Raw genomic sequence first — 55,500 nt, forward strand, 5'->3', positions numbered from 1 at the left:
TTTCGGGAAGGGGCGGGGTGGGGGACGTGCCGCCCGCAGGGCAACCGTCCGCAGCCGGGCCGCCTCCGACCCAGCCCGCCCGGGAGCAGGCCGTCCCGGAAACGGCCGCACCCACCCAGCCCGCCCGGCAGGCGGCCACCTCAGAAACGGCCGCACCCACCCAGCCCACCCGGCAGGGGGCCACCCCGGAAACGGCCGCGGAGCCACCCGCCCTGGAGCTGCGCCGCGTCACCGCCGGGTACGACGGGGGGCTCGTGCTGCACGGGGTGGACCTCGTCGTGCGGCGCGGCGAGATCCTCGCCGTGCTCGGGCCCAACGGGGCCGGGAAGAGCACCGCCTGCCGGGTGGCGGCCGGAGCGCTGCCGGTCACCGGCGGGACCGTACGCGTCAACGGCCGGGACGCCACCCGCGACGGCGCCGTGGGCCGCTCCCGGGCGGGGGTGCTGCTCGCTCCCGAGGGCCGGGGGATCTTCCCCTCGCTCAGCATCGAGGAGAACCTCGCCCTCTACCTGAGGGACGCGGACGAACGCGACGCCGTCTACGACCGGTTCCCCCGGTTGCGCGAGCGACGCACGGTCCACGCCGGGTCGTTGTCCGGCGGGGAGCAGCAGATGCTGGCGCTCGCACCACTGTTGCAGCGACCCCCCGGGGTGCTGATCGCGGACGAGCCCTCCCTCGGGCTCGCCCCGCGCGTGGTGGACGAGGTGTACGGGCTGCTCATGGAGCTCCGCGCCGCCGGCACCGCACTGCTGCTGGTGGAGGAGAAGGCGGCCGAGATCCTCGGGATCGCCGACACCGTCGCCTACCTCTCGCAGGGCCGGGTCTCCTGGTGCGGCCCGCGCTCCGAGGTGGAGGCGGACCGGCTGACCGAGGCCTACCTGGGGATGGCGACATGAGCGCGGGCGAAGCCCCGTACGTGCTGGAAGCCCGCGGCATCAGTGTCCGGTTCGGCGGGGTCAAGGCGCTGACCGGCGTGGACCTCGGGATCCGGGCCGGCGAGGTGTGCGGGCTGATCGGGCCGAACGGCGCCGGGAAGACCACCCTGTTCGACGTCCTGTCCGGGATCCGGCGGCCCGACCAGGGCCGGATGCTGCTCGACGGGGTGGACGTCACCCGGCGCTCCCCCGTCTGGCGGGCCCGACACGGGATGCGCCGGACCTTCCAGCGCCAGCAGTTGTTCGGGCAGCTCAGTGTGGCCGACAACGTCCTGGTCGCGCAGGAGTGGCGGGGCGGGGGCGGCGGCCTCGCCGCCGATCTGGTCGCCTGGCCCACCCGCCGCCGCCGCGAGCGGGAGCGGCGGGAGCGGGCCGCGCGGGTGCTGGCCGACTGCGGCATCGGCGCGCTCGGGGACTCGTACGCCGGCGGTCTGCCGGTGGGGCGGGCCCGGATGGTCGAGCTGGCCCGCGCCGTGGCCGATCCGCCCCGGGTGCTGCTCCTGGACGAGCCCGCGTCGGGCATGTCCGCGCCCGAACGCGAGCAGCTGGCGGCGGTCGTGCGCCGGCTCGCCGAGGAGGAGGGCTGTGCGGTGCTGCTGGTCGAGCACAACGTCGCCTTCGTGATGGACCTCTGCACCCGGGTGGTGGTCCTGGACCTGGGCACCGTCCTCGCCGAGGGCACGGCCGCCGAGGTACGGGCCAACGCGCTGGTCCGGGAGGCGTACCTGGGGGCGTAGACCGGTCGGCCGAGCCCCCGCCCGAGGCCCCCGCCCCCTGTTCCCGCCGTACGGATTCACCCGTACGGCGGGAATAGGCCACGCCGGTGCCCGGTTGTCGCCGGTCGTACGGGCCTGCTCGCCGGCGCCCGTACCGGCAGTCAGCACCCGCACCAGCGACGACCAGAGGGAACGACCGACGTGAACCAGGTCCCCGGCATCAAGCTCAACAACGGCACGCTCATGCCCCAGCTCGGCTACGGCGTCTGGCAGGTTCCGGACGCCGAGGCGGAGCAGGCCGTCCGGACCGCGCTGGAGGCGGGCTACCGCAGCATCGACACGGCCGCCATCTACGGCAACGAGGAGGGCACCGGCAAGGCCATCGCCTCCGCCGGAGTGCCGCGCGAGGAACTCTTCGTCACCACCAAGCTGTGGAACGGGAAGTCCGAGACCTGGAGCCGGGACAACGTGCTGCGCGAGTTCGACGCCTCGCTCGCCAAGCTGGGCCTCGACGAGATCGACCTGTACCTGATCCACTGGCCGCGCCCGATGCGCGACGACTTCCTCGCCATCTGGAAGACCTTCGAGGAGATCGCGGAGAGCGGCCGCGCCAAAGCCGTCGGCGTGTCCAACTTCCGCCCCGCCGACCTGGAACGGCTCGGCGCCGAGAGCTCCCTGGTCCCGGCCGTGAACCAGATCGAGCTGCACCCGCTGCTCCCCCAGACCGAGCTGCGCGCCCTGCACGCGCGCCTGGGCATCGCCACCGAGGCCTGGTCCCCGCTCGGCCAGGGCAAGGACCTGCTGACCCTGCCCGCCGTCACCGCGATCGCCGCCAAGCACGGCCGCTCGGCCGCGCAGGTGGTGCTGCGCTGGCACCTCCAGCTGGGCAACGTCGTGATCCCGAAGTCCGTGACCCCGGCGCGGATCCGGGAGAACCTCGACGTCTTCGGCTTCGAGCTGGACGCCGAGGACGTGGCTGCGCTGGACGCGCTCGGCGCGGGTGGGGCGGGCCGCCGGATCGGTCCCGACCCGGCCGAGTTCGACTACTGAGCCGCCCGTGAGCGACCCGAAGAGAGGGACGAAGGCGCCCGACGGCGTCTACCGGATCCGCAATGCCGCGAGCGGGCTGCTGCTCCAGGTGGAGAGCGGCAACCGGGTCTGGGTCGGGCCGGACGGAGAGCCGGCCGCGGCCCGGCAATGGGAGATCACGCCGGTGCACAGCGGCGGCGGGATCTTCCACCTGGTCAGCGTCCACAACGGCAAGCGGCTCGACGTCGCGAACGCCTCGACCGAGAGCGGCACCCGGGTGCAGGTGTGGAAGGCGAACGCCTTCGGGGCGCAGGAGTGGGTCGTGGAGGAGCACCTCGACGACCCCGGCGTGGTCTCGTTGATCGCCGCCATCAGCGGCCTGCCGCTGGAGGCGGACGCCGAGGGCCGGGCCCGGCAGTGCGAGGACACCGACTCCCCGGCGCAGTGGTGGCTCCTGGAGCCCGCCTGAGTACGGGGCGGGGCGGGGCAGGGGCACCCGGCAGTCGCCCGGTCGCCCCTCCCCTGCCCCCGACCCTGCCCCGTCCTTGCCCCGGCCGGTCAGCCCCGTACGAAGCCGTGCAGCCGGTACGTCGGCTCCGCGCGCGGGGTGTCCGGTCCGGGCAGGAGTTCCAGCCGGTCCGCGAGCTCGCGCGGGGTGATCCCGCGCGGGTGGACCCGGGAGGCGTACCGCCCGGCGAGCAGCGCTTGCGCGGCCCCGCGCGGGGTGCGGCCCTGGCCGTGACCGGTGAAGAGGGCTTCGCCGGCGGGGTGCAGGCCCACCGCGGCCGCATGGCCGGTGACGGCCTGCGCTGAGTCGGCGGGGTTCGCGGTGAGGTGCTCGGCGAGCACCGCATCGATATCGCTGCCCACGTCGTGGGCGGCGTCCTTGTCGACGGTGGTGACGAACACCCCGCCGGGCCGCAGCACCCGCCCGGCCTCGGCGATCACGGCGGCCACCAGGCCCGGTGAGCGCAGCAGGTGCAGCAACCAGACCGCGCTGACCGCATCGAGCGAGCCCGTGCGGAACGGGAGCCGGGTCCCGGAGGCGAGGACCACCGGGATCCCCCGGGAGCGCGCCATGGCGGCCATCCCGTACGAGGTGTCCGCGCCGAGGACGCGCAGCCCCGGGCGGCCGGCGGCGACGCGGGTGGTGACGATGCCCGTGCCGCAGCCGAGGTCGAGCAGGGTGACGGCGTCCGGCGGGAGCAGGCCGAGGACCGCCGCGGCGGCGGCCTCGGCGCGCGGGACCCCGCCGCGGGTGGCGTCGTAGGCCTCGGCTTCGGCGTCGTAGTCGAGGAGCGGTCTCGGCATGGGCAGGGGCATCGGTGGTGCTTCCGGCATCAGGCGGCGCCGTGGGCGGGGGCCAGGGATTCGACGCGCTCGGCGAGGGCGAAGTCGGCGTCGGTGACGGAATCTCCGGCGTCGTGCGTGTTCACGGACAGGCGGACCGTGTCGTAGCCGAGGGTGAGGTCGGAGTGGTGGTTCAACTCCTGCTGCACGCTGGCGATATGGCTGACCAGCGCGCTCGCCGCGAAGTGGCTGCCCAGCCGGTAGGTCCGGATGATCCGGTCGTCCTCGAAGGCCCAGCCGGGGAGTTCCCTCAGCCGGTCCTCGATCTCCTTCTGCGAAAGCGGCTCTCTCGACATCCGCAGGCTCCTTCCCCGTACACGGCGTACACGACTGCCCGATTGACCTGACGTGGAGTCAAGGTTCCCACAGCTCGGGCCGGAGGGAAGGTTTCGCGCCATAGTGCGTGCGGGTACTTCCGTGCCTTCCGTGACCATCGCGCCGCCCCTATGCTCCTGCGCCGGACGTGACTGTTACCACCGGTAATACCGCCGGGTGCCGACGACATCGAGGAGCATCACCGTGACGCGCACAGGAAACTCCAGGCGCACGTTCATCGCGGGGGCCGCGGCCACCGCGGGCGCGTTATCGGCCGCCGGGAGCCTCGCGGCCCCGGCCGAGGCCGCCACCGGATCCGCCGCGGCCGGGCAGGCACGCCGCGTGGCCGTCCTCGGAGGCGGCGTCGCCGGACTGACCGCCGCGCACGAACTGGCCGAACGCGGCTACGCCGTCACCGTGTACGAGCGCCGGGCGCTCGGCGGCAAGGCCCGCAGCATGGACGTCCCCGGCAGCGCCCGGGGCGGGCGCCGCCCGCTCCCCGCCGAACACGGCTTCCGCTTCATCCCGGGGATCTACCACAACCTGCCGGACACGATGCGGCGCATCCCCTTCCCCGGCAACGCCAACGGAGTCTGGGACAACCTGGTCGCCCCGCGCGAGATGATGTTCGCCCGGGCGGCCGGCCGCGAGGACCTGCGCGCACCCATCCCCTGGCCGGACCACTCCCCCGCCGAACTGACCCCCGACGAGCTGCGCCGGGCCCTCACCGGCATCCTCCAGTCGCTGGTCCGCCTCCCGCTCCACGAGACGGCGTACTTCGTCGACCGCGCCCTGGTCTTCCTCACCAGCTGCGACGAGAGGCGCAACGAGCAGTGGGAGCGCACCCCGTGGTGGGAGTTCACCCGGGCCGCGCGGATGTCGAGCGAGTACCAGCGGATCCTCGCCATCGGCGTCACCCGCAACATCGTGGCCACCAAGGCCGAGGAGGCCTCGACCCGTACCGTCGGCACGCTCGGCGAAGCCTTCGTCTTCAACCTGCTGGGCCGCGGCGCGGACGGCCCGCCCGACCGCATCCTGAACCTGCCCACCAACGAGGCGTGGATCGACCCCTGGGAAACCCATCTGCGTTCGCTGGGAGTCGAGTTCGCGATCGGGTGGACGGTGCGCGAGGTCCGGTACGGGGACGGTCGCGTGAGCGGGGTCCTCGTCGAGGATCCGACCGGAGCCGTACGGACCGTCACCGCCGACCACTACGTCAGCGCGCTGCCCGTCGAGCACGCCCGCCGCACCTGGAGCCCGGCGCTGCGCGCGGCCGACCCGATGCTCGGGCGGTGCGACCTGCTGCAGACCGACTGGATGACCGGCATCCAGTTCTACCTCACCGAGCGCGCACCCCTCGTACACGGTCACCTCAACTGCATCGACTCGCCTTGGTCGTTGACGGCGATCCAGCAGGCCGAGCACTGGCCGTCGCGGGACTTCCCCGCCGACTACGGCGACGGCGCGGCCGTGGACTGCCTGTCGGTGGACATCTCCGAGTGGGACAAGCCGGGGATCCTCTACGGGAAGACGGCCAAGCAGTGCACCCGCGAGGAGGTCGCCCGCGAGGTGTGGGCGCAGTTGAAGGCCTCGCTCAACGACACCGGCAAGACCCTGCTCTCGGACGGAAAGCTGCACTCGTGGTTCCTGGACCCGGGGGTGGACGGGATCGGCACCCCCCATCCGACCAACCAGGACCAGCTGTTGATCCATCCGACCGGGACCCTCCACAACCGGCCGAGCGCGGGCACCCGGATCCCGAACTTCTTCCTCAGCGGGGACTACGTGTCCGTCGACATCGACCTGGCGACGATGGAGGGGGCCAACGCCTCGGCCCGGGCGGCGGTCAACTCCCTCCTGGACAGGGACGGTTCAACGGCTTCCCGGTGCACGGTGCGGCCTCTGTACCGGGCCCCGGAGGTGGAGTCCGCCAAGCGGCACGACCTGTGGCGCTACCGTCTCGGTCTGCGGAACATCCTCGACGTCGGGTGAGATGCGGGGCGGAGGCGCGGGGCCGAGGCGCGGGGTGATCGGGCTGCGACCTCCCGGCTGAGCTAACGTCGCCGTATGACGACTGCTGCGCCAGTGACGGTAGGCGCCCTGCTGCGCACCTGGCGGGAGCGGCGCGGGCTCAGCCAGCTGGAGCTGGCGGGCCGCGCCGACTCCTCCTCCCGGCACATCAGCTTCGTGGAGACGGGCCGGTCCCGGCCGAGCGAGGAGATGGTGCTGCGGCTCGCCGACCGGCTGGACGTCCCGGTGCGGGACCGCAACGCCCTTCTGGTGGCGGCGGGTTACGCGCCCCGGTACGCGCACACCCCGCTGGGCGACCCCTCGATGGAGGTGCTGCGCGAGGGGCTGGAGCGGCTGCTGGCCGGCTACGAGCCGTATCCGGCGCTGGTGGTGAACGCCACGTACGACGTGGTGGCCGCCAACCGGGGCATCCTGATGCTGATGGAGGGGCTGCCGGAGCACCTGCTGGCCGGCCCCCTCAACGCGATGCGGCTGACCCTGCACCCGGAGGGCCTCGCCCCCCGGATCCGCAACCTGCGCGAGTGGCGCGGGCACCTGCTGGCCCAGATGGAGCGGCAGATCGCACTGGCCCGTTCGGCGCCGCTGCGCGCGCTGTACGAGGAGGTGTCGGCCTATCCGCTGCCCTCCTCGGCGGGTCCCGACGAGGGCGGGCCCGACGAGAGCGGTCCCGACGGGGCCGTCGCATACCTCGCGCTCCCCCTGCGGATCGAGCACGACGGGCACCTGCTCTCCTTCGTGTCCTCCATCTCCACCTTCAACACCCCCATGGACGTGACGGTCGCCGAGCTGGCCATCGAGACCCTGCTGCCGGCCGACCCGGCGACGGTGAAGTACCTGCGGTCACTGTCGCCCTGAGCCCGCGCGCAGTGCGAGCTGCTGGAGGAGGGCGAAGGAGGCGACGGTGAGCGCTTGCGCCGGGATCCACACCGCCCCGGCGGTGGTGGGCGTGAACCAGACGACGAGGGCGACGAGGCTGAGCGCGGCCCAGGCGTAGTTGCCTTCGATGACGAGCCTGACGGGGAAGACCGGGGGCTGCCGGCGCGATGCCAGCAGACCGACGCCCGCCCCGTAGAGCACCAGGAACACCCCGAGCCCCAGCACCAGCCCCTGCCCGAGGCCGAGCAGCCGGCCGAGGGGCGCGGAGAAGGCGGTGTAGGCGAGCCCGTTGCCGGTGGTGACGACCGAGTCGAGGGCGAGGAACCGGCGTAGCGCGGCCTGCGGGACGGCAGTGCGGGCTACGGCGGTGAACAGGGTTGCGGACATGGCGGATCAGCCTCCGTCGAGGGTCGATCGTGCTGGTGGAGTACGGAAGACCCGGGCCCCGGAGCCGAGTGCGCGGCCCCGGAACCCGATGCCTCCACTGTGACGCCGGAGCCCCCGCCGGGTCGATTACCTCCGATGTAATGGGCGCCCTCCGGCGGGCGGAGGCCCCACCTTTTTTGAGTCGGACGGAAAGAAAGGTGGGGGGTACTCCTGTTCGGCCACTAAGTAGGGGGATAGGCTTCACGCAGAGCAACCACATCGAACCTTCTCTCTACTGACGGAGAAACGCCTGGTGCGAGCCGCCGACCGACCTGACCTCACCGCGGCCTGGGCCCGTGTCGTGGCGTCGGCGGAGCGACACGGCCAGGACCCGGCACGGGTGCTCGCCGTGGAGCGGCTCAGCCACCTGTCCGGGGTCGCCCCGGACCGCGTCCTTGCGGTGCTGGCGGGTACCGCCGCCGAGCCACCGCTCTGCGAACGGGTGCACCAGCGCTTCCTGCGGCTGCGCGCCACCCGGCGCGACAAACACGGCAGGGAGTGGTCGCTCGCCGCGATCGCCGAGGATTTCGACGCCCCCGGCGCCTCCCTCGGCCCGCTCAACGCGGGCACCGGACTGCCCCGGCTCGGCCATGCGGCCGGCGTACAGCGGTTCTTCGGGGTCTACCCGGGATTCCTGCTCGCCGACAGCAAGAGCGCGGTGGAACGCGCCCTGGCCACGACCGGGCCCGGGGGCCGGGCGGACGGCGCCACGGACGACCTCGAGCGCCTCTCGTACCTCACCGGCATCACCCCGGAGGACATCCGGCTCACTCTCGACGGCACACCGCCCCGGCTCCCCCTCAAGGAACAGGTGCGCCGCCGCTTCGAGCACCTGCGCCGCACCCGCCCCCGGGAGGACGGCCAGGCCCACTCCCTCTCCGCCATCGCCGGCTCCTTCTGCGCCTCGGGACAGTCGCTGACCCGCCTCACCCAGGGCGAGGGGCTCCCCAACCTCGCGGCGGCCGCCGGAATCCAGCGCTTCTACGGGGTCGAGAGCGGCTACCTGATGGCCGGTGACGCCGAGGCGCTGGCCGCCTGCCTCGCCGGGATCGAGGGCGAACTGGAATCCGCGCAACGGCCCGCCGAGAACCCGATGCTCGCCGTGATGCGGGCGCACGACGTGCGCAGCATCGTCACCCGGGCGGGCCGGCTCTCACCGGACGGCTGGAAGTCGCTGGCGGACCACCTGGACGATCTGCTCGCGCGGGAAGGACAGTTGGGCCGCCCGGCCGTACCGCGTCCGCCGGGCGGCGCCGATGGCATCGACCGCAGTTCCGAAGGGGGAGCACGATGAGGACCACACGGGCCATGCGGAAGCTCGGCGAGGACCTGCTGGCGGCGGCCCGCCTGACCCCTCCCGCCGGGGCCGCGGAGATCATCGGGAGCCTCTGCACCGCCTACGGGCGCGTCCGCGGCGGACGCAGGGTCGAGTTCCGGTTCGCCCCCTTCCCGCCCGACACCGCCAGCGGGCTGTGGCTCGGGATGGAGGACCGCGACCTCCTCGTCATCGAGGAGCGCACCCGGCCCGAGCACCAGCTCGTGATCGCCTCCCACGAGCTGTGGCACGTGGACGAGGGCACCTGCGGCCGCCACGGCCCCGGCCTGGCGGTGGCCGCCCGGCTGACGGGCCCCCACGGCACCCTCTGCGACCTGCTGAGCTCCGACCGCGGGCTGGGCTCGGTCGTCCGGCAGACGGCCGCCCGTGCCGACCGGGAGGATCCGGCGGAGATCCGCGCGGAGACCTTCGGGCTGCACCTCGGCAAGATCCTCCAGGCATTCCTTCCGCCCCCGCGGGAGGAGCAGGTCCCCGAAGCCGTCGAACGGATCAAGAGCTCGTTCGGCTGGGGACGTTGAGCGCGGTCCCGACGACCACACCCGGCGGCTGACCACCGCCTTCCCGCCGACGTCCTTCCTCAGCCGATGCGCCTTCGCACGGCCCTGACAGAGAGCACCACACGATGACTCACTCCTCCCCGCCCTCCTCCCCGCCGCGGCACGCCGTCATCATCGGCGGCAGCCTGGCCGGTCTGCTCGCCGCCGCCGTCCTCGCCGAGCACGCGACGGTCACGATCATCGAGGCGGACACCCTGCCGGAGGGTCCCGAGCCCCGCCGCGGACTTCCCCAGGCCCGCCACACCCACCTGCTGTGGTCGGGCGGTGCACGCGCCATCGAGGAGATCCTGCCGGGCATCACCGACGACTGGACGGCCGCCGGCGCCTTCCGCCGCAGCCTCCCCACCGACCTGGTCTCCAAGACCGCCCAGGGCTGGCTGCCGCGCCACGAAGAGATGCAGTTCAACATCTCCTGCAGCCGTGACCTCCTCGACTCGGTGGTCCGCTCCCGCGTCATCGGGCTGCCCGGCGTCACCACCCTGCAGCAGAGCCGGGTCCGTGGCCTGGAGGGCACCGCAGCCCGGATCACCGGGGTCCGGGCGGACACGCCCGGCGAGGAGAACCGCCTGATCGCCGCCGATCTCGTGGTCGACGCGAGCGGCCGCGGCTCCCGGGCCCGCAGCTGGCTGGAGGCGCTCGGCGTGAGCGGCCTCAAGGAGGCCGGGGTGGACTCCGGGCTCGTCTACGCGACCCGCATCTTCGAAGCCCCCGAGGGAGCCCACGCCCTGGGCTTCCCCATCATCAACGTCCAGTCCGACCCCCGGGTGCCCGTACCCGGCCAGACCGCGACGATCGTCCCGATCGAGAACGGCCGCTGGCAGGCCACCCTGTCCGGCACCCGCGGCGGCCAGCCCACCGCCGACCCGGAGTCCTTCATCCCGTTCGCCAAGGGGGTCCGCGACCCCATCGTCGGCGAACTCCTCGAAGGCAAGAAGCCGCTCACCGACGTATCCGTCACCCAGGGCACAGCCAACCGCCGGATCTTCTTCGAGAAGGCCGACCTCCCCGACGGCTTCTTCGCCGTCGGCGACTCGGTCGCCACCTTCAACCCGCTCTACGGCCAGGGCATGACGGTCGCGGCCCAGGGCCTCCTGGCCGTCCGTACGCTGCTGCGCGCGAAGGGCCTCTCCCACGCGGGCATCGGCCTCGAGGCGCAGCGTGTCATCGCCCCGCAGGTGGCCGTCGCCTGGGACCTCGCCACCTCGCAGGACATCCTGTACCCGGGTGCCACGGGCATGAAGCCGCGCGCCGGTGCCGGGCTGCTCAACGGATACGTCGAGCGGCTGATGACCGGCGCCACCACCAAGGCCTCGCTCACCGCGGCCCTGCTCCAGGTCATCACCATGAACCGGGCGCCCACCTACTGGATCCGCCCCGGGGTGGTCTGGGAGGTGCTGCGCACCTCGGACCGGGGCGCGCTGAAGGCCGCTCCGCTGACCGCCGCCGAGCGGACGGTGGCGGGTCTGGACCAGGACGGGCCGGCCGGCACCGGCGGCCCCCTCGGACCGGTCGACCCCGCCGGCCAGGCGCGATGACCGAAAGCCTCGTCCTCTACGTTCCGGGCGCGGTGATCGCCGCGGTGCTGATCGTCAAGGCGCCGACGTTGAGACGGGGCTGGGAGCAGCCCCTGATGCGGGCCGTGTGCACGCTCCTCGTCGGGGGGTCGCTCGCGGTCATCCTCTCGGCGCCGCCGACGATCGTGGCCGTCAACCGGCTGACCGGCGTCGTCAACTTCTCGGCTCCCCTGGTGTACAGCCTGCTCACGGCCTTCTCGGGCGCCTGTGTCGTGGTGATCCTGCACTGGAGCGGGACCCCGGCCGCCGTCGTGCGCCGGGCCACCCGGCTGACGGTGGCCGCGTACGGCACGGTGGTGGTGGCGATCGTGACCCTGTTCGCCCTGGGCGAGGCTCCCGTCGAGCGGCTGCGCGACATGGACACGTACTACGCCCACACGCCGTTCCTGCGCGAGATGATCATCTGCTATCTGACGGCGCACACCGTGGGCAGCACCGCACTCACGGTGCTGTGCCGGAAGTGGCTGCGCCGCCTGTCCCCCTCGATGCTGCCGCTGCGCCCGCTCCGTACGGGACTCGCCCTGCTGATGCTGGGAGGCGCCTTCGACCTGGCCTTCCTTGCTGCGAAGTGGACGGCGATGGCTGCGCGCTGGAGCGGCCGGGACCTGGACCACCTGTCCACCACCGTGGCCCCGCCGCTGGCCGCGGCGGCGGCCCTGTTCGTGGGCGCCGGATTCCTGGTGCCGCTGGTCGGCGGTTCGGCTCCGTGGAAGGACTACTGCCGCTACCGGCGGCTGCGGCCGCTCTGGGCGGCGTTGCGCGGGTTCTCGCCGGGCGGGCTGCGGCCGGTGCCGCTGACCTGGTGGTCACCGGTCGGAATCCGGCTGGTCCACCGCGAATCGGTGATCGACGACGGCATCCTGGCGCTCGGGTGCTGGTTCGACCCCGCCGTGCGCGAGGAGGCGTACGGGGCCGCGCGCGCTCAGGGCCGGTCCGAGGAGGAGGCCGCCCTCGTGTCGGACGCGGCCATGCTGGCGGCGGCCTGCCGCCACCGTGCGGAGGCCGACCGGGCGGAGGTCCACCGTGCGGAGGCCGGCCAGGAGACCGGCCAGGAGACCGCCCCCGCGGCCGGGGCCCACCCCGACTTCCCAGGCGCGTACCGTCTGGACTCCCGCCCGCTGACCGAGCTGGCCCACGCGTTCCAGACCTCCCCGATCGTGGCCAGGGCCCGCAACCGGGCCACGCGTTCCTGACCGCGGGCCTCGTGCGGGGGCCCGGTCAGGCCGCGACCGCCACCGTTTCGCGGGCCGCGGCCGCCTCGCCCGTCAGGACCTTGAGCCGCTTGGTGAAGAAGACCATGACCGCGCCGGCCGCGATCACCATGGCGCCCTGCCACAGGAAGTTCCAGCTCTGTCCGATGACCGCGTCGAGCCGGGGCAGCTGCGCGCCGATCGCGTCGCCGGTGGCGGCGGCGAGGAACCAGACGCCCATCATCTGATTGGTGAAGGCCCGCGGGGCGAGCTTGGTGGTGACCGAGAGGCCCACCGGGCTCAGGCACATCTCGCCCATCACCTGGATCACGTACACGCCCACCAGCCACATAAGCGAAACCTTGACCCCGCTGGAGGCGATGGCCGCGGCGCCCGACATGACCACGAAGGAGGCGCCGGTCAGCAGCAGGGCCACGCCGAACTTGAACGGGGTGCTCATGTGCTTGCCCCGGCGCACCCAGAAGGCGGCGAAGACGGGGGCCAGGATGATCACGAACAGCGAGGGCAGCGACTGCGTCCAGCTGGCCGGGATGTGCCGGCCGAACAGGGACAGGTCGGTCTTCTGGGCGGCGAACAGGTTCAGCTCGTTGCCCATCTGGTCGTAGACCAGCCAGAACAGCGTGGCGGCCAGGAAGAGCCAGACGTACGCCCGCAGCCGGGTCTTCTCGACCCGGTCGATCTTGGGGCTGCGGTACATCGAGAGCAGCACGCCCGCCGGGACCACCACGGCGACGACCGTCAGCACGAAGGTGATGTTGTCGATGCTCAGCGCGTGCGAGGCGGCCAGCAGGGTGACCAGTACGGCGGTGAAGACCAGACCGTACGAGGAGGACCTGCGCACCTTGGCCCGCTCGGCGGGGGTGAGCCGGACCACGGGCTCGGCGCGCAGCTGCTCCGACAGGCGCCGACCGCCCAGGACGTACTGGACCAGGCCGAGGGCCATGCCGACGGCGGCGGCGCCGAAGCCGAGGTGCCAGTTGACCTCCTCGCCGAGGTAGCCGACGACGAGCGGGGCGATGACGGCACCGAGGTTGATGCCCATGTAGAAGATCGAGTAGCCGGCGTCGCGCCGCTGGTCGTCGTCGGCGGCGTACAGCCGGCCGACCAGCGCGGAGATGTTCGGCTTGAGCAGGCCGGTGCCGATGACGATGAGGACCAGGCCGGGCCAGACGAAGACCGGGTTCGGGACGGCCATCAGGACGTGGCCGGCCATGATGACCACGCCGCCCCACAGGACGGCCCGCCGGGCGCCGAGGAACCGGTCGGCGATCCAGCCGCCGGGCAGCGCCAGCAGCGAGATCATGGCCATGTAGACGCCTTCCACGGCCTCCGCGGTGCCCTCGTGGAGTCCCATGCCCCCGTGGCCGCGGGAGGCGGCGAGGAAGTGCACGAGGATGGCGACCATGCCGTAGAGGCTGAAACGCTCCCACAGCTCGGCGAGGACGAGGGTGGCGAGCCCGCGCGGGTGGCGCTTCCCGCCCACCGCCGCCGCGTCCGGTGCTGCGTCCAACGCCGGGGGCTTGCGCATATCCATCGAAGGCTTCACATATTCATTGGAGCCCTGTCGCGCCGGACCGGGATCGGTCGTTCGGCCCGTTACCGCGGGAAACGGAACGCCCCGGACCGAAGGGCCCGGGGCGTTCGTCGTACCGAGGGGAGCGGGGCGCGGGTCAGAGGTCCGCGAGGGCCAGGCCGGCCTGCGCGGCGGCGGCCTGCACGGTCTGCTCCAGCAGCACCGCGATGGTCATCGGGCCGACGCCGCCCGGGACCGGGGTGATCAGCGAGGCGCGGGCGGCGGCCGACTCGAAGTGGACGTCGCCGACGTTGCCCTCGTTGTAGCCGGCGTCCAGGACCACGGCGCCCGGCTTGATGTCCTCGCCGCGGATGAACTCGGCCTTGCCCACGGCGGCGACCAGCACGTCCGCCTGACGGACGATGGACGGCAGGTCCACGGTGCGGGAGTGGCAGTAGGTGACGGTGGCGTTCTGCTCCAGCAGCAGCATCCCGGCGGGCTTGCCCAGGATCGCGCTGCGCCCGACGACCACGGCGTGCTTCCCGGTCAGGTCCACGTCGTAGGCCGCCAGCAGCCGCATGATGCCGCCGGGGGTGCAGGAGACGAAGCCCGGCAGTCCGAAGCCCATGGCGGCGAAGGAGTGCATGGTGACCCCGTCGACGTCCTTGCCCGGGGCGATGGCCTCGAAGGCGGCGCGCTCGTCGATGTGGTGCGGGACGGGGTGCTGGAGCAGGATGCCGCTGATCTCCGGGTCCTCGGAGAGCGCGGTCAGGGTGGCGACGAGCTCCTCGGTGGTCGTCGCGGCCGGCAGCTCCACGTGGCGGGAGGTGATCCCGGCCTTGGCGCAGCGGTTCTGCTTCATGCGGACGTAGGTGACGGACGCGGGGTCCTCGCCGACCAGCACGGTCGCCAGACAGGGGGCCGTTCCGGTGCGCTCGGTGATCTTCGCGGCGTACTCGGCGGTCTGCTCCGAGATGCGGCGGGCGAGGGCGGTGCCGTCCATCAGCACGGCGGTCCGCTCCGGCTGGTCGCCGTGGGCTCCGGGGGCGGTCTGGGCGCCGGGAACGGCCGGGGTGGTGGAAACGGTCGGGGCAGTCGTCTGAGTTGTCATCGGGGCTCCTGAGCGTCGCTGCGGGATCGCGGTTCGCCCAGGCGCGCGGCAGTCGACGTACGGGCGTACGCCGGGCCGCTCCCCGGTGGTGATCCACCCGAACGCCAGTCACGGCCCGCCGCCCAGTGTAGGCGAACCCCCGGCGGGTCACCGGCAGGGGCCGTGGCGGGGCCCGCGCCCGGCAATCCGGTGGATGACCGGGCCCGGACCTGGGACGATCGAGACATGACGCGCACTTTCGACCATCTCGTCGCCGAAGCGGAATCCGTCTCCGTGGACGGCTGGGACTTCTCCTGGCTCGACGGCCGCGCCACCGAGCAACGCCCCTCCTGGGGCTACCAGCGCCTCCTGGCGCGGCGCCTGGCACAGGTCGACTCCGCCCTGGACATCCAGACCGGCGGCGGAGAGGTGCTCGCCGGAGCCGGGCCCCTGCCCCGGCTGACGGTGGCCACCGAATCGTGGCCGCCAAACATCAATAAAGCGACAAGGCGTCTTCACCCGCTGGGCGCGGTGGTGGTCGCGGACTTTGACGAGCCGCCGTTGCCGTTCGGCGACGGGGCCTTCGAGTTCGTCTCCAGCCGGCATCCGGTGACGATCTGGTGGGAGGAGATCGCGCGGGTGCTGAAGCCCGGCGGCACGTACCTCTCCCAGCAGGTCGGCCCGGCGAGCGTTTTCGAGCTCGTGGAGTACTTCCTGGGCCCGCAGCCGGAGGAGGTCCGGCGGGGCCGGCACCCCGACGACGCGGTCGCCGAGGCCACGAAAGCGGGGCTGGAGGTGGTCGATCTGCGCTCCGAGCGGCTGCGGACGGAGTTCCACGACATCGGAGCCGTGATCTACTTTCTGAGGAAGGTGATCTGGATGGTGCCGGGCTTCACGGTCGGGCAGCATCGGGACCGGTTGCGCGAGCTGCACGAACAGATCGAGCGCGAAGGCCCGTTCGTCGCACACACCGCCCGTTTTCTCATCGAGGCCCGCAAAACGGGCTGACAAAACGGACGGACGCGACCACCCGCGACCGGCCCCCCGGTCACAGCGTGGCGCAGGTCACTCAATTCAGCGCGTAACGAATCTACTCGGGCATGCGATGAACCGACAGGTGTCCTCGTGCGGCCCGGAATACAGACCCCCCTCGGGTCTGTTTCCCGAGTTCGCGCGATGATGTCCCGCCACCCCTTATCTGTTCGCAACGAGAGGCTCCTTGTGTCGCTCAGCCCGTCCCGTACGTTCCCCACGGAGATCGCCGAATCCGAGGCCCTGGTCGCGCTTGTCGAGCGTGGCCGCGAGCAGGGTCACATCAACGGTGATGACGTGCGCCAGGCCTTCGAGGCCGGCCGCATCCCGGTGGACCAGTGGAAGCGGGTCCTGCGCAGCCTGAACCAGGTCCTGGACGAGGAGGGCGTCGCGCTGCACGTCAGTGCCGCCCCCGCCACGAAGGCTCCCGCCAAGAAGGCGCGCAAGGCGGCCGCCGCCCCGGCGCGCACCGTCGCCAAGAAGGCTGCCGCCCCGCCGCGCCTCATCGGTGCGCGCAAGACGGCCGCCACCACCCCCGCCGCGGCGATATCCGACCCGTCGGCCTCCGGGACCGAGGAGGAGGTGGCGGCAGAGGCCGCCACCGCGCCGAAGAAGCGGACGGTCAAGAAGACCGCCGTCAAGAAGACCGCCGTGAAGAAGACGGCCGCCACGAAGAAGACCGCCAAGGACGGCGACGAGGGCGACGCCCCCGTCGCCCTGGGCGAGGACTGGGCGGCCGAGGACCTGGACGAGGGCGACGAGAAGGAGACGCCCAAGACGGGCGGCAGCGCCGGCTTCGTCCTGTCCGACGACGACGAGGACGACGCTCCGGCCCAGACCGTCATGGTCGCCGGCGCCACCGCCGACCCCGTCAAGGACTACCTCAAGCTCATCGGCAAGGTGCCGCTGCTCAACGCCGAGCAGGAGGTGGAGCTCGCCAAGCGCATCGAGGCCGGTCTCTTCTCCGAGTACAAGCTCGAAGAGGAGGAGGACCACAAGCCCGCGTTCAAGCGCGAGCTGGAGATCCTCGTCGAGGACGGCCGCCGGGCCAAGAACCACCTGCTGGAGGCCAACCTCCGCCTCGTGGTCTCCCTCGCCAAGCGCTACACCGGCCGCGGCATGCTCTTCCTGGACCTGATCCAGGAAGGCAACGTCGGTCTGATCCGCGCCGTGGAGAAGTTCGACTACACCAAGGGCTTCAAGTTCTCCACGTACGCGACCTGGTGGATCCGGCAGGCGATCACGCGTGCCATGGCCGACCAGTCGCGCACCATCCGCATCCCCGTCCACATGGTCGAGATCATCAACAAGCTGGCCCGTGTCCAGCGCCAGATGCTCCAGGACCTCGGCCGGGAGCCCACTCCGGAGGAGCTGGGCAAGGAACTCGACATGACCCCCGAGAAGGTCATCGAGGTCCAGAAGTACGGCCGCGAGCCGATCTCCCTGCACACCCCGCTGGGTGAGGAGGGCGACAGCGAGTTCGGTGACCTCATCGAGGACTCCGAGGCGGTCGTGCCGGCCGACGCGGTCTCCTTCACCTTCCTCCAGGAGCAGCTCCAGTCCATTCTGGGCACGCTCTCGGAGCGCGAGGCGGGCGTGGTCTCCATGCGCTACGGCCTCAACGACGGCCAGCCGAAGACCCTCGACGAGATCGGCCGCGTGTACGGGGTCACCCGTGAGCGCATCCGCCAGATCGAGTCGAAGACCATGTCGAAGCTCCGCCACCCGTCGCGCTCGCAGGTGCTGCGCGACTACCTCGACTAAACCTTCAGGTCAGTCGGAAGACCGGCCCTCGGGGCGCGAACGGCAGGGAGGCACCCTGCGGGATCAGATAGGCGTGCTCGCGCCGGATCCGCAGGGTGTCGCACCCGCCGTCCGTGATCACGAGGACCGGCGCCCCGGGCGGGAAGTCCTCCGCCCGGTGCAGCAGGTCGATGCCCGGTTGCAGAACCGTGCCGCCCCGTCCGCGGACCCGGACCCGCCCGGCGATCTCGGTCGGTGGCAGATAGCCCGCGTCGTACGGCGCCGCGTCGCAGAACACGACGCGTGCCGCCGGTACGTCGCGGGCTTCCGCGTACGAGGCGATCGCGCCCAGCGCCTTGCCGAGCAGGGCGGCGTTCATCGACCCCGAGGTGTCGAGGACCACGCCGAAGGTGCAGCGGGCGGTCTCCTCCGGCGGGAAGTACCGGCCCGCGCGCGGGATGTCCGGCGTCGAGGCCTGCCTGCGGGCCGGGCGGGCGTAGGACCGTACGGCCACGGGCCGCGGCACGTACTCGTCGAACCAGCGGGCGAGCGCCGCGTCCCACGGCACCGGCGGGTGGGCCAGCGCCCGGATCTCCTGGATGAGCCCGGCGGGCAGCAGTCCGCGCTCCCCGTACGCGTGCAGGTCGAAGCCCTGGACCAGGCCGCGCCGGTAGAAGTCGTCAAGGTCCGTGTACGGGCAGCTGCCCGAGTGGGGCAGCGGCTCGCCCAGGATGTCCCCGCGGCCCTTGCCGCGCAGGGTGGCGAGGCGGCGCATGCGGCGCAGGTCGGAGGTGATCCGGTCGTAGACCTCCTCGACGGAGAGGCCTTTCAGCGCCGGGTCGTGGAGCAGCCCCTCGGGCATCTCGCCGACGTCCATCTCCACGAGCCAGCCGTTGACCACGTAGTCGGCGGCCACGTTGTGCAGGTACGGGTCGCGGGCGCCGCGGCGCTCCCCGTGGCGCAGGGCGGCGTGCAGCATCTCGTGGGCCAGGATGAACCGCCATTCCCCGTCGGCGAAGCTGCGCAGCGGGTTGACGTAGATCTCCCCGGCGCTCGCGCTGACGGCGGCGATGTCGATGCCCTGGGCGCGGGCCAGTTCTGCGTCGGCGACGATCTTCAGCCCGGCGGCGAGACCCCCGAGCAGCGGGTACGAGGACACGAACCAGTTCAGGGCCCGGTCCCACGGGTGGAGGCGGACGCGCTCCCCGGTGACCCGGTCGCGGCGGCCGCCGGCCACGTCCATGGCGGCCGAGACGCTGCGGGTCAGGGCGTGCGCGAAGGCGGTCTCCCAGTCGGGGACGGCCGTGTTCCACGCCCTCCAGGTCACCAGGACCTGGTCGGGGTGATCTCCGGCGGTGCCGCAGTTCTCGTGGGCCGCGGGGATGCCGTCGCGGCGCCAGCGGGCGGCGAGCAGGTCCTCGTCACCGCCGGGGTGCTCGGCGGGCAGGCGGTCCGGGGTCCAGCCGGGTGCGAAGCTCGCCAGGAAGCGGTTGACGACGGCGCAGCGGGCGGCCAGGTCGAAGCGGTCGGGCTGGGGGCGGTCCTCGTCCTTGGCGGCGGGGACGTGTCCGAAGCCGAGGTGGAGCAGCGCGTGGGAGAGCGTCCAGGCCCATTCCTCGGGCGTGGCGCGCTTGGTGGGGTGGACGTGGACGGTGCCGTTGGAGTCGACGGCCGCCAGTCCCCCGGCGGGGGTGGCCGCGCACTTGGCCTGACGGCAGATGGTGGCGGAGACGGCGGCGAGCGCCGGGTTCCGCTTGACCAGGGCGAGGCCCTCGGCGAAGGCCTGGGCGGCCGGGTCGGGCTTGGCGTTGCCGGTGCTCTTGCGGGTGCTGCGGGTGGTGCGGGTCACCGGCGGGCCTCGACCAGGCGCGGCATGTCGCGGGCCGCTTCGACGAGGAACCAGGCGGGCAGCACGGGCAGGCCGTCGGCGTCGTCGGCGATGACGGTCTGGGCGACCTCGACGGAGATCTCGGCGAGCTGGACGAGGAGGGACTTGGCCCGGTAGGCGGTCTGCCGGACGGCGGGCGAGACGTGTTCGCGCTGTGCGGGCAGCTCCTTGACCAGCCGACCGCGGAAGGCGTCGGCCAGGTAGTAGAGCAGGTCGCGGTCGGCGAGGCGGGTGGGCCAGTTCGCGTCGCCCTTCATGATCGCCTCGATGCCGAAGGAGTGGCGGACGATCTTCGCGTAGCCGCAGAAGGAGACGGCGTGCGCCGGGGTGAGGGTGCCGTGGGCGATCACCTTCAGGGTCGTCTCGTCCAGGTCCTGGCCGAAGGAGTGCAGGGCGTCGGACAGCATGTGCCAGGAGCGCGGCGTGGAGAACGGCTCCTCCGTCTTGGGCGGCTGCGACCACAGGTGGTCGGGCCGGTCGGTGAGGTAGTCGGTGACCCACGGGTGGATGCCGTGCTCGCCGGCCCAGACCAGCCAGTCCATGGCGGAGGCGTCCAGGTGGACGTGGGTGAGCCGGTTGACCAGCGCGGAGGCGATGGGCCGGGCCAGGGCGTTGTCGGTGGCCCGGTTGCCCGCGCCGATGACGATGGAGCCCGCGGGCAGCTCGTAGGAGCCGATCCGCCGGTCGAGGATGAGGGAGTAGAAGGCCTTCTGCACGTCGGGGCCCGCGGCGTTGAGCTCGTCGAGGAACAGGCAGTACGGCTCGTCGCGGGCAATGGCCTCGGGCGGGCAGAACACGGAACGCCCGTCACGGATCTGCGGCACGCCGATCAGGTCCTCGGGCGCGAGCTGGGTCCCGAGCAGGCTCACGCACTCCAGCCCCAGCGAGTCGGCGAACTTCCGCACGAGCGAGGACTTGCCGATGCCGGGTGCTCCCCAGAGGAACACGGGCCGCACGGTGGCGAGGCCGAGGAGCAGTTCGGGGAGCTGGGCGGGGGTGACGGTGACGGCAGCCTGCACGGGCGGAGATGTCCTTAGGGGTCCGGGTACGCGGTGCGCCCAGTGTGAGCACACCGCATGTCCCGGAGCACCCGGTTTTTCCGGGCCTCCGAGGGCAAGACACCCCCTAGCGCTCAGGCCGCAGAGTGCTCCAGCAGGTGCTTGAGCTTCTCCTCGCTGCGGGGCATCTCCTTGCGGACCATGGGCTTGACCGCGAACGGGACGAGCGCCCTGCCCATGCCGTGGCCCTCGAAGTCGACGGCGATGGTCACCCGCGAGCGGGTCCCTCCGTCGAGGGGTTCGATGCGGCCCCGCACGTCCGGGCGGACCGGTCCGTCGACGCCGTGGAAGTGCCAGCTCCTCGGCGGATCCATGTCCACGACCTCCATGGTCGTGGGGATCGCACGGCGGCCGATCTGCCGGGTGACGAGGATCTTCGACCCGACGTGGACGGGAAGATCGCCCATCGGCACCGCCGAGACCGCGCTGTCCTGCCACTCCGGCAGGTGCGTGGGGTCCGTGATGTACGAGTAGACGTCCTCGGGACTGCGGTCTATGTCGATGCTGTTGCTGATCGCGGACATGGCGACCCCTCGGAGCCCCCCTGATGGACTCTGCTTCCAACGTACGCCCCGGGCGGTCGGCCGCGCGATGCCTCCGGCCGGAGACCTAGACCGGGTCCGCGCCCGGGGCGACGGACATCTCCGGGGGGACCGGGACCTGGGGCCCGTCCGACTCGGTGAGCCAGCGGCGCAGGACCTGGTGGACCGCCTCCGCGCCCACCAGTTCGCCGTCGGGCCGGTACACCGGCTCGGACAGCTCCACCGGCCACATCAGGAAGGGGTGGCCCTGCTCCCCGCCCAGGCCGCCGTGCGAGCCGATCTGCTCCTCGAAGGCGTGCACCCCGCCCGTCTCCGGGTCGTAGGCCGAGTTCACCATCACGTCGGCCACGTGCGGGAAGGTGTCGGTCCGCCGGACCGCCCGCGCCGCGCCCGGGCCGAAGGGGGCGAGCAGCTCCTCCGCCGCGCCCGGCTCGTCCAGCCGGGCTTCGGCCCCGCCGGCCGCCATGACGGTCCCGTCGACGAGCAGGAACCCGACCCCGGGGTGGTTCGCCAGGGTGGAGAGCAGCGCCGGATGGGCGCGCTCGATGCGTTCCCTGGACGCCCGTCCGGGCAGGTCCGGGAAGGAGATCAGCCCGAGGTTGCCGGAGGCCAGTACCACCGGGTCCGGGCCCGACCCGGGACGCACCTCGTCCTCCGTCTCCTCCACGGGCCGGTGCAGGGCGGCCAGTACGGCGGCCCGCGCCTCGGCCCCGCTGTGCGTACGGCCGGCCTTCCGGGACACCGGGAGCCCGCAGCCCGCGCGGACCAGGTCCTTCAGGGTGAGCCCGTACCGGGCCAGGAAGGTCTCCCCCGGGCTCTGGCCGTGGTCCGAGAGCAGCACGATGCGGTACTCCCGGGGTGCGTGTTCGGCGACCCGGGCGATGAGCGCGAGGCTGCGGTCGAGCCGGGCGAGCACCTGCTCGGTGTCCCGGGAGCGCGGGCCCGAGTGGTGGGCGACCTCGTCGTAGGCGACCAGGTCGGCGTAGACCGCGGCGCGCCCCGCCAGCATGTCGCCGATCACCGCGGCGACCACCACGTCGCGCTCCACCACCGTCGCGAAGGCGCGGAACAGCGGGTACAGCCCGCCGCGCGCGACCCGTGGCCGCTCCCCGCGCAGGCGGCCGCGTACCGACTGGGTGATCTCGCGGGCCACCTCGGCGACGAAGGAGAGCGCCGTGCGGACCGCGTTGGCCGGGTCGGAGAAGTACGCGAAGTAGCCCGCGCGGGACCGGTTGTGCGGGCTCCGCCGGGCGGAGACGGACAGGACGAGCGCCAGTTGGCCGGCGCCGCCGCTGAAGAGGTTGCCGCGGCTGGCCCCGTCGAGGGTGAGCAGGCCGCCGTCGCCGGTGCGTTCGACGGCCCGCCGCTGGAGCTCGGCGGCGCTGGTGGGCCGGTTGCAGACCATCACCTCGCCGGTGTCCTTCTCGTACCAGCGGAAGGCCGGGACGTCGAAGTTGGAGCCGTGCAGGATGCCGAGCTGGCTCGCACCGGTCTGGCTGGACCAGTCGGTGTGCCAGGAGCCGATGCGGTGGCTGCGGTCGAGCCAGTCGGCCACCGTCGGCATCAGCCCGCTGCCGGCCGCGCGGCGCAGCACCTCGTACCCGACCCCGTCGAGTTGCAGGAACACCAGGGCGGGGACGCGTTCGTCGGCCCCGGACACTCCCTCGCGGTGCTGGCGGCGTCGGCGGCGGTCGGCGAGCCGGTAGAGCCGGCGCCGGTAGGCCTCGTCGTCCCGGACGGCGAGGGCGGTGGAGGTCGCGGAGGCGACGGCGGACATCACGGCGGCGACCACCACGGCCGTTTCGGGGTCCGCCTCGCCGCGGCCGGCCGGGATCAGGCTGAGCGCCAGGAGCAGCAGCGAGCCGTTGAGGAAGAAGACGAGCAGGCCGAGCACCAGGGCCGGCACGAGCAGCAGGGCGCGTACGAGAACCGGCCACACCAGCGCGCTCAGCAGACCGAACGCGCCGGCGCCGATCGCAGCCGTCAGACCTATCTGCGTGATGCTGTCGCGGTCACCGCCCGCGCCCGCCTGGAGCCGGAAGTCGGGGAGGATTCCGGCCAGGGCGAGCATGGTGAGGGTGGACACCGCCCAGACGATGACCACGCGCACCAGGGCGCCGCCCGTACTCCGCCACCGGCCTCGCAACACGCCGAACCCGCCTCACCACCGTGGCCCGCACCGCGCCGACGAGCCCCCGTCCCCACGGTGTCCAGGCTCGCACAGCGGCGCCCGACCGGCCGGGTGACACGGGCGGCGGATGTGCGTACGGGGGGCGGCCGGGGCGGCCGCCCGCTGGGCCGGGGGCTGCAGCAGGGCTGCCGCGGGGCTGTCCGCGCCTACGTGCCGTCGTATCCGGCGGTCGGCATGGAGAGCCGGCGGTGCACCTCGGCCTTCATCGCGGAGGTGTAGCGCGGTTCGTCGAGACCGGCGGTTTCCAGCCGTACGCCGCGCCGTGCACACTCCGCGGTGAACTCCCCCACGGAGCGCAGCGCGCGGGTCAGCACGCGGTGGTTGGCGGTGACGAACAGGTCGACGCGGCCGGCGTCGATGTCGTTCCACAGGCCGCAGTGGTCGGCGCGCAGCCCGTAGACGAACAGTTGGCGGGTCACGACGTATCCCCGGTCGGCCGCCCAGCGGGCGCACATGGCGTGCTGGCTCCGGGTGTCGACGGCGAAGGGATCCGTGTCCAGATCCTCCAGCGGGGCCAGGCTGGCGATCGCGGCCACGCGCAGCTCATCCATGCCGCCCGACCCTACTCCGATCCGCCGCCGGGGAGGAGGGGGCGTGAAGCCCCGGTTCCACGGTTCCGCTGCCCCGGTTCCGGGCGGTTCGGGCGGGCAGCCTTTAGGCTCGGACGGGACCCGGTGGCGGGCGGGACGAGGGGAGGGGATCAGGGGCCTGTGGAGATCACTTGGTGGGGCCACGCCACGTGCACGGTCGAGGACTCCGGTGTCCGGCTGCTCACGGACCCGCTCTTCGCACGCCGTCTGGCGCACCTGCGCCGCCGCCGCGGGGCGGTGCCCCCGCCGGAGGCGGCGGTCGCCGACGCGGTGCTCGTCTCGCACCTGCACTCCGACCACCTGCACCTGCCCTCGCTGGCGCGCCTCGCGCGCGGGACCCGGCTGCTGGTGCCGCGCGGGGCGCCGGGCGCGGTGCCGGGGCTGGCGCGGATGGCCGGGGTGCGGGGGCTGGCGGTCACGGAGCTGGCGCCGGGCGACACGGTGGCCGTGGGGGACGGCGTACGGGGCGGCGGCGTACGGGTCCGGGCGGTCAGTGCGCGGCACGACGGGCGGCGGCTGCCGTTCGGACCGCGGCTCGCTCCCGCGCTCGGGTACGTGATCGAGGGCTCCTCGCGGACCTACTTCGCCGGGGACACCGGCCTGTTCGACTCGATGGCCGACGAGGTCGGACCGGTGGACGTGGCCCTGCTGCCGGTCGGCGGCTGGGGGCCCAACCTGGGCCCCGGGCACCTGGACGCGGCGGGTGCGGCGCGGGCGCTGGCCCTGCTCGCGCCCGTGGCGGCGGTCCCGGTGCACTGGGGTACGTACTGGCCGATCGGGATGGACGCGGTGCGGCCGCACGAGTTCCACGCGCCGGGCGAGGAGTTCGTACGGTGTGCGCGCAGGGAGGCGCCGAAGGTGACGGTCCGGCTGCCCGCGCACGGTGAACGGGTGCGGCTGCCGTGAGGGGGATGTGGCAGCTCGCGGAGTCGGCCGCGCAGGTCCCGCCGGAGTCCACCCAGCAGGCGATCGGCCTCCCGACCCTCTTCGTGCTGGTGGCGCTCGGCGCGCTCGTGCCGGTGATTCCGACGGGCGCGCTGGTCAGCACGGCGGCGGTGGTGGCGTTCCACCAGGACTCCCTCCCCTTCGGGCTGTTGCTGGTGTTCGGGGTCTCCTCGCTGGCCGCGTTCACGGGGGACATGGCGCTGTACTGGCTGGGTCGGCGCGGGGTGCGGTCGCGGAACGGGTCGCGCTGGCTGGAAGCCCTGCGCCGACGGGCGACCCCCGAACGCCTCGCCCAGGCGCAGCGCAAGCTCGACGAGAACGGCGTACTGGTCCTGGTGGTCTCCCGCCTGCTGCCGGGCGGCCGCATCCCCGTGATGCTGGCCTGCCTGCTCGCGGAGCTCCCCCTGCGCCGGTTCGCCCGCGGCGACGGCCCCGCCTGCCTGGCCTGGGCAGCGACCTACGGCCTGATCGGCATCGTGGGCGGCTCCCTGTTCGCGGAACCCTGGAAGGGCGTGGCCCTGGCGGTGGCCCTCACGGTGCTCATCAGCGCAACCCCGGCCCTCTGGCGCCGAATCCGCCCCGGAGGCTGAGCGACTCCGGCCTCGCCGGTGTTTCAGCCGTCCGGCGTTTGAGCACCGGGGGCTGGGGCGGAGCCCCACGGGGGTCCGGGCGCAGCCCGGGGAACGAGCGAAGGGCGGGTAGGGGACGGCCCCGCAGGGCGTCCCGGGCCCGCAGCCGCGGCTACAGGGCCCGGGACGCCCCGACCGGGAGGTCCCACAGGTGCTCCCGGGGCAGCCCGGTACGGGCCCACGCGGCCCGCACCCGCAGCAGCGGCTCCATCACCGGCTCCGACGACAGCACGAAGGTCCCCCAGTGCATGGGAGCCATCCTCCGCGCCCCCAGGTCCAGACAGGCCTGCACGGCCTCCTCCGGGTCCGCGTGGACGTCCCGCAGCCACCACCGCGGGGCGTACGCCCCGATCGGGAGCAGCGCGAGGTCGATGCCGGGGTGCCGCCGCCCGATCTCGCCGAACCAGTGCCCGTAGCCCGTGTCACCCGCGAAGTACACCTTCTTCACCGCGCCGGTCGCCCCGGTCGCCCCGGTCGCCCCGGCCCGCCCATCGGCGGCGCCGGTGCCCGCGGCAGCGCTGAGCATCCAGCCACCCCACAACGTCCGGCACGCGTCCATCAGCGACCGCTTCGACCAGTGGTGCGCCGGCACGAACTCGAACCGTACGCCGCCCAGTTCGGCGGACTCCCACCAGTCGAGTTCGGTGACCCGGATGAACCCCCGCCGCCGGCACCAGCGCGCGAGCCCTGCCGGGACGAAGAGCGGCGTCGTGCGCGGGAGACGTTTGAGGGTGGGGGCGTCGAGGTGGTCGTAGTGGTTGTGGCTGATCACCACGGCGTCGACCGGCGGCAGTTCCTCCCAGCGCACTCCGACGGGGGTCATCCGGGCCGGGGTGCCGAGGATCCGCCGGGACCAGACGGGGTCGGTCAGTACGGTCAGTCCGCCGATCCGCAGGACCCAGCTGGCGTGCCCGGCCCAGGTGGCGGACACCGCCCCGGCGGCCACGGCGGGCAGCGGGGCGGGCGCATACGGCAGGTCCGGGATGCCGCGCAGCCCCTCGGGGCCGGGCCGGAAGGCGCCCTCGCGGGCGAGCCGGGCGAACGCGCGCAGCCCCGGCAGCGGGGTGGTCAGCCGGTCCGCGAACGAGCGCGGCCACAGCCGGTGTTCGCCCGGCGGCCGCGGCCGCGGCCGCGCGTGCCGGACGCCGGCACCCGCACCGCCATCGCCCCCGACACCGGCCCGGGTCGCCACCGGGGGGCCGTCCGGGTCGGCCCCGGCCAGAGAAGCCGAGGGGGCGTCCGTCTGATCCCTCATCGAGAAGTCTCCGTTCACCGGCGGCAGTCGGGGGTTTCAGGGCGGGGGTCAGTCGGACAGCCCGGCCAGGACCGACCGGAGCCGGGCCAGGGAGTCCCGTACGTGGGGCAGGGCGAGGGGGTCGGTCGCGGTGAGCGCCGCGAGCCGTTCCTCCGGGGTGGCGCCGAGCAGCGGTCCGGTCGACAGCCGGACCCGCGGGGCGACGGGCTCGTCCGCGAACCGCTGCCCGCCGGGCGTGGGCGCGCCGAGCCGTCCGCCCAGCCAGTCCTCCAGTTCCATCGCGTCGCCGACCCCCTGGCGGGCGAGCCCCGAGCGCAGCGGCGTCAGATCGGCGTAGAGGTGGCGGCCGGCCTGCGGGGGCCGGGCCAGCGCCCCGGCGGCGAGCAGTTCCCGGTGCGCGGCCCGGGCCACGGCGCCGTGCAGGGCGGCGGCCGCGGCGGCGCGGCCCGCGACGGCGGCGGGCTCGTCGAGGGCGTGCGCGGCCGCCCCGGCGACGGGGCCCGCGACGAAGCCGCCGGTGGCGGTGAGCACGTCCAGGGTCCGGGCCCGCAGCCAGGTGCCGCGCGGGGTGCCGGGGAACCGGATGACGGCGGCGGGCCAGCCCGCGGGCAGCAGGGCGCCGGAGAGGTCCAGGAGCACCGCGGTGTCGTCCGGCAGCATCTCGGCGGGGCTGAGCACGACGAGCCTGTCGTGGGAGCCCGGTTGCCCCCCGACACCGTCCACCGGCCCGCCGAGGCGTCCGTGGGCCGGCCGGTGGACGGTGTCGCGCCAGGTCTCGTCGCTGACGACGAACAGTCCGGCGGACGCGGCGGCCTCGCAGGCCTCGAGGAGCAGCTCGGGCGGCGGGACGGTCGCGGTCGGGTCGTCGGCGACGGACAGCAGCAGCACCCGCGGGTCGCCGCCCTCGGCGCGCACCCGGCGCACGGTCTCCAGCAGCGCGTACGGGTCGGGTACGCCGCCGCACTCGGCCGGGGTCGGCACGTGGTAGGCGCGCCGTCCCAGCAGCCGGACCTGCGGCGTCCACCAGGCGGGACAGGGTCGGGGCAGCATGACGTCGCCGCCGTACGCGCCGAGCAGCGCCAGCAGCAGGGCGGGCGCGCCGGGTCCGGCGGCCACGTGGTCGGGGTCGGTGGGGAGCCCGCGCCGCCCCCAGTGCCGGGCGGCGGCGGCCCGTACGGGCACTCCCCCGCCGGGCGGCTCGGGGGCCGAGCGCCAGGCGGCCGCGGCGAGGACGGCCGTGAGCTCGGGCAGCACGGGCAGGCCGGGCTGGGGTGCGGGCGGGCCGTAGCGGACCTGGCCCCGGCCCTCGGCCGTCGTGCGCTGGATCCCCGACACCGCGCGCCACCTCTCCTTGCCGTCCCCGCGCTCCCGACCATGCCTTTATACGGTTATTCGTCCGGTATCGCCCGTTGTGGATGCCAGGCGCCGCGCACTGCGTCAGCCGCTCCTCCCCACCATCGCGAGCAGCCGGGTCTGGGCGTTCGCCCCGGCCGGCACCTCCGGCGGAGCGTCGTACATGCCGCTCGCGGCCAGTCCGTCGGCGTAGGGCATGACCTCCTTGATGGAGAACTCGACGAGGCCGTCCGGCAGCCGGTCGTCGGCTCCGATGCCCCGCGCGAGGTCCCAGGCGTGGACCACGCAGTCGGCGGTCAGCTCCGAGCAGTACGCCGACCCGAGCGCGGGCCCGTACGAGAGCCGGATGGTGCGCTCCAGGGCCCCGGGGACCTTGAAGGCGGTGTGCGCGGCGGCCGAGGCCTCGTCCCAGGCGGCGGCCGGATCGGTGCCGAGGACGTCGCCGTTGAAGGTGCTGCCGATGTCCTCGACGGTGCGGCCGTCGGTGACCAGGGGCGGTATCCACAGCTGTTCGGCGGTGACGTGGTTGACCAGGTCGCGCACGCTCCATTCGCTACAGGGCGTCGGCGCGTCCCACTGCGCGTCCGAGACCGCGTGGACGTACTGGCCGAAGAGCCGCAGCGCCTCGGCGTGCCGCTCGAGCAGCGGGTCCGGCATGGATCTCACCGTCCTTCGTTCCCCCGGATTCACTGTCCTCGCCCCCGCCCCCACCTGCCACCCATTCAGCCAACCCCCTTGGCACACAAGGATGGTGTCCACATATCAATACGCATATCTCAGATGACGAACTGATCCCTTACGGTGAAACCAACGCCTCGACAGCACTTCGACGACGAAGGAGCCAGGTCCATGAACGCCACGGAAGCAACGCAATCCCCTCGCGCGGCAGCCGCCCCGGAGCCCGCGCACGAGACCGCGGTCTACACCCACGGACACCACGAGTCGGTGCTGCGCTCGCACCGCTGGCGCACCGCCGAGAACTCCGCCGCCTACCTGATCGGCGCGCTGCGTCCGGGGATGGCCGTCCTGGACGTGGGCTGCGGACCGGGCACGATCACGGCGGACCTGGCGGAGCTGGTGGGACCGCAGGGCCGGGTCACGGCGGTGGACGCGGCGCGGGACGTGGTCGACCAGGCCGCCGCGCACGCGAAGGAACGGGGCCTGACCAACATCGAGTTCGCCACGGCCGACGTCCACGCGCTGGACTTCCCCGACGACTCCTTCGACGTGGTCCACGCCCACCAGGTGCTGCAGCACGTGGGCGATCCGGTCCGGGCGCTGCGCGAGATGCGCCGGGTGTGCCGGCCGGGCGGGATCGTCGCGGCGCGGGACGCGGACTACGCGGCGATGACCTGGTACCCCGCGACTCCGGGGCTGGAGGAGTGGCTGGACCTGTACCGACGGGTGGCGCGCGCCAACGGCGGCGAGCCGGACGCCGGACGCCGCCTGCGCGCGTGGGCGCGGGCGGCGGGCTTCACGGACGTGACCTGCACGGCGACCTCGTGGTGCTACGCGACCGAGGAGGAGGCAGCGTGGTGGTCCTCGCTGTGGGCGGACCGTACGACGGCCTCGGCCTACGCCGGGATCGCGACCGGCGGCGGACACGCGACGCAGGCGGAGCTGTCGGCCGTCGCCGAGGCCTGGCACACCTGGGGTGCGGACCCGGACGCCTGGTTCTCGGTGCTGAACGGCGAGATCATCTGCCGCGCCTGACCCGGAGGGCCCGCCTGTCAGGCCGCCAGGCGTACGGGGAGCAGTTCGGGCCGCTTGGCCGTGCGGCCGTCTCCGGAGGAGCGCCCGCGCAGCCGCCGCCCGATCCAGGGCCCGGCGAAGCCCACGGCCCACCGCAGCTCCCCGGCGACGCCCCGAAGGCCCGCCGGGGCCAGCGGCGGCGGGCCGGGCAGCGGGCGGGTCCAGCCGTCGTCGCTGCCGGGCAGCCCCAGGGCGTGCGCGACACCGGCGGCGATCATCGCGTGGCCGGACGGCGCGGCGTGCAGCCGGTCCGCGCTCCACATCCGCGGGTCGGTGGAGGCCTCGTGGCGGGCGAAATCCGCGACGGCCACCCCGTGCCGCTCCGCCGCCCGCCGTATCCGGTCGTTCAGCGCGGTGACGCGCGGGGCCGCCCCCTTGGCGAGCGGGACGAGCTTGGCGATGTCGGGGAAGGTGACGGTGGCGACGCGGGCGCCCTGCGCGGTGAGCGCGGCGAACATCGCCTCCAGGTGCCCGGCGACCTCGTCGGCGTCGAACCGGGGCCGCAGCACGTCGTTGACCCCGGCGACCACGGTGGCCAGGTCGGGGCGGAGCGCGAGGGCCGGCCCGAGCTGCCCCTCGCGGACCCCTGCCGCCAGGCGGCCCCGTACGGCCAGGTTGGCGTAGAGGACATCGGGCTCGTGCACCGCGATCAGCTCGGCGAACCGGTCGGCGCACCCGCGCAGCCCCGTGCGGTCGTCCCCGTCGCCCACGCCCTCGCTCTGGCTGTCGCCGAGAGCCACGTACCGGGTCGGCCGTCGCTGTTCACTGCTCTCCACGGGATGCCCGCCTCTCGCTCAGAATGATCGTGGTGCGCTCGTACCAGGCCCGGTTGGCCCGCTCGAACTCCAAGCCGCGCAGGCACGTGAGGTAGGGGCCGATCCGTGCACCGTGGCGCAGGAACTCCTCCTCCGTGCGCTCGCCGCGCATCGAGCGCAGCAGCTTCTCGAACAGCTCCGCCTTGGCCGTCGCGAAGGCGGTCCGCTCCGCGAGCTGCGCGATGAGCGCCTCCGTGTCGACGTGCTCGGCCGCCTGGACCTTCACGAGCAGGTCGTCGCGGATGACGCAGGGCTTGGTCTCGGCGGCGGTGAAGCGCTCCAGCTCGGCCAGTCCGGCATCGGTGACCTGGAACAGCCGCTTGTTGGGCCGGGTGTCCTGGACCACCTCACGGCCCGCGATGAAGCCCTCCCGCTCCAGCCGGGCCAGCTCGGTGTAGAGCTGCTGGGGCAGGGCGTGCCAGAAGTTGGCCACGCCCGTGCCGAAGGCCTTGGCCAGCTGGTAGCCGCTCAGCTCCTCGTCGAGCAGCGCCGCCAGAACGGCGTGGCGCAAAGCCATCGGTCGGTCTCCTCGGGATCGTGCGCGGCAGCGTCTTCTCAGGGACGCCCGGGCCATGATAGTCAAGAAACTGACTAATCACATCGGTGACTATCAAGGAGTCCTCATGAGCGCCGCCACCAGCACGGCCGACCGCTTCCGCGCCGCCGTCGCCGGCCATGACCTCGCCGCGCTGGACGCGCTGTTCACCGACGACGTCCGGCTCAACAGCCCGGTGAAGTCGAAGCCGTTCGAGGGCAAGCCGGCGGTGCTGGCCCTCTTCCGCGTGCTCCTGCGCACGTTCGAGGGCTTCCACTACGTCGGCCACTTCGACGGCAGCGTCCAGTCGGCCGGCGTCCCGTTCGGGGCGGAGGGAGCCGAGGGACCGGCGACCGTACTGCCGTTCCGGACCACCGTCAGCGACCGGCAGGTGCACGGCATCGACATGCTGCACCTCACGCCCGAGGGCCTGATCGACGAGATCACCGTGATGATCCGCCCCCAGACGGCCGTCGTGGCGGTCGGCGAGGCGGTCCTGGCCGGCCTGCTCACCGACGGCGTGGTCACCGGCTGACCGGCTGACCGGACCTCCGGCGGCAGCCCAGTAGACTCGGTGCCCGTGGCGGATACCCAGTACGAAGACCTGTTGAAGCTGGTGCTCACCTCCGGGACGGCCAAGGCCGACCGGACGGGCACCGGCACCCGGAGTGTCTTCGGGCACCAACTGCGTTACGACCTCTCGCAGGGGTTCCCCCTGGTCACCACCAAGAAGGTGCACCTCAAGTCGATCGTGTACGAGCTGCTGTGGTTCCTGCGCGGCGAGTCCAACGTCGGCTGGCTGCGCGAGCACGGCGTGACGATCTGGGACGAGTGGGCCGACGAGAACGGCGACCTCGGCCCGGTCTACGGGGCCCAGTGGCGCTCCTGGCCCACCCCGGACGGGCAGCACATCGACCAGATCACCGAGGTCCTCGACACGCTGCGCCGCGACCCGGACTCCCGCCGGATGATCGTCTCCGCCTGGAACGTCTCCGAGCTGTCGAAGATGGCGCTCGCGCCGTGCCACGCCTTCTTCCAGTTCTACGTGGCCGACGGGAAGCTCTCCTGCCAGCTGTACCAGCGCAGCGCGGACCTGTTCCTCGGCGTGCCGTTCAACATCGCCAGCTACGCCCTGCTCACCCACATGGTGGCCCAGCAGGCCGGCCTGGAGCCGGGCGACTTCATCTGGACCGGCGGCGACTGCCACATCTACGACAACCACGTCGAGCAGGTCACCGAGCAGATCTCGCGGACGCCGTTCGAGTTCCCCGAGCTGAAGCTGCACCGGGCCGACTCGCTCTTCGACTACGCCTTCGGCGACGTGAAGGTGGCCGGCTACCAGCACCACCCGGCCATCAAGGCCCCGGTCGCGGTATGAACCTCGACACCAACACCGCTACGGACGTCGCCACGGCCACCGCCGCGGACAGCGCCGCGGACACCGGCATGAGCGTCGGGCTGATCTGGGCGCAGAGCTCCGCCGGCGTGATCGGCGCGGACAACGGGATTCCCTGGCGGCTGCCCGAGGACATGGCCCACTTCAAGGCCACCACCCTCGGGCATCCGGTGGTGATGGGCCGCAAGACCTGGGATTCGCTGCCGGCGCGGTTCCGTCCGCTGTCGGGGCGGCGCAACATCGTGGTGACGCGCGATCCCGCATGGACCGCGGAGGGCGCGGAGCGCGCCGGGTCCATCGACGAGGCCCTGGAACTCGCGGCCGGACAGGCCGCGCAGGCCGCGCAGACCGGGCAGCCCCCGGCGACCGTCCCCGCCGCCGCGTGCTGGGTGATCGGCGGCGGAGAGGTCTACCGTGCCGCGCTGGCCCGCGCTGCCATGCTCTCGGTGACCGAAGTCGACACGCAGGTGGTCGGTGACACCCACGCCCCGGAGCTGGACCCGGCGTGGACCGTCGCCGAGGACGGTGGCTGGCAGTCCTCGGTGACCGGCCTGCGCTACCGCATCCGCACCTACGACCGGTAGGGCCCGCGCCGGGCGGCGCGGGCCTAGTCGGTGGCGACCGCGCGCAGGATGTCCAGACGCGCCGCGCGCCACGCCGGGCGCCAGCCCGCGAGGATGCCCGCCGCCACGCCGACCAGGGCCACCAGGGTGAGCTGCAGTGGCGGGACGGCGAACGCGAACGCGCTGTCGCTCGCCCCGTCCGAGGCCTTCACCAGGACCCATCCGAGGACACCGCCCAGCGCCAGACCGCCGGTCGTGCCGAACGCGGCGACCAGGACCGACTCCCAGCGGACCATGGCCCGCAGCTGCCCCCGGGTCTGGCCGACGGCCCGGAGCAGCCCCAGTTCGCGGGTGCGCTCGTGGACGGCGAGGGTCAGCGTGTTGGCGATGCCCAGCAGGGCGATCAGTACGGCGAGGGCGAGCAGCGCGTAGACGAGCGTGAGCATCATGTCGATGCCGCCCGCCGACGACTGCGCGTACGCGTCGCGCGTCTGCACCTCGGGGCCGCCGTACAGCGCGGCCGTCTTCTCGACCGCCGCCGCGCCGGCCGCGGCCGACACCCCGTCCTTGAAGGTGACGCTGACCAGCGAGTCCGTGTCCTGCGCCCGGTGCGGCGCCCAGGCCGCCCTCGTGATGACGTAGTCGCCGGCCAGCTCGGACCGCTCGTACACCGCGCGGACCGTGAAGGGCTGCTTCTGCCCGTCGGTGAAGGCGAGTTCGGCCGTGCTGCCGGGCCGCCATCCATGCCGCGCGGCCTCCTTCGCGGACACCGCGATGCCGTCCGTTCCCAGCGCGTCGAACCCTCCCGACACCGCGCCCAGGTCGAGGCCGGCCGCAAGCGCGACGGGGTCGGTGACGGTCAGTGCCCGCCCCGAGCCGTCGACCTCCGCGACCCCCTTGCCCAGGCCCACCGCGCCCGCCACTTCGGGCAGCGCCGCGACGGCCGGTGCCAGCTTCGGGCTGAGTCCGCTGCCGCCCGCGCCGAAGGACGGGGCGCTGATGGCCACGTCACCGGCGAAGGAACGCGACACGGTCCGGTCCATGGTCGCCTTCAGGGATGCCCCGAAGACGGTGAACAGGGACACCACGGCGACGCCGATCATCAGCGCGGTCGCCGTGGACGCCGTCCGCCGGGGACTGCGCCGCGCGTTGCGCGCCGCGAGGGCTCCGGTCACCCCGCGCAGCCGCTCGAGCGGCCGGGCGAGCATCCGGACGGCGGACGAGGACGCCACCGGACCCAGTACGACGAACGAGGCCGTCGCCAGCGCCGCACCCGCCCCGGACAGCCACAGCGACGGTACGGCGAGCACCCCGGTCAGGAGCAGGCCGATGGCGGCCGTGCCCAGCGCCAGGCCGGTGACCGTACGGGACCGGGAGGCCTCCGAGTGGTCCACCGCGCTGTCGAGCAGCGCGGCAAGCGGCGCCGTGCGTCCGGCCCGTACGGCGGGCAGCACGGCCGAGCCGAGGCAGACGAGGACCCCTGCGACGAGGGGAAGCGCCATCGACGGGCCGCTGATCACCAAGTCCCCTTCGGGGAAGGGGAATCCGATGGCCGGGAAGAGGGCCTGGAGTCCTGCGGCGAAGCCCACGCCGAGGAGCAGCCCGGCTGCCGAGGCGAGGAAGGCGACGACGGCGGCCTCGGCCAGCGTGCCGCCGACGACCTGGCGCCGGGAGGCGCCGAGCGCCCGGAGCAGGGCGTTCTCGCGGGTGCGCTGGGCGACGACGATCGCGAAGGTGTTGTGGATGCTGAAGGTGGCGACGAGCAGGGCGATGCCCGAGAAGACGAGCAGCATGGTGGTGAAGAGGTTCAGGAACCGACCGGAGATCATGTCGGTGTTCTCCTGGGCCGATTCCTCTCCGGTGATCGCTTCGACGCCCTGGGGCAGCACCGCGGTGAGCGCCTCCACCAGCTCGCTCTGGCTGGTTCCCGGACCGGCTCGCACCTGGATGGACGCCGCCTGACCGGGCGCCGGCATCAGGTGCTTCTCCGCGTCCGCCTGGGTCATCCCCGTGTACGTGACCTGCGCCATGCCGTCCGCGCCGCCGAAGGTGGCCAGGCCGACGACCGTCACCGGAACCGGGTCGGGCGTACGCAGCACCGTCGTGTCGCCGAGCTTCAGTCCCCCCTTGTCCGCCGTGGCCCGGTTCACGACGACCTCTCCGGTCCGCTCCGGCGCCCGGCCCTCCGCGAGCCGGTACGGGTTGAGTTCCCGGTCCGCGATCCAGTTCCCGGCGAGCGTGGGCGGCCCTTGGCCACCGATCGGTTCGCCGTCGGAGCCGACGAGCTGCCCCGCGCCCTGGACGGCGGGGGCCGCGGCGGCCACGCCCGCAGTGCGCCGGATCTCCTCCACGAGTGCGGTCGGTACGGGCTGCCGGGAACCTTGGGCCTCGCCCGGGACGGTCACCACACGGGTACTGCGGACCACCGCGTCGGTACCGCTCGTCGCGCCGGCGAACATGCTGTCGAAGCTCGCGCGGAGGGTGTCGCCCATGACGAGCGTCGCGGTGAGGAAGGCGACGCCGAGCAGCACGGCCGTGAAGGTCCCGGCGAACCGTCGCTTGTGCGTGCGCAGCGAGGCCGTGCCGATCCGCAGCACGGTGCGGGCACCGTTCGTACTCATGACTCCTCCCCCGGGGCAGCCGCCGTCGACGGGCGCGTGTCGAAGGACTTGAGCCGGTCCAGGACGCGGTCCGCGGTGGGACCCGCCATCCGGTCGACCAGCCGCCCGTCGGCGAGGAAGACGACCTCGTCGGCGTGGGCGGCGGCCACCGGGTCGTGGGTGACCATGACGACCGTACGGTTCATTTCGCGCACCGCCCGGCCCAGCAGCCCGAGCACTTCCTCCCCCGAGCGGGAGTCGAGGTTGCCGGTGGGCTCGTCGGCGAAGACGACGTCGGGGCTGCCGGCCAGGGCCCGGGCCACGGCGACGCGCTGCTGCTGGCCACCGGAGAGCTCGGCGGGCCGGTGGTGCAGCCGGTCGCGCAGTCCGACGACGTCGATGAGGCCGTCGAGCCAGGCAGCGTCCGCGCGGCTGCCCGCGAGGTCCTGCGGGAGGGTGATGTTCTCGGCGACGGTGAGGGTGGGAATCAGGTTGAAGGCCTGGAAGACGAAGCCGATGCGCTCGCGGCGCAACAGGGTGAGCCTGCGGTCGTCGAGTGCGCCGAGACGTGTGCCGCCGATGGAGGCGGATCCCGAGGTGAGGGTGTCGAGACCGGCGGCGCAGTGCATCAGGGTGGACTTGCCGGAACCGGACGGTCCCATGATCGCGGTGAAGCGGCCGGCCGGGAAGTCGACGCTCACCCCGTCCAGGGCCCGTACCTCAGTGTCGCCCCGGCCGTAGACCTTCACGGCATCGACGACCCGGGCGGCGACACCGTCGCCGCCGCCGAGCACGGTGGTGGTCCTCATGCCGCACCGCCCTTGGAGAGGCGGCCGAACTGCTCGTCCAGGACGGACAGCCGCCGCCAGTACTCGTCCTCGTCGATCTCGCCGGAGGCGAAGCGCCGGCCGAGGACCGCGATCGGGGAGTGCTCGCCGTACGCGGCGCCGCGGGCCTGCCACGGTGCCCGGCGACCGCGCCACACGGTGCGGCGCAGCACGGTGACCGTGCCGACCACCACGGCCGCCCAGATCAGCGGGAAGAACAGGATCCACGGGCCGGGCCCGTCGTACGCGAGGGTGGTGAGGGTGTTCATCTCGGTTCGGCTCCTCGGAAGTGTGGACGTGTGCGTCACACTCCGAGACTGGCTCCGGGAGGGGGTCCGGGTCGTCGTACGGCCGGCTGCACCGCGCGTACCACCTGGGGAGTACGAGGGCCGGGTGGGAGTCAGCCGAGCCAGCCGGGCCGGACCAGCCCCGACTCGTAGGCCAGGACGACCAGTTGGGCACGGTCACGGGCACCGAGCTTCACCATCGTCCGGCTGACGTGGGTCTTCGCGGTGAGCGGGCTGACGACCAGGCGGCGGGCGATCTCCTCGTTGGACAGGCCGAGGCCCACCAGCGCCATCACCTCGCGCTCCCGCTCGGTGAGCCGGTCCAGGCCCAGACCCGCGCCGTCGGCGGCGGGCTGCTTGGAGCGGGCCGCGAACTCCTCGATCAGGCGGCGCGTGACGCCCGGGGACAGCAGTGCGTCGCCGTCCACCACCGCCCGGACCGCCCGCAGCAGTTCCTCCGGTTCGGTGTCCTTGACCAGGAAGCCAGAGGCTCCGGACCGGAGCGCCTCGAAGACGTACTCGTCGAGCTCGAAGGTGGTGAGCATGACCACCCTGACGTCGGCCAGTGCCGCGTCCCCGGTGATCCGCCGGGTGGCGGCGAGCCCGTCGCACACCGGCATGCGGATGTCCATGAGGACGACGTCCGGACGCAGCGCGCGCACCAGGCGGACGGCCTCGTCGCCGTCGGCGGCCTCTCCCACCACCTCGATGTCCGGCTGCGCGTCGAGCAGGGCCCGGAACCCGGCCCGGACGAGGAGCTGGTCGTCGGCGAGCAGAACACGGATCACGGATCCTCCTGGGACGGGACGGCCCTCGGTGCGGGCTTCGGCCCGGCCTCCGAGGCGGGCTTCGGCGCGGCCTTCGGATCGGCCTCCGGATCGGCCTTCAGCGGGAGCCGGGCGATCACGCGGAAGCCGCCGTCGGGGCGCGGGCCTGCCTCGATGGTGCCGCCGAGGGCCGCGGCCCGCTCGCGCATGCCCACGAGACCGTTGCCGCTGCCGCCCGACGGACCGCCCGTGGCCGGCCCGTCGTCGTCCACGCGCAGCTCCAGGACGCGGGGCTGCCAGGAGAGGCGGACGCGGGCGGTGCGCGAACCGGAATGCCGCACCACGTTGGTCAGCGCCTCCTGCAGGATGCGGAAGGCGGCGAGGTCCGCCCCGGGCGCCAGCGCCCGCGCGTCGCCGTCCGTCGCGATGTCGACGCTCAGCCCGGCCGCGGCGGCCTGCTCGGCGAGCTCGGGGAGCCGGTCGAGACCGGGGGCGGGCGCGCGCGGTGCGTCGCCGGGAGTGCGCAGGGTGTCGAGGACCTGCCGGACCTCGCCCAATGCCTCCTTGCTGGCCGCCTTGATGGTGGTCAGTGCCGAACGGGCCTGCTCGGGATCGGAGTCGAGCAGGGCCAGCCCCACGCCCGCCTGGACGTTGATCACCGAGATGCTGTGGGCGAGGACGTCGTGCACCTCGCGGGCGATGCGCAGCCGCTCCTCGTTCACCCGGCGCTTCTCGGCCGCCGCCCGCTCGGCACGGGCGAGGGCCCACTGCTCCCGGCGTATGCGGACGAGCTCGGAGACGGCGAGGATGGCGAGCACCCACGCGGTGATGCCCAGTTCCTGCGCCCAGGGCGCCGGACCGTCCCCGTCGGGCGGGAGCAGCCGGTAGAGCCAGTGGCCGATGGCCAGGTGGCCGGCCCAGAGCAGCCCGACGGCCCCCCAGGCGGCTCTGCGGTGTCCGGCAAGGACGGCGGCGAAGCAGGCCAGGGCCAGGCTGATGAACACCGGCCCGTACGGGAACCCGGCGCCGATGTACACCAGGGTGACGGCGCCGACCCCGTACGCCACGGCCACCGGGTACCGGTGCCGCCACACGAGCAGCAGCGGCCCGAGCAGCAGCAGGAGCCGCGCGAACCCGTCCAGCGCCACCCGTCCGCTCTGCTGGTGCGCGGCCCATCCCGAGCCGACCTGCGCGAAGACGGCCACGAGCAGCGAGGAGCGCCAGGCCGGGCCCCGCCCGGTCCGCTCCACCCATCGCTGCCACGGAGGAACCCCCGGGCGCTCGCGCCGCTCTTCCATACCACCCACGCTAGGCCGTGCCCGGCCTGGCAGGCGTCACTCCGGCGTAGCGTTTCCGATGTACTCCCCAGGTAGTACACGGAGGAGACCGCCAAGACACCCCTAGTCCCCCGGCGGGCGCATCCGGAAGTTGTACGGGGCCGGCAGCGGGCGGTCCGTGAGGGTGGCCCAGACCTCCGAGAGGATCTCCTCGCCCTCGCGGAGGTCGGGCAGCTCGAAGCCCTCCTCGAAGACCCGGCGGGCGGCGCCCACATGGCCCTCCGCCGCGAGCAGCCGGGCCGCCGACAGCCGGAAGCGGCCCTCCTCCCGCAGGGCGGGGCGCAGCCGGTCCCACACCGAGCGGGCCTGCGGCAGCAGTCCCGCCGCCAGCAGGGACGCCAGCGCCTCCCGGCCCAGCGCCGATTCGGCGGCCAGCCAGCTCGCGCCGCCCCGGCTCTCCTGGGCCAGGTCCTCGAAGGCCTCGGCGTACCAGCGGGCCGCCCGGGCCGGGTCGCCGGCCAGGTCGTCGGCGACCGCAAGGCACCGCAGCAGCGGCCACCGCGAGGGGGCCAGCGCCAGCCCGCGCTCCCAGCTCCGTACCGCCTGGGCGATGTCCCCGGCGTGCCACTGGGCGACCCCGAGGTGGTACTCGGTCAGCGGGTCCGCCTGGGCCGTCTCCAGCATGTCCCGCCAGTGCGGGGCGACCAGGCTCGGGCCGGGCGGAGTCACCCGGCGCGGGGCGGGGAAGACCCCGGTGCGCCACAGCTCCAGCCAGGGTGCCTGGTCCTCGTCGAGGGTGTCCTCGGGGAAGGGGGTGCCGGGCAGTTGGTGGCCCCCGCACAGCACCTCGAGAGCGCCCCAGCCGGAGCCGGCCGCCAGCCGCTCCCCCGGTTCGTTGTCGGCGCACCCGCGCCACGCCTCGTACGCCGCGTCGACGGCCGGACCGGGCAGCGCGGACTCCAGCGCCGTGCCCGCCGCGGCGCGGGCCGCCGCCCAGTCGTCCCCGTGCACGGCGGCGGGGTCCGCGGACAGGGCTCCGTAGGCCTCCAACCAGCTGAACTCCGCACCCGCCTCCAGCCGTACGTGCTCCAGCTGGGTCCGGGCGAGCCCGGCCTGGATCTCCGCGTACCCGCCCGTGCCGGGCTCGGTCAGCCACTCCTGCCAGCGCCGGCCGCCCTCACCCGCGCCCCAGACGAAGAGCTTGCGGCCGCGCAGCCGGGCCGTCGAGGTCTGGACGAGTCCCCGCCCGTCGGAGTCGAGGGAGGCGATCCAGGGCCGGGTACCGGCTTCGACCTCGTAGAAGAAGTCGGCGGGGTACGTGCTGCGCAGCGGGTACGTACGGTCCGTGCCCTCCCATCCGGGTACGGGGATGCGGCGCAGGGAACGTTCGTAACCGAAGTGCCAGGCCTCGTCGGCCGGGGCCAGGACGCGGGTGCCGGCCTCCTCGGGCACGGCGATGTTGGACCACCAGTAGACGGGCGCGGGCCGCTCGTGCGGGTTGCGCACGCGGACGCCGACGTAGAGGAACTCCGAGTCCTCGGGCAGCCACAGGTCCACTTGGAAGGGCAGGTCGCGCAGCCGCTCCCATTCCCAGAGCCGCACCATGACTCCCCCGTCTGGCGCCGGGACGAGTGCGGCGTGCAGCGGGGCGCAGGAGAGGGTGGTGTGGCCGGTGGCGCCGAGGTTCCACTCGATGCCGCCGGAGAACCAGGCGCCGTTCAGGGCGAAGTTCGCGGGCTGGAACACCGGGTTGCGGTAGAGCAGTTCCCGTCCGGTGGGGAGGTGGACGAGCGAATGGATCCGGCCGCCGAGGCCGGGCAGGACGGTGACGCGCAGGTGTGCGTTCTCGATGACGATCGTCTCGAAGTCCCGCTCGGTGCGCTGCCGTTGGTAGCCGTCCCGGATCCGTACGGGGAGCAGCGAGCGCAGCGGTTCGTACCCGATCTGGCGTGCCATGTCGCGCGGCAGGCCCTCGCGCGAGCGCTCGTCCAGCGTGTGCACCCCGCCGGAGTCGCGGAGGGCGGGCAGTGGGTTCTCGGGACCCAACGGGGCTGCGGGGAGGGTCAGTACGGAGCGGCGGACGGTGGTGGCCATGAGGGAAATGGAACACGCCACGGCCGCCGGTGCACAGGGATTCGGCGGATCACCACCGGTCAGGATTACGCAAAGCCTTTCGTCGTGCAGGCCGGTGTCCGATCATGGAGGGCATGAGCGACGTGATCAGAAGAGGCCGGTTCTTCGACGGGGAAGAGTCCGAGAGCCGGTTCACGGGACCGACGACGGGCGACGAACGGCGGATGCTCATCGACATGCTGGGGGCCCAGCGCGCAACGCTCCGGCTCAAGTGTGCGGATCTGGGGCCGGAGTTGGCCGAGCGGTCGGTGGAGCCGTCCACGCTGTCCCTGCTGGGCCTGGTCCGCCACCTCGCGGACGTGGAGCGCCGCTGGTTCCGTCAGGTGCTGGACGGGCAGGAGGTTCCGCTCCTGTTCTGGTCCGCGGCAGCCCCCGACGGGGACTTCGACGGCGCGACGTCGACGCCCGAGGTGATCCGGGAAGCCTGGCAGGCGTGGCGGGCGGAGGTGGAGTTCGCGGAGACCTTCACGGAGCGGGCGCCGGACCTGGACGTGTCCGGGAAGGACGCGTGGCGGGGCGAGGTCTCGCTGCGCTGGGTGCTGATCCACATGATCGAGGAGTACGCGCGGCACAACGGCCACGCGGACCTGCTGCGCGAGCGGATCGACGGCGCGATCGGGATCTGAGCGCGGCAGGCCGGCCCGACGGCAGGCCGGGCGCCACGGGCCCGGCCCGACCCGGCCGTCCTACGCGAACGCCCCCGCCACCAAGTCCGCGAGCAGGGCTCCGGCCCGCCCGTCCGGGTCCAGGTCCGGGTCGTAGATGGTGACGTTGAGTCCGACGCAGCGCGGGGAGCTGATCAACACCCCCAGCAGTTCCGCGAGTTCGTCGGGAATCAGGCCGCCGGCGTCCGGGCTGTCGACGGCCGGCATCACGGACGGGTCCAGTACGTCGGCGTCCAGGTGGACCCAGAACCCGGCGGTGGCCGGGGGCTGCAGCCCCGTCAGCGCGGTACGGGCCACCGGCCCGGCGCCGCGGTCCCGGATCGCCCCGACCGTGGCGGCGAAGATCCCGGCGGCCCGCAGCTCGGGGAGGTCCGGGTCCCCGTCGCGCAGCCCGAAGAGCCGGACGTCCTCGTCGCGCACGTAGGGCCCGAGGCCCTCCAGGTCGGCGAGGTCCGCCTGGCCGCGCCCGGTGGCGAGCGCCAGTTCCTCGCCGCCGGCCGCGCCGACCGGCCCGTTGACGTCCTCGTTGCCGGGATGGCGGAAGTCGGCGGAGCCGTCGATCGCGGCGATGCCGTACCGCCCGAGGCGCCGCATGGCCAGGGAGGCGCCGAGCTGGATGGAGCAGTCGCCGCCGAGGACGACGGGGAACTCCCCGGAGCGCAGGTGGTCCTCGATCCGGTCGGCGAGGGCGACGGTGTACGCGGCGAGGGGCCCGGCGTGGAACACCCCGTCCCCCTCCTTCCAGTCGCCCCGGTCGTAGCGCGGCGGGACGACCACCCCGCCCTCGCGTGCCCCGAGGCGGGCCAGCAGGCCCTGTTCCCGCAGGGCCCCGGCCAGTTTGTACACGCCGGGAACGGAGCCCGGGGCCGGGGGCCGGAGCCCGAGGTTGGACGGTGCGTCGAGGAGCACGAGGGTTCGCATGCACTCATCCTGTGCGATGCGGGACCCCGGGACATGGCATTTCGGCCGTGATCGCCCAGCGTTCGTGGTCCCGCCAGGCGCCGTCGACCTGGAGGAAGTCCGGCGACAGCCCCTCCAGTCGGAAGCCGAGCCCTCGGACGAGGGCGATCGAGGCGGCGTTTCCCGGCTGGATGTTGGCCTCCAGCCGGTGCAGTGCGAGACCGTCCGCAGCAAAGGCGTGGCCCACGGCCAGGCCGAGCGCCTCCCGCATCAGCCCCCGGCCCGCCGCGTGCGCGAAGGCCCCGTAGCCGAGCGCGCCGCAGCGGAAGGCGCCGAGAACGATGTTGTTGACGTTGACGAAGCCGGCGATCGCCCCCGATTCCAGCTCGCACACGAGGAATCCGGTCCTGCCCGCCGCGGCGGCCCCGGCCGGGCCACCAAGCGCGCCGGCGATCAGCGGGGCGGCGTACGCCTCGTAGGCCTCCGCGGTCGTGGGCGGAGACAGCCACGGGTGGTGGAGCTCCCGGCTCTCGCCCACCCGGGCGGTGAACTCGGCGCCGTCAGTGGGCCGGTAGGGCCGCAGCCCGATCCGTCCACCCTCGGCGAGGTACGGGAAATACGACATCGCCCCAGGCTAGGGCCTGTGGCAGGATCCCGATGTGATCATCACCCCGAACACCGAAGAGCTCCTCCTCGCGGCCGCGTACAACAACGCCGCGTGGTGCGCCGCTGTCTGCCGCGACGGCGGCTTCACCGCCCAGGCCTGGAGCAGCCCCCGCCCGACCCCGCTCTACTACCCGGACGCCGTGACCCTCACCCGGGACACCGACACGGCGGCCCTGCTCGCAGGGATCGACACCGCCGCGCCGCGCGCCTCGGTCAAGGACAGCTTCGCCGTGCTCGACCTGGCTCCGGCCGGCTTCGAGGTCCTCTTCGGCGCCGAGTGGATCCACCGCCCGGCGTCCGCTCCCGCCGTCGCCCCGACCCTGGCGTGGAGCCGGATCTCCGGCCCCGCGGAGCTGGAGGCGTGGGAGACGGCCTGGGACGGCGAGGAGAGCACCGGCCTGTTCCACCCGGGGCTGCTCACGGCGGATGCGGAGGATGCAGGGGAAGCAGGGGAAGCAGAAGAGGCCGGGGAGATCGCCTTCCTCGCGGGGCGGGACGCCGAGGGCCGGATCCTCGCCGGGGCCGCCGCCAACCGCACCGGCGAGGTGGTCGGCATCTCCAACGTGTTCACCGCCGACGGCACCCAGGACGACGAGGCCTGGGCGGGTGCGCTGGCCCTGACGGCCTCGCTCTGGCCCGGCCTGGCGCTCGTCGGCTACGAGTCGGGGGACGACCTCGACACGGCGCTGCGCCACGGCTTCACGGCCATCGGCCCGCTCCGGGTCTGGGTCCACTCGGGCTGACCGCCGTCCCGGACCCCTGCCACGGACCGGCTACGGGGCCTGCGGGGTCTACGGTGCCCGCGGAGCCCGCTACTTGCGCCGCCGGGCGAAGTAGGCCCCGCACAGTCCGCCCAGCACCGCCGCGATCAGCAGGGCGACGTACAGCGGCATCGTCACCTGCGGGATCAGCAGCCGGATCTTGGTGGGCCGGGTGTTCTCGAAGATGAACACCAAGGTGAGCACCGCGAGCGCTGCGATGCCCGCGCGTCCCGGGGTGATCTGACCGCGGCCCTTGCCGCGGCTCTTGGACGTGTGGGAGCTCATGGTCCCATCGTCCGGCCGCGGCGTCCCGGGGGCTCAGTCGGACAGGGCCAAACGGGGAATGTCCGCCCGCTCGAACCCGAACACCTGCGCGTACAGCGACAGCTCCGCCTCCAGCGCCCGGACCATCGTGTCCGCACGCCGGAAGCCGTGCCCCTCGCCCTCGAAGGCCACGTACGCGTGGGGCACCGCCCGCCCGCGCATCGCGGCCAGCAGCCGCTCCGCCTGCGCGGGCGGGCAGACCGGGTCGTCCAGGCCCTGGAGCAGGACGAACGGCGCGGTGATCCCGTCGGCGCGGGCCACCGGAGAACGCTCGCGGCTGATCAGGGCCAGGGTCTGCGGGGGGCCGGCGAGGCCGTCGATGTAGCGGGACTCCAGGTCGTGGGTCTCGGCGGCGAAGCCGGTCAGGTCCAGGACCGGGTAGATGATCGCCGCGCACGCGTACAGGCCGGTGGACGCCAGCGAGGCCGCGGCCGTCCAGCCGCCCGCGCTGCCGCCCCGGATCGCGAGGCGGTCCGGATCGGCGGTGCCCTCGGCGGCGAGGGCCCGCGCCACGGCGGCGCAGTCCTCGACGTCGACGACGCCCCACTGTTCGCGCAGCCGTTCGCGGTAGGCGCGGCCGTAGCCGGTGGAGCCCCCGTAGTTGACCTCGACGACGCCGATGCCGCGCGAGGTGAAGTAGGCGATGTGCAGGTCGAGTACGGGCGGCACGTGGTCGGTGGGTCCGCCGTGCGCCCACACCACGTACGGGGGCAACTCGTCGGCCCGGGCACGCAGTACGGGGTGGTGCGGCGGGTAGACGTGGGCGTGGATCTCCCGGCCGCCCCGGCCGAAGAAGGTCCGGCTCTGCGGCTCCGGGTAGTACGCGGGGTCCGCCCCGTCCGCCCCCGGGGAGCCGCGGCCGCCCACCACCCGGGCGTGCCCGGTGGCCGTGTCCAGCTCCACCACCTCGTACGCGCTGCGCGGGCTGGCCGCGACCCCGTAGACCCGGCTGCCGCTGACGGCGAGCGTGGGCTGCCAGGCCGTCCACGGCCCGGCCGCGTCGACCAGGTCCCCGCTCTCCGGGTCGAGCACCCCGAGCACCGAGGAGCCCCGGCCGTGCAGGACGGCGACGAGTCCGTCGGGGAGCGCCGCGATCCAGCGCAGCCCGGACTTCCACAGCGGCCCGCCGAACTCCTCTTCCCTGGGGCACAGGTTGACGGCCTCGCCCGTTTCCCCGTCCACCCGGTACGGGTTCCACCAGCCGCCCCGGTCGCTGACCGCGAGGAGGCTGCCGCCGGTGGTCCACTCGACCTGGGCGACGGCTTCCTCGGGCCCGCCGAGCACGGTACGGGCCTCCGCGAGCCGGCCGTCCGGGGTGACCTCGGCGAGCCTGAGCTCGGTGCCGTCCCACGGCATCCGGGGGTGGTCCCACACCAGCCAGGCCGCCTGCCGCCCGTCCGGGGAGAGCCGGGGCCCGGTGCTGAACCGGTACCGGTCGTCGGTCAACTCCCGTACCAGGGACCGGTCTTCCGCGGCAGATCCGTCCAGCGGTACGGCGGCCAGTACGCGGCGCACATCGGTCGGCGCGGTTCCGGTGAACTCCTCCAGCACGCACCAGACTTCGCCGTCGCGCAGCACCGGGTCGGCCCAGCGCAGCCCGCCGCCGACCGTCGAGACGGGGGTCAGGGCCCGCGGCGCGGGGCTGCCGGGCGCGTCGGGCTCGTACGCGTACAGCCGCTGGTCGGCGAAGTGGACGAAGACCACCAGCGGTCCACCCAGGGGGCGTTCGATGCCCGCCCAGGGCAGGCCGCCGTACTCGGTTACCCGGCTGCGCACGTTCCACGGCGCGGGCAGCGCGCAGACCGCGGGCCCGCCGTCCGCGGGCCGGCGGACCAGGGCGCGGCGGCCGCCTTCGGCCGGCCGGGGCACCGTCCACCACACCTCGGCCCCGATCGCGCCGACGTACTCGGGCCTCCCGTCGAGGGAGGCGGCGAGCGCGGCGCCGATCGGCGAGGGCCAACTGCCGTAGGGGGCGGTGCCGTCGCCGCGCGAGGCCATCACAGGGCGCGCAGGGCGCGGTCGAGGACGCGGACCCCGAAGTGCAGGGCGTCGACGGGCACACGCTCGTCCACTCCGTGGAAGAGGGACCAGTAGTCGAAGCCGGGCGGCAGCTTGAGCGGGGAGAAGCCGTAGCCGGTGATGCCGAGCCGGGAGAACTGCTTGGCGTCGGTGCCGCCCGCCATGCAGAAGGGCACCACGTGCCCCTCGGGGTCGAAGGCCTCGACGGACTCGCGCAGGATCCCGTACGTCCGCCCGTCCACGGGGGCTTCGAGGGCCACCTCCCGGTGGTGGAACTCCCAGTGCACGTCGGGGCCGGTGAGCTCGTCGAGGGTGGCGATGAACTCGGCCTCGCCGCCGGGCAGCATCCGCCCGTCCACGTACGCGGTGGCGGTGCCCGGGATGACGTTGAGCTTGTAACCGGCGCTGAGCATGGTCGGGTTGGCGCTGTTGCGGACGGTCGCCTCGACGAGGGCGCCGGCCGGGCCGAGCTTGTTGAGGATCTGGTCGAGCTGGAATCCGGGAGCCCGAGGATCGACCGACATCCCCTGGAGGGCGGCGAGTTCGGTGATGCAGGCGGTGACGGTGTCGGTGAGGCGGACCGGCCAGTCGTGCTCGCCGATGCGGGCGACGGCGGCGGCGAGCCGGCTGACCGCGTTGGCCCGGTTGGGCTTGGAGCCGTGTCCGGCGGTGCCGGTCGCGGTGAGCTTCAGCCAGGCGGTGCCGCGTTCGCCGGCGGCGATCGGGTAGAGGGCCTGTCCGGGGGCGGTGTGCACGGTGAAGGCCCCGGATTCGCTGATGCCCTCGGTACAGCCCTCGAAGAGTTCGGGGTGGTGGTCGGCGAGGAAGCCCGAGCCGTCGATCGCGCTGTCCTCCTCGTCGGCGGTGTAGGCGATCACGATGTCCCGCCGGGGTCTCACGCCGGCCCGCGCCCAGGCCCGTACGACGGCCAGCACCATCGCGTCCATGTTCTTCATGTCTACGGCGCCGCGGCCCCAGACCACCCCGTCGCGGACCTCGCCCGAGAAGGGGTCCACGCTCCAGTCGGCGGCCTCGGCCGGGACCACGTCGAGGTGGCCGTGGACCAGGACGGCGGGGGCGGTGGGGTCGGTGCCCGCGATCCGCGCCACCACGTTGGTGCGGCCCGGGGTGCGTTCCAGCAGCGCGGGCTCCAGGCCGATGTCCGCCAGCCGCTCGGCGACGTACTCGGCGGCCGGGCGTTCCCGGCAGTCGCCGCCGCCGCGGTTCGTGGTGTCGATGCGGATCAAGCCGGAGGTGAACTCGACGGCCTCGTCGAGCGCCACCCGGTCGACGGGCGTACCGGTGACACCGAAGCTGGCGCCCGGCTCGGACATGTCAGCCATACTGCTCCTCCACCGCTGCCGAGACGATCGTGGTGACCGCCTTGAAGGTCCGGATCCCCTCGTACATCGTCCCGCTGGTGTACCCGACCCTACGCTCACCCGATCGCTCGACTCCGGGCACCACCGTGGCGGCCATCGCCAGGTGCTCGGCGTCGAACTCGACCTCCACCGCGAACGGCCCGCCCCGCACCGGTTCGTACCGGACGGCGAGAGCGGCGGCCTCCTTGGCGGCGGCCCGGATGTCGGCGGCCGTACGGGCCGGGGTGCGGCAGACGGCGGCGTAGCGCGAGACGTGGTCCTTGACGGCGACCGTCACCGCGTCCGGGGCGTAGCCGGCGGCGTCGGCGCAGGTCAGGTCGTCTCCGGTGACCAGGATGACGGGGACCCCGTACTCGGCGACCACGTGCGCGTTGAGCAGTCCTTCGCTGGCGCGGGTTCCGTTGATCCAGACCCCGGTGATGGAGTTGGCGAGGTAGGTGTGGGCGAGCACGCCCTCGGCGCCGGCGCCCGTGTGGTAGCCGACGAAGGCGATGCCGTCGACGTCCCCGTGCTGGACGCCCTCGACCATGGAGAGGGATTTGTGGCGGCCGGTCAGCATCTCGACGCGGGCGTCGAGCCGCTCCAGCAGCAGGTTGCGCATGGTCCAGTGGGCCTCGTTGACGAGGACCTGGTCCGCGCCGGCGTCGTAGAACCCGAGGACGGCGGCGTTCACGTCGGAGGTGAACAGGGTCCGGCAGCGTTCCCACTGCGGGGTCCCGGGCAGCACGTCGGCGGGCCAGGTGACGCCGGTGGCGCCTTCCATGTCGGCGGAGATGAGGATCTTCATCGGGCCCCCGGGCGGTCGGTAGCGCTCAGGGCCCCACCCTAGCCGTCCGGCCGCTGCCGGACCCCGGGGCCACGCCAGTGCCGCGCGGGATCGCAGGCTGCTTCATTTCACCCGATCCGGTGAGGCCGCGTTCCGGGCCCCACCGGCAACGGCCTTGCTCAGCCCTTGACTTCGGTGGCCAGGTTGGCGAGGAGGGTGTCGTAGATGCGGGCCAGACCCTTGGGCGCGAAGGTGCGCTCGAAGAAGCCGCCGATGCCGCCGGCGCCGTTCCACACGGTGGTGACGACGGCCTTGGACTTGCCCTCGCCCGCCGGGGTGACCGTCCAGGTGGTGACCATGGAGGAGTTGCGGTCCTTCTCCACGAGCTGGCCGTCGGTGGGCTCGGTGACCTCCAGCAGGCAGTCGCGGACGCGCTTGCTCGTGGCCTGGAGCTTCCAGTGGACGAGGGTGCCCTCGCCGTCGCCGCCCTCGCGCACCTCGTACTCGCTGAAGTGCTCGGGCAGCAGCTTGCCCCGGGTCCCGGTGTAGTCGGCCAGCGCGTCGAACACGGTCTCCGCGTCCGCCCCGATGATGCGTTCCGTGGTGGCCTCGACCTGCGCCATGGCTTTCCTCCAGCAGTTGTGTCCGTCGTCGCCGCAAGCCAACCACCTCCGGCCCGGCCGCCCAAATCCGGGTCAGATGTGGCAGCGGAGGTACACGAGGAGGGCATCGTCGGGCAGTCCCGCGAGGTAGGCCGCCGTCCCTCCCGGCCGCCGGGTGGGCGGCGGGTCGTGCGGGCAGGTCGCGGGATCGTCGCAGGCGCCGTGGAGCGGTTCGTCACCCGCCTCGCACCACCAGCCGTCGAGCGTCGGGATGTTGTGGTGCCGCAGCGCCCATCCGGCCCCGTCCGTGACGAATTCCTCCCGGGTGCGCTCTCCCACCACAGTGAGGGGGTCGTCGACGTCGAGCAGGACCGAGCGGAACCGTTCGGTGCCGGGCTCGGCCGGCAGCCCGGCGGCCCACTGCCGGAAGGCGGCCGCGGGCGTCTGCGCGAGGTACACGGCGCGAGCCGCCCGCGCACCAGCCGGGCAGGCTCGGCTCGACGGTGCCGTCCCAGAGCGGCTGGTCGTGGACGATCCGGGCATCCGCCTCGTGACCCGGCCGGATCCGGTAGGCGTATCCGCACCACGTTGACCAGCGGGTTTACCGGGCCGCACGATCATGGGAACGTTTGTTCTATTCTCGGGGTCGAACTACCGAGGGAGGCGCACCATGCGCTGGGACAACCTGACCGAGGGCCCCACGGGCCCGGCCGCGCTCTTCGGCGCCGACTCCGTCGTGACCCGCACCTTCGACACCCCCGAATTCCGCGGGATCACCTTCCACGAGGTCCGGGCCCGGTCGATCGTCAACCGGGTCCCCGGCGCCTCCCGGATGCCGTTCGAGTGGACCGTGAACCCGTACCGGGGGTGCAGTCACGCCTGCGTGTACTGCTTCGCCCGCAAGACGCACGGCTATCTCGACCTCGACACCGGGATCGGCTTCGACTCCCAGATCGTCGTCAAGACCAACGCCCCCGAGCTCGTGCGCCGTGAGCTCGCCTCGCCCCGCTGGACCGGCGCGCACATCGCGATGGGCACCAACGTCGACTGCTACCAGCGCGCCGAGGGCCGCTACCGCCTGATGCCCGGGATCATCGAGGCGCTGCGGGAGCGGGCCAATCCCTTCTCGATCCTCACCAAGGGCACGCTGATCCTCCGCGACCTCCCCCTCATCCAGGAGGCCGCTGCCGTCGCCGACGTCGGGATCTCCGTGTCCGTCGGCTTCACCGACACCGCCCTGTGGCGCACGATCGAGCCCGGCACCCCCTCCCCCGCCGCCCGGCTACAGGCCGTCCGCACCCTCACCGACGCCGGCATCGAGTGCGGGGTGCTGATGGCCCCGGTGATCCCCTTCCTCGGCGACTCCCCGGAGCAGCTGCGGGCCACCGTCCGGGCCGTCGCGGAGTCGGGCGCGACCTCCGTGACACCCCTGGTACTCCATCTGCGCCCCGGGGCGCGGGAGTGGTTCACGGCCTGGCTCGGCGAGCACCACCCCCACCTGGTCGAGCGGTACGAGCGGATGTACGCGGGCGGCTCGTACGCGCCCACCTGGTACCAGCGGATGATCACCCGTCAAGTCCACGAGCTCGCCGCCGAATTCGGCATCGGCCCCGGCGGTCGCGGACCGGCCCGGCGGATCGTCGTACCGGAGCGGCCCGACGCGCCGACGCCCGCGCCCGGGCCGACGCAGCTCAGCCTGCTCTGAGCACCCGTACGACCGTACGACCGACTGAAGGGTCATCACATCGGGCCAATCGGGGCCCCAATCCCCCCTTCCGAGCACAGGTTCCGGGACGATTCCGCCCAGAACCCTCGGCTGGGAGGCCCCATGCTGCACCCGATGCTGCACCCGACGAAGAACAAGCCCGGTCCCGCTCTGAGGCGCGCCGCCGTCCTGCTGGCCGTGTCCACCCTGGCCGCCGCCCTGGCGAGCCCGGTCACGGCCGCGACCCCGGCAGCGGCGGCCCCGGCCGCCGAGGCCCTGAAGTGGTCCAACTGCGCGACCTCCCGCTACCCGACGCTCCAGTGCGCCTCCCTCAAGGTTCCCCTCGACCACGACAGCCCGGCCGGCCGGCAGATCTCCCTCGCCCTGACCCGGGTCCCCCACACGGCCGCCCGCTCCCAGGGCCCGCTGCTGGTCAACCCCGGCGGGCCCGGCGGCAGCGGCCGCACCCTGGCCGGGTTCATCGCCTCCGCGCTGCCCAAGGACGTGGCGGCCCAGTACGACGTGATCGGCTTCGACCCCCGGGGCGTCGGCAAGAGCGAGCCCGCCCTGGACTGCGGCGCGGGCCACTTCACCCCCGTACGGCCCGACTCCGTACCGCTGGACGAGGAGACCGAGCGGGCCAACCTGGAGCGGGTGAAGTCCTTCGCCGAGTCCTGCCAGACCAAGCACGCCGACGTCCTCCCGTACATCGGCACCGTGTCGGCGGCCCGTGACCTCGAAGTGCTGCGCACCGCCCTGCGCGCGGACAAGCTGAGCTACTTCGGCTACTCCTACGGCACCTACCTGGGCGCGGTGTACGCCAAGCTCCACCCCGACCGCGTGCACCGCCTGGTCCTGGACTCGGTCGTGGACCCGACCGGGGTCTGGTACGAGGACAACCTCGCCCAGGACCAGGCCTTCGACTCCCGCCACAAGGCCTTCCTGGCCTGGGTGGCCCGGTACGACGCCACGTACCACCTCGGCACCGACCCGGCCGAGGTCGAGGCCCGCTGGTACGAGATGCGGACCGCGCTGCGCACGGCCCCGGCGGGCGCCAAGGTGGGCCCGGCGGAGCTGGAGGACACCTTCATGCCGGGCGGCTACTTCAACGGCTACTGGCCCCACCTCGCGACGGCCTTCGCCGCGTACGCGGTGGAGGGCGACCCGAAGCCGCTGGTCTCCGCGTACGAGAAGTTCGGCGCGGTGGAGCCCTCGGCCGGCAACAGCTACAGCGTCTACACGGCCGTGCAGTGCCGGGACTCGGCCTGGCCCAGGAACTGGAACCAGTGGCGGGCCGACATGTGGCGCACGCACGCCAAGGCGCCCTTCATGACCTGGAACAACGCCTGGTACAACGCCCCCTGCGCGTTCTGGCCGGGCGAGCCGCTCCAGGCCCCGGACGTCACCAACTCGGCGCTCCCACAGGCGCTCCTCTTCCAGGCGACCGAGGACGCGGCGACCCCGTACGAGGGCGCGGTGAGCATGCGGCGCAAGCTCGCGGGCTCGGCGCTGGTGGTCGAGGAGGGCGGCGGCAACCACGGCATCGCCCTGAGCGGCAACAAGTGCCTCGACGAGAAGCTGGCCGCGTACCTGCTGACGGGCAAGGCCGCGGACGCCGTCTGCCCCGCGCAGGCGGCCCCGACCCCGGTCCCGGCGACCCGCGCGGTCCCGCCGTCCGCGGGCGGCGCGGCGCTGCACGGGCTGCTGGGCTTCCGGGGCTGACCCGGGAGGGGGCAGGATCATGCCCATGACCACCTCACAGGACAACCACCTCACCCGCATCGCCGCGCCCGAGGGCGTGGCCCCGGGCACCGGCTACAACCACGTCGTCTGGGGCACGGGGCGGTTCGTCGCCGTGTCCGGACAGTGCGCCTTCGACGAGAAGGGCGAGCTGGTCGGAGAGGGCGACGCCGCCGCCCAGGCCCGGCAGGTCTTCGAGAACCTGCGCCGGTGCCTGGCGGCGGCCGGGGCCACCTTCGAGGACGTGGTGAAGCTGACGTACTTCGTCACGGACGTCGCCCACCTCCCGGCGGTACGGGAGGCCCGTGACGAGGTGATCGCCCCGGACCGCCTCCCGGCCTCCTCGGCGGTCCAGGTCGCGGCCCTGTTCCGGCCGGAACTGCTGATGGAGATCGAGGCCTTCGCGGTCCTCCCGGAACGGACCCCGACCGGGTCGCGCTCCGGGGCCGAGGCCGAAACCGGCTTCCGGACCGGTTCCGCGGCCGGGTTCGGCACCGGGTTCAAGACCGGCTTCGCTAGCTGACGCCCAGCCCCCGCAAGGCCGCCGTCGCCGCCACGGCCAGCCGGGGGTGCGACTGGGCCCGGGTCAGGACCTCCCGGGCCCGCTGGTCGGCCAGCGCGCCCAGCCCCTCCACGCAGGCCAGGGCCACCCGCCAGTACGGGTCGTGCGGCGCGAGCAGCCGCGACAGGGTGCGGATCAGCGCCGGGGCGGACTCCGGGGCGCGCAGCGCCGCCAGCAGCCGGACCGGGTGCAGGGCGTAGGCCGTGCGCAGTTCGTTCGTGGCCAGCGCCGCCGCCGCGCGGGCGGTGCGCGGGTCCCCGAGGACGGCCAGCGCCTGCGCGGCGGCCTCGCAGCGCGGCGGGTCCCGGTGGTTGAGCAGCAGGACCAGGGATTCGAAGGCGCGCCGGTCACCGGCCAGCCCCAGCCGGTACGCGGCCAGTTCGCGGGCCCACAGGTGCTGCCCGGCGGAGGCCAGGGAGGCCGCCAGGCCGTCCGCGTCCGCCGCGAGCAGCGCCGCGTACTGCTCCTCGCCCCCCGGGGCCTGTCCGGCTTCCGCCCGCAGACGTTCCAACACGTCGTTCACGCGGCCACCCTAGAGCAGCCGGTTGATCGATGATCGATGATCGGTACATTTGGGCGGTACAGGTCACATCTGCGCGCTCTGGCGGACCAGTTGGGCAGAGGTTACTGTCCCTACAACACGTACGAGGGCGGCCTGGTGACGCAGCCACCTCGTGCCAGTCGGTTCTGCACGACTTCTGCACCACCTCACGGCGTGACCCCGGGACAGGGCTCCGCCGCACGTGCCCCACGGGCTTCTTCCTGCCGGGATCCCCGGTTCCTCGGGTCCTTCGTGGTTCCTCGGGTCCTTCGTGGTTCCCGGTTCCGCCGCGACCCCTGGTTCCGCCGCGATCCCCGGTTCGCTCCGGAAGCCCCGGGCTTCTCCGCACGGCTTTCCGCCTGCTCCACCGCACGGATTTCCGTACGGCCTCCGCGTGCGCCGTGCGCCGCGCGCCCCCTCAGTCGTCACCCTCTTCCACTGGAGTCCCGCGATGGACCTTCCGTCCACGTCCGGTCAGCCCTCCCCCTCCTCCCAGCCCGTCCGTCCCGCCCTGCAGACCATCGCCGTCGTCGGTCTCGGCACCATGGGCTCCGGCATCGCCGAGGTCCTCGCCCGGGCCGGCCGCGAGGTCATCGGCATCGACGTGAGCGAGGCCGCGGCCCGCCGGGCCACCACGGCCCTCGCGGCGGCCACCGCCCGCTCCGTCGTCAAGGAGCAGCTCACCGAGCAGGAGCGCGAGGCGGTGCTCGCCCGCTTCCGCACCTTCTCCGAGCTGAGCGCCGCCGCCGACGCCGACCTCGTCATCGAGGTGGTCCCCGAGTCCTACGAGCTCAAGCAGCGGATCTTCCGCGAGCTCGACGCGATCGTCCGGCCCACGGCGATCCTGGCCACCGGCACCAACGCCCTGTCGGTGACGCGGATGGCCGCCGAGTCCCAGCGCCCGGAGCGGGTGGTCGGCCTGCACTTCTTCAACCCGGCGCCGACGATGAAGCTGGTCGAGGTCGTCTCCAGCGTGCTGACGGCCCCGCCGGCCGTCGAGGCGGTCACGGCGCTGGCCCGCGAGCTCGGCAAGGAGCCCGTCGCGGTCGGCGACCGCCCCGGCTTCGTCGCGGACGGCCTGCTGTTCGGCTACCTGAACCAGGCCGCCGCCATGTACGAGGCGAAGTACGCCTCCCGCGAGGACATCGACGCGGCGATGAAGCTGGGCTGCGGCCTGCCCATGGGCCCGCTCGCCCTGCTCGACCTGATCGGCGTGGACACCGCCCGCACCGTCCTGGAGGCCATGTACACGGCCTCGGGCGACCGGCTGCACGCCCCGGCCCCGATCCTCGGCCACCTCGCCGAGGCGGGCCTGACCGGGCAGAAGTCCGGGCGCGGGTTCTACACGTACGAGGCCCCGGGCAGCCAGGTCGTCATCCGTGACCTCCAGACCCCGCCGGACGGGGAGCTGGTCCGGGCGAGCCGTCCGGTGAACTCGGTGGGCGTGGCCGGTTCGGGCACGATGGCGAGCGGGATCGCGCAGGTCTTCGCGCAGGCCGGCTTCCCCGTGGTGCTGGCGGCCCGCAGCCAGGAGAAGGCGGACGCTGCGAAGGCTGCGATCGCCAAGTCGCTGGCCCGTGCCGTGGACCGGGGCCGGCTGACCGCCGAGGCCGCCGCCGCCACCGTGGACCGGATCACGGCGGCGGGCTCGCTGGACGCCTTCGCCGACGTGGACCTGGCCGTGGAGGCCGTCGCCGAGGACCTGGAGGTGAAGCAGGAGCTGTTCCGGG

The 55,500-nt window shown here is 73.5% G+C and carries 53 protein-coding genes, 1 pseudogene and 1 riboswitch (1 of these 55 only partly in view); of the genes and pseudogenes, 24 read left to right on the top strand and 30 right to left on the bottom strand.

The window, feature by feature from the left end:
* The 4 genes from ACFVX6_RS03460 to ACFVX6_RS03475 all read left to right on the top strand — a co-directional run.
* A partial coding sequence (locus ACFVX6_RS03460; RefSeq protein ID WP_389687492.1) for an ATP-binding cassette domain-containing protein occupies positions 1-896 on the top strand: 896 nt, incomplete at its 5' end.
* Positions 893-1,672: an ABC transporter ATP-binding protein gene (locus ACFVX6_RS03465; RefSeq protein WP_389687494.1), complete on the top strand. Its 780-nt coding sequence runs from the start codon at positions 893-895 to the stop codon at positions 1,670-1,672. The genes ACFVX6_RS03460 and ACFVX6_RS03465, both read left to right, overlap by 4 nt.
* A gap of 180 nt (positions 1,673-1,852) precedes the next feature.
* Positions 1,853-2,701, top strand: coding sequence for an aldo/keto reductase (locus ACFVX6_RS03470; protein WP_389687496.1), 849 nt, complete (start codon positions 1,853-1,855; stop codon positions 2,699-2,701).
* Between the two features lie 7 nt (positions 2,702-2,708).
* Positions 2,709-3,149 (top strand): RICIN domain-containing protein, encoded by a 441-nt coding sequence (locus ACFVX6_RS03475; protein WP_389687498.1) that lies wholly within the window; start codon positions 2,709-2,711, stop codon positions 3,147-3,149.
* A gap of 89 nt (positions 3,150-3,238) precedes the next feature.
* Here the strand turns inward: ACFVX6_RS03475 and ACFVX6_RS03480 are convergent, their stop codons facing one another.
* A complete protein-coding gene (locus ACFVX6_RS03480) occupies positions 3,239-3,991 on the bottom strand; it encodes a class I SAM-dependent methyltransferase (protein WP_389687500.1) in 753 nt (250 codons plus the stop codon).
* A gap of 29 nt (positions 3,992-4,020) precedes the next feature.
* Complete coding sequence (locus ACFVX6_RS03485) at positions 4,021-4,326, bottom strand: 4a-hydroxytetrahydrobiopterin dehydratase (RefSeq protein WP_389687502.1); 306 nt, start codon at positions 4,324-4,326, stop codon at positions 4,021-4,023.
* Positions 4,327-4,549: 223 nt separating this feature from the next.
* Here ACFVX6_RS03485 and ACFVX6_RS03490 point away from each other — a divergent pair, with 223 nt between their 5' ends.
* Positions 4,550-6,337 carry an FAD-dependent oxidoreductase gene (locus ACFVX6_RS03490; protein ID WP_389687504.1) on the top strand — a complete coding sequence of 596 codons (1,788 nt, stop codon included), beginning with the start codon at positions 4,550-4,552 and terminating at the stop codon, positions 6,335-6,337.
* Between the two features lie 75 nt (positions 6,338-6,412).
* Positions 6,413-7,231: a helix-turn-helix domain-containing protein gene (locus ACFVX6_RS03495; RefSeq protein ID WP_389687506.1), complete on the top strand. Its 819-nt coding sequence runs from the start codon at positions 6,413-6,415 to the stop codon at positions 7,229-7,231.
* Here the strand turns inward: ACFVX6_RS03495 and ACFVX6_RS03500 are convergent.
* A complete protein-coding gene (locus ACFVX6_RS03500; RefSeq protein WP_389687508.1) occupies positions 7,217-7,639 on the bottom strand; it encodes a hypothetical protein in 423 nt (140 codons plus the stop codon). The genes ACFVX6_RS03495 and ACFVX6_RS03500 overlap by 15 nt on opposite strands.
* 292 nt (positions 7,640-7,931) lie before the next feature.
* On the opposite strand from ACFVX6_RS03500, the gene ACFVX6_RS03505 reads away from it, so the two are divergent.
* The 4 genes from ACFVX6_RS03505 (at position 7,932) to ACFVX6_RS03520 (ending at position 12,338) form a co-directional block, all read left to right on the top strand.
* A complete protein-coding gene (locus ACFVX6_RS03505) occupies positions 7,932-8,972 on the top strand; it encodes a hypothetical protein (RefSeq protein ID WP_389687510.1) in 1,041 nt (346 codons plus the stop codon).
* A complete protein-coding gene (locus ACFVX6_RS03510; RefSeq protein ID WP_389687512.1) occupies positions 8,969-9,532 on the top strand; it encodes a toxin-antitoxin system, toxin component in 564 nt (187 codons plus the stop codon). Before ACFVX6_RS03505 ends, ACFVX6_RS03510 begins: the two co-directional genes overlap by 4 nt.
* Before the next feature lie 104 nt (positions 9,533-9,636).
* Complete coding sequence (locus ACFVX6_RS03515; protein ID WP_389687514.1) at positions 9,637-11,106, top strand: NAD(P)/FAD-dependent oxidoreductase; 1,470 nt, start codon at positions 9,637-9,639, stop codon at positions 11,104-11,106.
* Positions 11,103-12,338: an MAB_1171c family putative transporter gene (locus tag ACFVX6_RS03520; RefSeq protein ID WP_389687516.1), complete on the top strand. Its 1,236-nt coding sequence runs from the start codon at positions 11,103-11,105 to the stop codon at positions 12,336-12,338. The genes ACFVX6_RS03515 and ACFVX6_RS03520 overlap by 4 nt, the downstream gene beginning before the upstream one ends.
* A 25-nt stretch (positions 12,339-12,363) precedes the next feature.
* Here the strand turns inward: ACFVX6_RS03520 and ACFVX6_RS03525 are convergent, their stop codons facing one another.
* Positions 12,364-13,866: a peptide MFS transporter gene (locus ACFVX6_RS03525; protein ID WP_389687518.1), complete on the bottom strand. Its 1,503-nt coding sequence runs from the start codon at positions 13,864-13,866 to the stop codon at positions 12,364-12,366.
* A 160-nt stretch (positions 13,867-14,026) separates the two neighbouring features.
* Positions 14,027-14,872 (bottom strand): bifunctional 5,10-methylenetetrahydrofolate dehydrogenase/5,10-methenyltetrahydrofolate cyclohydrolase, encoded by an 846-nt coding sequence (locus ACFVX6_RS03530; protein ID WP_389687740.1) that lies wholly within the window; start codon positions 14,870-14,872, stop codon positions 14,027-14,029.
* 136 nt (positions 14,873-15,008) lie between these two features.
* A riboswitch (ZMP/ZTP riboswitch) is annotated at positions 15,009-15,102 on the bottom strand.
* A gap of 103 nt (positions 15,103-15,205) precedes the next feature.
* Here ACFVX6_RS03530 and ACFVX6_RS03535 point away from each other — a divergent pair.
* A complete protein-coding gene (locus tag ACFVX6_RS03535) occupies positions 15,206-15,967 on the top strand; it encodes a class I SAM-dependent methyltransferase (protein ID WP_389687520.1) in 762 nt (253 codons plus the stop codon).
* Positions 15,968-16,180: 213 nt separating this feature from the next.
* The gene (locus tag ACFVX6_RS03540) at positions 16,181-17,755 is read left to right on the top strand and encodes an RNA polymerase sigma factor (RefSeq protein ID WP_389687522.1); all 1,575 of its coding nucleotides are present in this window, start codon (positions 16,181-16,183) and stop codon (positions 17,753-17,755) included.
* A gap of 4 nt (positions 17,756-17,759) precedes the next feature.
* Here the strand turns inward: ACFVX6_RS03540 and ACFVX6_RS03545 are convergent, their stop codons facing one another.
* The 5 genes from ACFVX6_RS03545 to ACFVX6_RS03565 all read right to left on the bottom strand — a co-directional run bounded on the left by ACFVX6_RS03545 (position 17,760) and on the right by ACFVX6_RS03565 (position 23,964).
* The gene (locus ACFVX6_RS03545; RefSeq protein ID WP_389687524.1) at positions 17,760-19,583 is read right to left on the bottom strand and encodes a hypothetical protein; all 1,824 of its coding nucleotides are present in this window, start codon (positions 19,581-19,583) and stop codon (positions 17,760-17,762) included.
* Complete coding sequence (locus ACFVX6_RS03550) at positions 19,580-20,641, bottom strand: ATP-binding protein (protein WP_389687526.1); 1,062 nt, start codon at positions 20,639-20,641, stop codon at positions 19,580-19,582. Before ACFVX6_RS03550 ends, ACFVX6_RS03545 begins: the two co-directional genes overlap by 4 nt.
* A 113-nt stretch (positions 20,642-20,754) precedes the next feature.
* Entirely contained in the window at positions 20,755-21,204 is a 450-nt protein-coding gene (locus tag ACFVX6_RS03555; RefSeq protein ID WP_389687528.1) for an SRPBCC family protein, read from the bottom strand.
* An 85-nt stretch (positions 21,205-21,289) separates the two neighbouring features.
* Positions 21,290-23,371 (bottom strand): phage holin family protein, encoded by a 2,082-nt coding sequence (locus ACFVX6_RS03560; RefSeq protein ID WP_389687530.1) that lies wholly within the window; start codon positions 23,369-23,371, stop codon positions 21,290-21,292.
* A gap of 188 nt (positions 23,372-23,559) precedes the next feature.
* Positions 23,560-23,964 (bottom strand): hypothetical protein, encoded by a 405-nt coding sequence (locus ACFVX6_RS03565; RefSeq protein WP_356517910.1) that lies wholly within the window; start codon positions 23,962-23,964, stop codon positions 23,560-23,562.
* Between the two features lie 159 nt (positions 23,965-24,123).
* Here ACFVX6_RS03565 and ACFVX6_RS03570 point away from each other — a divergent pair, with 159 nt between their 5' ends.
* The gene (locus ACFVX6_RS03570) at positions 24,124-24,909 is read left to right on the top strand and encodes an MBL fold metallo-hydrolase (protein ID WP_389687532.1); all 786 of its coding nucleotides are present in this window, start codon (positions 24,124-24,126) and stop codon (positions 24,907-24,909) included.
* Between the two features lie 5 nt (positions 24,910-24,914).
* Complete coding sequence (locus tag ACFVX6_RS03575) at positions 24,915-25,538, top strand: DedA family protein (protein ID WP_389687534.1); 624 nt, start codon at positions 24,915-24,917, stop codon at positions 25,536-25,538.
* A 151-nt stretch (positions 25,539-25,689) separates the two neighbouring features.
* On the opposite strand, the gene ACFVX6_RS03580 is transcribed toward ACFVX6_RS03575, so the two are convergent.
* The 3 genes from ACFVX6_RS03580 to ACFVX6_RS03590 all read right to left on the bottom strand — a co-directional run bounded on the left by ACFVX6_RS03580 (position 25,690) and on the right by ACFVX6_RS03590 (position 28,842).
* A complete protein-coding gene (locus ACFVX6_RS03580) occupies positions 25,690-26,832 on the bottom strand; it encodes an MBL fold metallo-hydrolase (RefSeq protein WP_389687536.1) in 1,143 nt (380 codons plus the stop codon).
* A 48-nt stretch (positions 26,833-26,880) separates the two neighbouring features.
* Positions 26,881-28,158 carry an aminotransferase class I/II-fold pyridoxal phosphate-dependent enzyme gene (locus ACFVX6_RS03585; RefSeq protein ID WP_389687742.1) on the bottom strand — a complete coding sequence of 426 codons (1,278 nt, stop codon included), beginning with the start codon at positions 28,156-28,158 and terminating at the stop codon, positions 26,881-26,883.
* A 111-nt stretch (positions 28,159-28,269) separates the two neighbouring features.
* Complete coding sequence (locus tag ACFVX6_RS03590; RefSeq protein ID WP_389687538.1) at positions 28,270-28,842, bottom strand: TIGR03086 family metal-binding protein; 573 nt, start codon at positions 28,840-28,842, stop codon at positions 28,270-28,272.
* 192 nt (positions 28,843-29,034) lie between these two features.
* On the opposite strand from ACFVX6_RS03590, the gene ACFVX6_RS03595 reads away from it, so the two are divergent.
* Entirely contained in the window at positions 29,035-29,898 is an 864-nt protein-coding gene (locus ACFVX6_RS03595; RefSeq protein ID WP_389687540.1) for a class I SAM-dependent methyltransferase, read from the top strand.
* Positions 29,899-29,915: 17 nt separating this feature from the next.
* Here the strand turns inward: ACFVX6_RS03595 and ACFVX6_RS03600 are convergent, their stop codons facing one another.
* Both ACFVX6_RS03600 and ACFVX6_RS03605 read right to left on the bottom strand, forming a co-directional pair.
* Positions 29,916-30,713, bottom strand: coding sequence for an SGNH/GDSL hydrolase family protein (locus ACFVX6_RS03600; RefSeq protein ID WP_389687542.1), 798 nt, complete (start codon positions 30,711-30,713; stop codon positions 29,916-29,918).
* Complete coding sequence (locus ACFVX6_RS03605; RefSeq protein ID WP_389687544.1) at positions 30,700-31,269, bottom strand: PadR family transcriptional regulator; 570 nt, start codon at positions 31,267-31,269, stop codon at positions 30,700-30,702. Before ACFVX6_RS03605 ends, ACFVX6_RS03600 begins: the two co-directional genes overlap by 14 nt.
* 106 nt (positions 31,270-31,375) lie before the next feature.
* Here ACFVX6_RS03605 and ACFVX6_RS03610 point away from each other — a divergent pair, with 106 nt between their 5' ends.
* The 3 genes from ACFVX6_RS03610 (at position 31,376) to ACFVX6_RS03620 (ending at position 33,267) form a co-directional block, all read left to right on the top strand.
* Positions 31,376-31,822, top strand: a complete 447-nt coding sequence (locus ACFVX6_RS03610) for a nuclear transport factor 2 family protein (RefSeq protein WP_389687546.1) — start codon at positions 31,376-31,378, stop codon at positions 31,820-31,822.
* A gap of 45 nt (positions 31,823-31,867) precedes the next feature.
* The gene (locus ACFVX6_RS03615; protein WP_389687548.1) at positions 31,868-32,665 is read left to right on the top strand and encodes a thymidylate synthase; all 798 of its coding nucleotides are present in this window, start codon (positions 31,868-31,870) and stop codon (positions 32,663-32,665) included.
* A 68-nt stretch (positions 32,666-32,733) separates the two neighbouring features.
* Positions 32,734-33,267: a dihydrofolate reductase gene (locus tag ACFVX6_RS03620; protein WP_389687744.1), complete on the top strand. Its 534-nt coding sequence runs from the start codon at positions 32,734-32,736 to the stop codon at positions 33,265-33,267.
* Between the two features lie 23 nt (positions 33,268-33,290).
* Here ACFVX6_RS03620 and ACFVX6_RS03625 read toward each other — a convergent pair whose 3' ends face one another.
* From ACFVX6_RS03625 to ACFVX6_RS03650, 6 genes are all read right to left on the bottom strand, one after another.
* On the bottom strand, positions 33,291-35,867 hold the full coding sequence (locus ACFVX6_RS03625; RefSeq protein WP_389687550.1) for an ABC transporter permease: 2,577 nt from the start codon (positions 35,865-35,867) through the stop codon (positions 33,291-33,293).
* Positions 35,864-36,655 (bottom strand): ABC transporter ATP-binding protein, encoded by a 792-nt coding sequence (locus tag ACFVX6_RS03630; protein WP_389687552.1) that lies wholly within the window; start codon positions 36,653-36,655, stop codon positions 35,864-35,866. Before ACFVX6_RS03630 ends, ACFVX6_RS03625 begins: the two co-directional genes overlap by 4 nt.
* Positions 36,652-36,942, bottom strand: a complete 291-nt coding sequence (locus ACFVX6_RS03635; protein WP_389687554.1) for an SHOCT domain-containing protein — start codon at positions 36,940-36,942, stop codon at positions 36,652-36,654. Before ACFVX6_RS03635 ends, ACFVX6_RS03630 begins: the two co-directional genes overlap by 4 nt.
* Positions 36,943-37,073: 131 nt before the next feature.
* Positions 37,074-37,748 carry a response regulator gene (locus ACFVX6_RS03640; protein WP_389687556.1) on the bottom strand — a complete coding sequence of 225 codons (675 nt, stop codon included), beginning with the start codon at positions 37,746-37,748 and terminating at the stop codon, positions 37,074-37,076.
* Positions 37,745-39,025 carry a sensor histidine kinase gene (locus tag ACFVX6_RS03645; protein ID WP_389687558.1) on the bottom strand — a complete coding sequence of 427 codons (1,281 nt, stop codon included), beginning with the start codon at positions 39,023-39,025 and terminating at the stop codon, positions 37,745-37,747. The genes ACFVX6_RS03640 and ACFVX6_RS03645 overlap by 4 nt, the downstream gene beginning before the upstream one ends.
* Positions 39,026-39,127: 102 nt before the next feature.
* On the bottom strand, positions 39,128-41,098 hold the full coding sequence (locus ACFVX6_RS03650) for a DUF5107 domain-containing protein (RefSeq protein ID WP_389687560.1): 1,971 nt from the start codon (positions 41,096-41,098) through the stop codon (positions 39,128-39,130).
* Between the two features lie 113 nt (positions 41,099-41,211).
* Here ACFVX6_RS03650 and ACFVX6_RS03655 point away from each other — a divergent pair, with 113 nt between their 5' ends.
* On the top strand, positions 41,212-41,763 hold the full coding sequence (locus tag ACFVX6_RS03655) for a DinB family protein (RefSeq protein ID WP_389687562.1): 552 nt from the start codon (positions 41,212-41,214) through the stop codon (positions 41,761-41,763).
* A gap of 60 nt (positions 41,764-41,823) precedes the next feature.
* Here ACFVX6_RS03655 and ACFVX6_RS03660 read toward each other — a convergent pair whose 3' ends face one another.
* Positions 41,824-42,723 carry an arginase family protein gene (locus ACFVX6_RS03660; RefSeq protein WP_389687564.1) on the bottom strand — a complete coding sequence of 300 codons (900 nt, stop codon included), beginning with the start codon at positions 42,721-42,723 and terminating at the stop codon, positions 41,824-41,826.
* A 4-nt stretch (positions 42,724-42,727) separates the two neighbouring features.
* Positions 42,728-43,327, bottom strand: a complete 600-nt coding sequence (locus ACFVX6_RS03665; RefSeq protein WP_389687566.1) for a GNAT family N-acetyltransferase — start codon at positions 43,325-43,327, stop codon at positions 42,728-42,730.
* A gap of 34 nt (positions 43,328-43,361) precedes the next feature.
* Between ACFVX6_RS03665 and ACFVX6_RS03670 the strand changes: the two genes are divergently transcribed.
* Complete coding sequence (locus ACFVX6_RS03670; protein WP_389687568.1) at positions 43,362-44,111, top strand: hypothetical protein; 750 nt, start codon at positions 43,362-43,364, stop codon at positions 44,109-44,111.
* A 69-nt stretch (positions 44,112-44,180) separates the two neighbouring features.
* Here ACFVX6_RS03670 and ACFVX6_RS03675 read toward each other — a convergent pair whose 3' ends face one another.
* The 6 genes from ACFVX6_RS03675 to ACFVX6_RS03700 form a co-directional block, all read right to left on the bottom strand.
* The gene (locus ACFVX6_RS03675; RefSeq protein WP_383952930.1) at positions 44,181-44,414 is read right to left on the bottom strand and encodes a DUF1049 domain-containing protein; all 234 of its coding nucleotides are present in this window, start codon (positions 44,412-44,414) and stop codon (positions 44,181-44,183) included.
* A gap of 33 nt (positions 44,415-44,447) precedes the next feature.
* Complete coding sequence (locus ACFVX6_RS03680) at positions 44,448-46,451, bottom strand: prolyl oligopeptidase family serine peptidase (RefSeq protein ID WP_389687570.1); 2,004 nt, start codon at positions 46,449-46,451, stop codon at positions 44,448-44,450.
* Entirely contained in the window at positions 46,451-47,806 is a 1,356-nt protein-coding gene (locus tag ACFVX6_RS03685) for a M20/M25/M40 family metallo-hydrolase (RefSeq protein WP_389687746.1), read from the bottom strand. Before ACFVX6_RS03685 ends, ACFVX6_RS03680 begins: the two co-directional genes overlap by 1 nt.
* A gap of 1 nt (position 47,807) precedes the next feature.
* Positions 47,808-48,641 (bottom strand): M55 family metallopeptidase, encoded by an 834-nt coding sequence (locus ACFVX6_RS03690; protein WP_389687571.1) that lies wholly within the window; start codon positions 48,639-48,641, stop codon positions 47,808-47,810.
* 158 nt (positions 48,642-48,799) lie between these two features.
* On the bottom strand, positions 48,800-49,243 hold the full coding sequence (locus ACFVX6_RS03695) for an SRPBCC family protein (RefSeq protein WP_383952922.1): 444 nt from the start codon (positions 49,241-49,243) through the stop codon (positions 48,800-48,802).
* A gap of 72 nt (positions 49,244-49,315) precedes the next feature.
* Positions 49,316-49,681 carry a hypothetical protein gene (locus ACFVX6_RS03700; RefSeq protein ID WP_389687573.1) on the bottom strand — a complete coding sequence of 122 codons (366 nt, stop codon included), beginning with the start codon at positions 49,679-49,681 and terminating at the stop codon, positions 49,316-49,318.
* A 211-nt stretch (positions 49,682-49,892) separates the two neighbouring features.
* Here ACFVX6_RS03700 and ACFVX6_RS03705 point away from each other — a divergent pair, with 211 nt between their 5' ends.
* From ACFVX6_RS03705 to ACFVX6_RS03715, 3 genes and pseudogenes are all read left to right on the top strand, one after another.
* A complete protein-coding gene (locus tag ACFVX6_RS03705) occupies positions 49,893-50,927 on the top strand; it encodes an Rv2578c family radical SAM protein (protein WP_389687574.1) in 1,035 nt (344 codons plus the stop codon).
* A gap of 123 nt (positions 50,928-51,050) precedes the next feature.
* On the top strand, positions 51,051-52,649 hold the full coding sequence (locus ACFVX6_RS03710; RefSeq protein ID WP_389687576.1) for an alpha/beta hydrolase: 1,599 nt from the start codon (positions 51,051-51,053) through the stop codon (positions 52,647-52,649).
* Positions 52,650-52,674: 25 nt separating this feature from the next.
* Positions 52,675-53,082, top strand: a pseudogene (locus tag ACFVX6_RS03715) (RidA family protein); the annotation flags it as partial.
* 100 nt (positions 53,083-53,182) lie between these two features.
* Here ACFVX6_RS03715 and ACFVX6_RS03720 read toward each other — a convergent pair.
* A complete protein-coding gene (locus ACFVX6_RS03720; protein WP_351438992.1) occupies positions 53,183-53,752 on the bottom strand; it encodes an adenylosuccinate lyase in 570 nt (189 codons plus the stop codon).
* Positions 53,753-54,221: 469 nt separating this feature from the next.
* Here ACFVX6_RS03720 and ACFVX6_RS03725 point away from each other — a divergent pair, with 469 nt between their 5' ends.
* Positions 54,222-55,500, top strand: the 5' portion of a protein-coding gene (locus tag ACFVX6_RS03725; RefSeq protein ID WP_389687579.1) for a 3-hydroxyacyl-CoA dehydrogenase family protein. It continues 554 nt past the right edge of the window; only the first 1,279 of its 1,833 coding nucleotides appear in the window; its start codon is at positions 54,222-54,224; the stop codon falls past the right edge of the window.

The organism is Streptomyces sp. NPDC058289 (assembly GCF_042880975.1).
GTDB classification, from domain to species: domain Bacteria; phylum Actinomycetota; class Actinomycetes; order Streptomycetales; family Streptomycetaceae; genus Streptomyces; species Streptomyces stoeckheimensis.

What these genes read in the sequence shown, in the direction of transcription:
- ACFVX6_RS03465 (WP_389687494.1), top strand. Translation starts at nt 893, where the DNA reads ATGAGCGCGGGCGAAGCCCCGTACGTGCTGGAAGCCCGCGGCATCAGT.
- ACFVX6_RS03695 (WP_383952922.1), bottom strand. Translation starts at nt 49,243, where the DNA reads ATGGCGCAGGTCGAGGCCACCACGGAACGCATCATCGGGGCGGACGCG.
- ACFVX6_RS03655 (WP_389687562.1), top strand. Translation starts at nt 41,212, where the DNA reads ATGAGCGACGTGATCAGAAGAGGCCGGTTCTTCGACGGGGAAGAGTCC.
- ACFVX6_RS03650 (WP_389687560.1), bottom strand. Translation starts at nt 41,098, where the DNA reads ATGGCCACCACCGTCCGCCGCTCCGTACTGACCCTCCCCGCAGCCCCG.
- ACFVX6_RS03605 (WP_389687544.1), bottom strand. Translation starts at nt 31,269, where the DNA reads ATGGCTTTGCGCCACGCCGTTCTGGCGGCGCTGCTCGACGAGGAGCTG.
- ACFVX6_RS03595 (WP_389687540.1), top strand. Translation starts at nt 29,035, where the DNA reads ATGAACGCCACGGAAGCAACGCAATCCCCTCGCGCGGCAGCCGCCCCG.
- ACFVX6_RS03610 (WP_389687546.1), top strand. Translation starts at nt 31,376, where the DNA reads ATGAGCGCCGCCACCAGCACGGCCGACCGCTTCCGCGCCGCCGTCGCC.
- ACFVX6_RS03485 (WP_389687502.1), bottom strand. Translation starts at nt 4,326, where the DNA reads ATGTCGAGAGAGCCGCTTTCGCAGAAGGAGATCGAGGACCGGCTGAGG.
- ACFVX6_RS03520 (WP_389687516.1), top strand. Translation starts at nt 11,103, where the DNA reads ATGACCGAAAGCCTCGTCCTCTACGTTCCGGGCGCGGTGATCGCCGCG.
- ACFVX6_RS03555 (WP_389687528.1), bottom strand. Translation starts at nt 21,204, where the DNA reads ATGTCCGCGATCAGCAACAGCATCGACATAGACCGCAGTCCCGAGGAC.
- ACFVX6_RS03705 (WP_389687574.1), top strand. Translation starts at nt 49,893, where the DNA reads ATGCGCTGGGACAACCTGACCGAGGGCCCCACGGGCCCGGCCGCGCTC.
- ACFVX6_RS03680 (WP_389687570.1), bottom strand. Translation starts at nt 46,451, where the DNA reads ATGGCCTCGCGCGGCGACGGCACCGCCCCCTACGGCAGTTGGCCCTCG.
- ACFVX6_RS03645 (WP_389687558.1), bottom strand. Translation starts at nt 39,025, where the DNA reads ATGGAAGAGCGGCGCGAGCGCCCGGGGGTTCCTCCGTGGCAGCGATGG.
- ACFVX6_RS03710 (WP_389687576.1), top strand. Translation starts at nt 51,051, where the DNA reads ATGCTGCACCCGATGCTGCACCCGACGAAGAACAAGCCCGGTCCCGCT.
- ACFVX6_RS03625 (WP_389687550.1), bottom strand. Translation starts at nt 35,867, where the DNA reads ATGAGTACGAACGGTGCCCGCACCGTGCTGCGGATCGGCACGGCCTCG.
- ACFVX6_RS03495 (WP_389687506.1), top strand. Translation starts at nt 6,413, where the DNA reads ATGACGACTGCTGCGCCAGTGACGGTAGGCGCCCTGCTGCGCACCTGG.
- ACFVX6_RS03685 (WP_389687746.1), bottom strand. Translation starts at nt 47,806, where the DNA reads ATGTCCGAGCCGGGCGCCAGCTTCGGTGTCACCGGTACGCCCGTCGAC.
- ACFVX6_RS03630 (WP_389687552.1), bottom strand. Translation starts at nt 36,655, where the DNA reads ATGAGGACCACCACCGTGCTCGGCGGCGGCGACGGTGTCGCCGCCCGG.
- ACFVX6_RS03660 (WP_389687564.1), bottom strand. Translation starts at nt 42,723, where the DNA reads ATGCGAACCCTCGTGCTCCTCGACGCACCGTCCAACCTCGGGCTCCGG.
- ACFVX6_RS03510 (WP_389687512.1), top strand. Translation starts at nt 8,969, where the DNA reads ATGAGGACCACACGGGCCATGCGGAAGCTCGGCGAGGACCTGCTGGCG.
- ACFVX6_RS03675 (WP_383952930.1), bottom strand. Translation starts at nt 44,414, where the DNA reads ATGAGCTCCCACACGTCCAAGAGCCGCGGCAAGGGCCGCGGTCAGATC.
- ACFVX6_RS03665 (WP_389687566.1), bottom strand. Translation starts at nt 43,327, where the DNA reads ATGTCGTATTTCCCGTACCTCGCCGAGGGTGGACGGATCGGGCTGCGG.
- ACFVX6_RS03480 (WP_389687500.1), bottom strand. Translation starts at nt 3,991, where the DNA reads ATGCCGAGACCGCTCCTCGACTACGACGCCGAAGCCGAGGCCTACGAC.
- ACFVX6_RS03690 (WP_389687571.1), bottom strand. Translation starts at nt 48,641, where the DNA reads ATGAAGATCCTCATCTCCGCCGACATGGAAGGCGCCACCGGCGTCACC.
- ACFVX6_RS03635 (WP_389687554.1), bottom strand. Translation starts at nt 36,942, where the DNA reads ATGAACACCCTCACCACCCTCGCGTACGACGGGCCCGGCCCGTGGATC.
- ACFVX6_RS03500 (WP_389687508.1), bottom strand. Translation starts at nt 7,639, where the DNA reads ATGTCCGCAACCCTGTTCACCGCCGTAGCCCGCACTGCCGTCCCGCAG.
- ACFVX6_RS03580 (WP_389687536.1), bottom strand. Translation starts at nt 26,832, where the DNA reads ATGAGGGATCAGACGGACGCCCCCTCGGCTTCTCTGGCCGGGGCCGAC.
- ACFVX6_RS03575 (WP_389687534.1), top strand. Translation starts at nt 24,915, where the DNA reads ATGTGGCAGCTCGCGGAGTCGGCCGCGCAGGTCCCGCCGGAGTCCACC.
- ACFVX6_RS03530 (WP_389687740.1), bottom strand. Translation starts at nt 14,872, where the DNA reads ATGGACGGCACCGCCCTCGCCCGCCGCATCTCGGAGCAGACCGCCGAG.
- ACFVX6_RS03590 (WP_389687538.1), bottom strand. Translation starts at nt 28,842, where the DNA reads ATGCCGGACCCGCTGCTCGAGCGGCACGCCGAGGCGCTGCGGCTCTTC.
- ACFVX6_RS03565 (WP_356517910.1), bottom strand. Translation starts at nt 23,964, where the DNA reads ATGGATGAGCTGCGCGTGGCCGCGATCGCCAGCCTGGCCCCGCTGGAG.
- ACFVX6_RS03515 (WP_389687514.1), top strand. Translation starts at nt 9,637, where the DNA reads ATGACTCACTCCTCCCCGCCCTCCTCCCCGCCGCGGCACGCCGTCATC.
- ACFVX6_RS03535 (WP_389687520.1), top strand. Translation starts at nt 15,206, where the DNA reads ATGACGCGCACTTTCGACCATCTCGTCGCCGAAGCGGAATCCGTCTCC.
- ACFVX6_RS03620 (WP_389687744.1), top strand. Translation starts at nt 32,734, where the DNA reads ATGAGCGTCGGGCTGATCTGGGCGCAGAGCTCCGCCGGCGTGATCGGC.